Origin of the sequence: Terribacillus sp. JSM ZJ617, from assembly GCF_044383785.1 — a bacterium.
In the GTDB taxonomy this organism is placed as follows: domain Bacteria; phylum Bacillota; class Bacilli; order Bacillales; family Amphibacillaceae; genus Terribacillus.
The window spans coordinates 1-57171 of record NZ_JBISEQ010000002.1 but is presented as its reverse complement, the minus strand read 5'-3'; the positions used below and the strand labels follow the sequence as shown (position 1 = coordinate 57171).

At 43.4% G+C, this 57171-nt stretch carries 58 protein-coding genes, 1 pseudogene and 1 riboswitch; of the genes and pseudogenes, 20 read left to right on the top strand and 39 right to left on the bottom strand.

All coding sequences use genetic code 11. From position 1 onward, the window contains the following. Window positions 1-94: 94 nt before the first annotated feature. The gene (locus ACH6C1_RS06520; protein ID WP_374075716.1) at window positions 95-1003 is read left to right on the top strand and encodes a COX15/CtaA family protein; all 909 of its coding nucleotides are present in this window, start codon (window positions 95-97) and stop codon (window positions 1001-1003) included. 39 nt (window positions 1004-1042) lie between these two features. On the opposite strand, the gene pyc is transcribed toward ACH6C1_RS06520, so the two are convergent. The 3 genes from pyc to ACH6C1_RS06505 form a co-directional block, all read right to left on the bottom strand. After that, window positions 1043-4486, bottom strand: coding sequence for a pyruvate carboxylase (gene pyc, locus ACH6C1_RS06515; protein ID WP_374075713.1), 3444 nt, complete (start codon window positions 4484-4486; stop codon window positions 1043-1045). After that, the gene (gene ftsW / locus ACH6C1_RS06510) at window positions 4474-5718 is read right to left on the bottom strand and encodes a putative lipid II flippase FtsW (protein WP_374075711.1); all 1245 of its coding nucleotides are present in this window, start codon (window positions 5716-5718) and stop codon (window positions 4474-4476) included. The genes pyc and ftsW overlap by 13 nt, the downstream gene beginning before the upstream one ends. A gap of 147 nt (window positions 5719-5865) precedes the next feature. Continuing rightward, a complete protein-coding gene (locus ACH6C1_RS06505) occupies window positions 5866-6156 on the bottom strand; it encodes an Fpa/YlaN family protein (RefSeq protein ID WP_038559874.1) in 291 nt (96 codons plus the stop codon). 164 nt (window positions 6157-6320) lie between these two features. Between ACH6C1_RS06505 and ACH6C1_RS06500 the strand changes: the two genes are divergently transcribed. The 3 genes from ACH6C1_RS06500 to ACH6C1_RS06490 all read left to right on the top strand — a co-directional run bounded on the left by ACH6C1_RS06500 (window position 6321) and on the right by ACH6C1_RS06490 (window position 7288). Continuing rightward, window positions 6321-6785 (top strand): hypothetical protein, encoded by a 465-nt coding sequence (locus ACH6C1_RS06500; RefSeq protein WP_366249479.1) that lies wholly within the window; start codon window positions 6321-6323, stop codon window positions 6783-6785. Window positions 6786-6903: 118 nt separating this feature from the next. After that, entirely contained in the window at window positions 6904-7107 is a 204-nt protein-coding gene (locus ACH6C1_RS06495; protein WP_095222994.1) for a YlaI family protein, read from the top strand. Window positions 7108-7123: 16 nt separating this feature from the next. Then, a complete protein-coding gene (locus tag ACH6C1_RS06490; protein ID WP_176465729.1) occupies window positions 7124-7288 on the top strand; it encodes a DUF5325 family protein in 165 nt (54 codons plus the stop codon). 24 nt (window positions 7289-7312) lie between these two features. Here the strand turns inward: ACH6C1_RS06490 and ACH6C1_RS06485 are convergent, their stop codons facing one another. After that, window positions 7313-8116: an inositol monophosphatase family protein gene (locus tag ACH6C1_RS06485; RefSeq protein WP_374075708.1), complete on the bottom strand. Its 804-nt coding sequence runs from the start codon at window positions 8114-8116 to the stop codon at window positions 7313-7315. Between the two features lie 38 nt (window positions 8117-8154). After that, window positions 8155-8343 (bottom strand): hypothetical protein, encoded by a 189-nt coding sequence (locus tag ACH6C1_RS06480; protein ID WP_176465728.1) that lies wholly within the window; start codon window positions 8341-8343, stop codon window positions 8155-8157. Between the two features lie 143 nt (window positions 8344-8486). On the opposite strand from ACH6C1_RS06480, the gene ACH6C1_RS06475 reads away from it, so the two are divergent. Then, window positions 8487-9110 (top strand): YktB family protein, encoded by a 624-nt coding sequence (locus ACH6C1_RS06475; RefSeq protein ID WP_374075705.1) that lies wholly within the window; start codon window positions 8487-8489, stop codon window positions 9108-9110. A gap of 33 nt (window positions 9111-9143) precedes the next feature. Here ACH6C1_RS06475 and ACH6C1_RS06470 read toward each other — a convergent pair whose 3' ends face one another. After that, window positions 9144-9413, bottom strand: coding sequence for a UPF0223 family protein (locus ACH6C1_RS06470; RefSeq protein ID WP_095222990.1), 270 nt, complete (start codon window positions 9411-9413; stop codon window positions 9144-9146). Window positions 9414-9538: 125 nt separating this feature from the next. Here ACH6C1_RS06470 and ACH6C1_RS06465 point away from each other — a divergent pair, with 125 nt between their 5' ends. After that, window positions 9539-11011, top strand: coding sequence for an aminotransferase class I/II-fold pyridoxal phosphate-dependent enzyme (locus ACH6C1_RS06465; protein WP_374075702.1), 1473 nt, complete (start codon window positions 9539-9541; stop codon window positions 11009-11011). A 25-nt stretch (window positions 11012-11036) separates the two neighbouring features. Here the strand turns inward: ACH6C1_RS06465 and ACH6C1_RS06460 are convergent, their stop codons facing one another. Next, a complete protein-coding gene (locus ACH6C1_RS06460; protein WP_374075700.1) occupies window positions 11037-11873 on the bottom strand; it encodes a polysaccharide deacetylase family protein in 837 nt (278 codons plus the stop codon). A 210-nt stretch (window positions 11874-12083) separates the two neighbouring features. On the opposite strand from ACH6C1_RS06460, the gene ACH6C1_RS06455 reads away from it, so the two are divergent. Together ACH6C1_RS06455 and ACH6C1_RS06450 are read left to right on the top strand one after the other, a co-directional pair. Continuing rightward, complete coding sequence (locus ACH6C1_RS06455; RefSeq protein ID WP_374075698.1) at window positions 12084-13652, top strand: glycine betaine uptake BCCT transporter; 1569 nt, start codon at window positions 12084-12086, stop codon at window positions 13650-13652. A gap of 73 nt (window positions 13653-13725) precedes the next feature. Continuing rightward, window positions 13726-14757, top strand: a complete 1032-nt coding sequence (locus ACH6C1_RS06450) for a C45 family autoproteolytic acyltransferase/hydrolase (protein WP_374075696.1) — start codon at window positions 13726-13728, stop codon at window positions 14755-14757. A 12-nt stretch (window positions 14758-14769) separates the two neighbouring features. Here ACH6C1_RS06450 and lpdA read toward each other — a convergent pair whose 3' ends face one another. The 5 genes from lpdA to ACH6C1_RS06425 all read right to left on the bottom strand — a co-directional run bounded on the left by lpdA (window position 14770) and on the right by ACH6C1_RS06425 (window position 20593). Then, window positions 14770-16179 (bottom strand): dihydrolipoyl dehydrogenase, encoded by a 1410-nt coding sequence (gene lpdA / locus ACH6C1_RS06445; RefSeq protein ID WP_374075694.1) that lies wholly within the window; start codon window positions 16177-16179, stop codon window positions 14770-14772. A 3-nt stretch (window positions 16180-16182) separates the two neighbouring features. Then, entirely contained in the window at window positions 16183-17487 is a 1305-nt protein-coding gene (locus ACH6C1_RS06440) for a dihydrolipoamide acetyltransferase family protein (RefSeq protein WP_095222985.1), read from the bottom strand. A gap of 24 nt (window positions 17488-17511) precedes the next feature. Beyond that, complete coding sequence (locus ACH6C1_RS06435) at window positions 17512-18489, bottom strand: alpha-ketoacid dehydrogenase subunit beta (RefSeq protein ID WP_095222984.1); 978 nt, start codon at window positions 18487-18489, stop codon at window positions 17512-17514. Window positions 18490-18492: 3 nt separating this feature from the next. Continuing rightward, window positions 18493-19536 (bottom strand): pyruvate dehydrogenase (acetyl-transferring) E1 component subunit alpha, encoded by a 1044-nt coding sequence (gene pdhA, locus ACH6C1_RS06430; protein ID WP_170937536.1) that lies wholly within the window; start codon window positions 19534-19536, stop codon window positions 18493-18495. Between the two features lie 403 nt (window positions 19537-19939). Continuing rightward, a complete protein-coding gene (locus ACH6C1_RS06425; protein WP_374075691.1) occupies window positions 19940-20593 on the bottom strand; it encodes a YkyA family protein in 654 nt (217 codons plus the stop codon). A gap of 179 nt (window positions 20594-20772) precedes the next feature. Here ACH6C1_RS06425 and def point away from each other — a divergent pair, with 179 nt between their 5' ends. Then, window positions 20773-21327: a peptide deformylase gene (gene def, locus ACH6C1_RS06420; protein WP_095222983.1), complete on the top strand. Its 555-nt coding sequence runs from the start codon at window positions 20773-20775 to the stop codon at window positions 21325-21327. A gap of 33 nt (window positions 21328-21360) precedes the next feature. Here def and ACH6C1_RS06415 read toward each other — a convergent pair whose 3' ends face one another. Next, window positions 21361-22134 carry a Cof-type HAD-IIB family hydrolase gene (locus ACH6C1_RS06415; RefSeq protein ID WP_374075688.1) on the bottom strand — a complete coding sequence of 258 codons (774 nt, stop codon included), beginning with the start codon at window positions 22132-22134 and terminating at the stop codon, window positions 21361-21363. Window positions 22135-22595: 461 nt separating this feature from the next. Here ACH6C1_RS06415 and ACH6C1_RS06410 point away from each other — a divergent pair, with 461 nt between their 5' ends. After that, the gene (locus ACH6C1_RS06410; RefSeq protein ID WP_095222981.1) at window positions 22596-22808 is read left to right on the top strand and encodes a DNA-dependent RNA polymerase subunit epsilon; all 213 of its coding nucleotides are present in this window, start codon (window positions 22596-22598) and stop codon (window positions 22806-22808) included. Beyond that, a complete protein-coding gene (gene rnjA, locus ACH6C1_RS06405) occupies window positions 22805-24472 on the top strand; it encodes a ribonuclease J1 (protein ID WP_095222980.1) in 1668 nt (555 codons plus the stop codon). The genes ACH6C1_RS06410 and rnjA overlap by 4 nt, the downstream gene beginning before the upstream one ends. A 32-nt stretch (window positions 24473-24504) precedes the next feature. Here the strand turns inward: rnjA and ACH6C1_RS06400 are convergent, their stop codons facing one another. From ACH6C1_RS06400 to ACH6C1_RS06360, 9 genes are all read right to left on the bottom strand, one after another. Next, the gene (locus ACH6C1_RS06400; protein WP_095222979.1) at window positions 24505-26229 is read right to left on the bottom strand and encodes a pyruvate oxidase; all 1725 of its coding nucleotides are present in this window, start codon (window positions 26227-26229) and stop codon (window positions 24505-24507) included. 95 nt (window positions 26230-26324) lie between these two features. Next, window positions 26325-26987 (bottom strand): potassium channel family protein, encoded by a 663-nt coding sequence (locus tag ACH6C1_RS06395; RefSeq protein ID WP_095222978.1) that lies wholly within the window; start codon window positions 26985-26987, stop codon window positions 26325-26327. 60 nt (window positions 26988-27047) lie between these two features. Continuing rightward, complete coding sequence (locus ACH6C1_RS06390) at window positions 27048-28061, bottom strand: cytochrome d ubiquinol oxidase subunit II (protein ID WP_374075685.1); 1014 nt, start codon at window positions 28059-28061, stop codon at window positions 27048-27050. Then, a complete protein-coding gene (locus ACH6C1_RS06385; RefSeq protein ID WP_286160724.1) occupies window positions 28058-29413 on the bottom strand; it encodes a cytochrome ubiquinol oxidase subunit I in 1356 nt (451 codons plus the stop codon). The genes ACH6C1_RS06390 and ACH6C1_RS06385 overlap by 4 nt, the downstream gene beginning before the upstream one ends. Window positions 29414-29519: 106 nt before the next feature. Beyond that, complete coding sequence (locus ACH6C1_RS06380; RefSeq protein WP_374075682.1) at window positions 29520-31340, bottom strand: ABC transporter ATP-binding protein; 1821 nt, start codon at window positions 31338-31340, stop codon at window positions 29520-29522. Between the two features lie 11 nt (window positions 31341-31351). After that, entirely contained in the window at window positions 31352-33106 is a 1755-nt protein-coding gene (locus ACH6C1_RS06375) for an ABC transporter ATP-binding protein (RefSeq protein ID WP_374075680.1), read from the bottom strand. 123 nt (window positions 33107-33229) lie between these two features. Further along, complete coding sequence (locus ACH6C1_RS06370; RefSeq protein ID WP_374075678.1) at window positions 33230-34399, bottom strand: alanyl-tRNA editing protein; 1170 nt, start codon at window positions 34397-34399, stop codon at window positions 33230-33232. A 71-nt stretch (window positions 34400-34470) separates the two neighbouring features. Further along, window positions 34471-34896, bottom strand: coding sequence for a TlpA disulfide reductase family protein (locus tag ACH6C1_RS06365; RefSeq protein ID WP_374075675.1), 426 nt, complete (start codon window positions 34894-34896; stop codon window positions 34471-34473). A 2-nt stretch (window positions 34897-34898) separates the two neighbouring features. Beyond that, window positions 34899-35444 (bottom strand): peroxiredoxin, encoded by a 546-nt coding sequence (locus ACH6C1_RS06360; RefSeq protein ID WP_374075673.1) that lies wholly within the window; start codon window positions 35442-35444, stop codon window positions 34899-34901. A gap of 127 nt (window positions 35445-35571) precedes the next feature. Between ACH6C1_RS06360 and ACH6C1_RS06355 the strand changes: the two genes are divergently transcribed. Then, a complete protein-coding gene (locus tag ACH6C1_RS06355) occupies window positions 35572-36426 on the top strand; it encodes a mechanosensitive ion channel family protein (RefSeq protein ID WP_374075671.1) in 855 nt (284 codons plus the stop codon). Window positions 36427-36440: 14 nt separating this feature from the next. On the opposite strand, the gene ACH6C1_RS06350 is transcribed toward ACH6C1_RS06355, so the two are convergent. From ACH6C1_RS06350 to cbpB, 3 genes are all read right to left on the bottom strand, one after another. After that, complete coding sequence (locus ACH6C1_RS06350; RefSeq protein WP_374075668.1) at window positions 36441-37553, bottom strand: N-acetyldiaminopimelate deacetylase; 1113 nt, start codon at window positions 37551-37553, stop codon at window positions 36441-36443. A 58-nt stretch (window positions 37554-37611) separates the two neighbouring features. Continuing rightward, the gene (gene dapD / locus ACH6C1_RS06345; RefSeq protein ID WP_176465726.1) at window positions 37612-38325 is read right to left on the bottom strand and encodes a 2,3,4,5-tetrahydropyridine-2,6-dicarboxylate N-acetyltransferase; all 714 of its coding nucleotides are present in this window, start codon (window positions 38323-38325) and stop codon (window positions 37612-37614) included. 102 nt (window positions 38326-38427) lie between these two features. Beyond that, window positions 38428-38901: a cyclic-di-AMP-binding protein CbpB gene (gene cbpB, locus ACH6C1_RS06340; RefSeq protein ID WP_095222969.1), complete on the bottom strand. Its 474-nt coding sequence runs from the start codon at window positions 38899-38901 to the stop codon at window positions 38428-38430. Between the two features lie 212 nt (window positions 38902-39113). On the opposite strand from cbpB, the gene trhA reads away from it, so the two are divergent. The 3 genes from trhA to ACH6C1_RS06325 all read left to right on the top strand — a co-directional run bounded on the left by trhA (window position 39114) and on the right by ACH6C1_RS06325 (window position 41240). Continuing rightward, a complete protein-coding gene (trhA, locus tag ACH6C1_RS06335; protein ID WP_095222968.1) occupies window positions 39114-39746 on the top strand; it encodes a PAQR family membrane homeostasis protein TrhA in 633 nt (210 codons plus the stop codon). 73 nt (window positions 39747-39819) lie between these two features. Then, window positions 39820-40680: a metallophosphoesterase gene (locus ACH6C1_RS06330; protein WP_374075664.1), complete on the top strand. Its 861-nt coding sequence runs from the start codon at window positions 39820-39822 to the stop codon at window positions 40678-40680. 86 nt (window positions 40681-40766) lie between these two features. After that, window positions 40767-41240, top strand: coding sequence for a YkyB family protein (locus ACH6C1_RS06325; RefSeq protein WP_095222966.1), 474 nt, complete (start codon window positions 40767-40769; stop codon window positions 41238-41240). Here ACH6C1_RS06325 and ACH6C1_RS06320 read toward each other — a convergent pair. Both ACH6C1_RS06320 and ACH6C1_RS06315 read right to left on the bottom strand, forming a co-directional pair. Then, complete coding sequence (locus ACH6C1_RS06320; protein WP_374075661.1) at window positions 41237-41509, bottom strand: hypothetical protein; 273 nt, start codon at window positions 41507-41509, stop codon at window positions 41237-41239. The genes ACH6C1_RS06325 and ACH6C1_RS06320 overlap by 4 nt on opposite strands. A 116-nt stretch (window positions 41510-41625) precedes the next feature. Then, a complete protein-coding gene (locus ACH6C1_RS06315; protein ID WP_095222964.1) occupies window positions 41626-41763 on the bottom strand; it encodes an FbpB family small basic protein in 138 nt (45 codons plus the stop codon). Window positions 41764-41874: 111 nt separating this feature from the next. Here ACH6C1_RS06315 and ACH6C1_RS06310 point away from each other — a divergent pair, with 111 nt between their 5' ends. After that, window positions 41875-43035, top strand: coding sequence for an aminotransferase A (locus ACH6C1_RS06310; protein ID WP_374075659.1), 1161 nt, complete (start codon window positions 41875-41877; stop codon window positions 43033-43035). A gap of 30 nt (window positions 43036-43065) precedes the next feature. Here the strand turns inward: ACH6C1_RS06310 and ACH6C1_RS06305 are convergent, their stop codons facing one another. After that, window positions 43066-43293 carry an aspartyl-phosphate phosphatase Spo0E family protein gene (locus ACH6C1_RS06305; RefSeq protein ID WP_306452922.1) on the bottom strand — a complete coding sequence of 76 codons (228 nt, stop codon included), beginning with the start codon at window positions 43291-43293 and terminating at the stop codon, window positions 43066-43068. Between the two features lie 391 nt (window positions 43294-43684). On the opposite strand from ACH6C1_RS06305, the pseudogene ACH6C1_RS06300 reads away from it, so the two are divergent. Further along, window positions 43685-43765: pseudogene (locus ACH6C1_RS06300) on the top strand (YjcZ family sporulation protein); the annotation flags it as partial. A gap of 47 nt (window positions 43766-43812) precedes the next feature. On the opposite strand, the gene ACH6C1_RS06295 reads toward ACH6C1_RS06300, so the two are convergent. Further along, window positions 43813-45177 carry a TrkH family potassium uptake protein gene (locus tag ACH6C1_RS06295; RefSeq protein WP_374075656.1) on the bottom strand — a complete coding sequence of 455 codons (1365 nt, stop codon included), beginning with the start codon at window positions 45175-45177 and terminating at the stop codon, window positions 43813-43815. Between the two features lie 83 nt (window positions 45178-45260). Beyond that, complete coding sequence (locus ACH6C1_RS06290; RefSeq protein ID WP_374075654.1) at window positions 45261-45671, bottom strand: YwpF family protein; 411 nt, start codon at window positions 45669-45671, stop codon at window positions 45261-45263. 147 nt (window positions 45672-45818) lie between these two features. Between ACH6C1_RS06290 and ACH6C1_RS06285 the strand changes: the two genes are divergently transcribed. Further along, on the top strand, window positions 45819-47168 hold the full coding sequence (locus tag ACH6C1_RS06285) for a dihydrolipoyl dehydrogenase family protein (RefSeq protein ID WP_374075652.1): 1350 nt from the start codon (window positions 45819-45821) through the stop codon (window positions 47166-47168). Between the two features lie 32 nt (window positions 47169-47200). Here the strand turns inward: ACH6C1_RS06285 and ACH6C1_RS06280 are convergent, their stop codons facing one another. Beyond that, window positions 47201-47695 (bottom strand): class I SAM-dependent methyltransferase, encoded by a 495-nt coding sequence (locus tag ACH6C1_RS06280; RefSeq protein WP_374075650.1) that lies wholly within the window; start codon window positions 47693-47695, stop codon window positions 47201-47203. A 138-nt stretch (window positions 47696-47833) separates the two neighbouring features. Next, a complete protein-coding gene (locus ACH6C1_RS06275) occupies window positions 47834-48190 on the bottom strand; it encodes a hypothetical protein (protein WP_374075648.1) in 357 nt (118 codons plus the stop codon). A 193-nt stretch (window positions 48191-48383) separates the two neighbouring features. Here ACH6C1_RS06275 and ACH6C1_RS06270 point away from each other — a divergent pair, with 193 nt between their 5' ends. Further along, window positions 48384-48734: a YflT domain-containing protein gene (locus ACH6C1_RS06270; RefSeq protein ID WP_095222956.1), complete on the top strand. Its 351-nt coding sequence runs from the start codon at window positions 48384-48386 to the stop codon at window positions 48732-48734. A gap of 34 nt (window positions 48735-48768) precedes the next feature. On the opposite strand, the gene thiT is transcribed toward ACH6C1_RS06270, so the two are convergent. Then, complete coding sequence (thiT, locus tag ACH6C1_RS06265; RefSeq protein ID WP_374075646.1) at window positions 48769-49335, bottom strand: energy-coupled thiamine transporter ThiT; 567 nt, start codon at window positions 49333-49335, stop codon at window positions 48769-48771. A gap of 82 nt (window positions 49336-49417) precedes the next feature. After that, window positions 49418-49517, bottom strand: a riboswitch (TPP riboswitch). Between the two features lie 209 nt (window positions 49518-49726). On the opposite strand from thiT, the gene ACH6C1_RS06260 reads away from it, so the two are divergent. Next, window positions 49727-51100, top strand: coding sequence for a peptide MFS transporter (locus ACH6C1_RS06260; protein ID WP_374075644.1), 1374 nt, complete (start codon window positions 49727-49729; stop codon window positions 51098-51100). Between the two features lie 41 nt (window positions 51101-51141). On the opposite strand, the gene ACH6C1_RS06255 is transcribed toward ACH6C1_RS06260, so the two are convergent. The 6 genes from ACH6C1_RS06255 to ACH6C1_RS06230 all read right to left on the bottom strand — a co-directional run. Continuing rightward, the gene (locus tag ACH6C1_RS06255) at window positions 51142-51750 is read right to left on the bottom strand and encodes a response regulator transcription factor (RefSeq protein ID WP_374075641.1); all 609 of its coding nucleotides are present in this window, start codon (window positions 51748-51750) and stop codon (window positions 51142-51144) included. Beyond that, a complete protein-coding gene (locus ACH6C1_RS06250) occupies window positions 51725-52870 on the bottom strand; it encodes a sensor histidine kinase (RefSeq protein WP_374075639.1) in 1146 nt (381 codons plus the stop codon). Before ACH6C1_RS06250 ends, ACH6C1_RS06255 begins: the two co-directional genes overlap by 26 nt. Window positions 52871-52874: 4 nt before the next feature. Next, complete coding sequence (locus ACH6C1_RS06245) at window positions 52875-53609, bottom strand: ABC transporter permease (protein ID WP_374075637.1); 735 nt, start codon at window positions 53607-53609, stop codon at window positions 52875-52877. Next, entirely contained in the window at window positions 53606-54451 is an 846-nt protein-coding gene (locus ACH6C1_RS06240) for an ABC transporter ATP-binding protein (RefSeq protein WP_374075635.1), read from the bottom strand. The genes ACH6C1_RS06245 and ACH6C1_RS06240 overlap by 4 nt, the downstream gene beginning before the upstream one ends. Window positions 54452-54570: 119 nt before the next feature. Then, entirely contained in the window at window positions 54571-56364 is a 1794-nt protein-coding gene (locus tag ACH6C1_RS06235; protein ID WP_374075633.1) for a M3 family oligoendopeptidase, read from the bottom strand. A gap of 134 nt (window positions 56365-56498) precedes the next feature. Then, window positions 56499-57171, bottom strand: a 673-nt coding sequence (locus ACH6C1_RS06230; protein ID WP_374075630.1) for a collagen-like triple helix repeat-containing protein, incomplete at its 5' end; no start/stop codon positions are given.

Genomic DNA, 57171 nt, shown 5'->3' with positions numbered 1-57171 from the left:
AGAAATATGTCCTTCTTTAAATAGATTTCATGTTACGATAAGCTTAATGTTTTTATGTCATAGTTATAAGTTTGTATATAAGAGGTGTTTATTCGTGAAATTATTGAAAATCTTATCTGTGATCAGCACCATAGGTATGCTCTTCATCCTGCTTGGCGGCGCCCTTGTTACCAAGACAGGCTCAGCAGATGGCTGCGGACAAAGCTGGCCGTTATGTGAGGGGGCATTAACCAAGATCACGCCTGAGCTTATCATAGAAGTTGCCCACCGATTTGTTTCTTCCACAATGGGGATCGTCATTCTATTGCTGGCAATCCTCGCTTGGCGCAAGATCGGTCATATTCGGGAAGTTAAGTTTCTGTCCATCATGGCAGTAGCCTTTCTTGTCATACAAGCATTGATTGGGGCAGCAGCTGTTGTTTGGCAGCAGTCTGACACTGTATTGGCACTTCATTTTGGTATCTCACTTATCTCATTCGCTTCCGTTCTTCTGCTGACGCTAATCGTCTTTGAAGTGGACAAGAAGTTCGATGCCCGCGCACTTGTCATCCGGAAAGGGATGCGAATTCAATTTTATCTCCATACAATTTTCATCTATTTGGTCGTATATACCGGAGCGCTTGTACGTCACATGAATGCAAGCCTTGTGTGCGGAGATTTCCCACTATGCTCCAACGCTGATCCTAGTCTCTTTGGATTGAGTACGGCACAAATGGTACAAATGCTCCACCGTGGTGCTGCAATGCTTGCACTGGTCTGGTCCTTCATTATCATGATTCAAGTGATTCGCCGTTACAAAGACCACGCAGTGATGTCCAAAGGCTGGATCATCAGCTTTTGTCTTTTAGCATCACAAGCAGTAGTCGGTGCGCTTGTTGTCTTTACAGCAATGAATTTATTCGTAGCACTTATGCATTCCTTGATTATCAGCGTTTACTTTGGAATCATGACATACTATATCATGCTATCCTTCCGAAGTGCGAAATACGAAAAAGAACAATAAAAAAGGGTCCGCTGCTGTTATAGCACGGACCTCTTTTTTTTATTCAAATTCTACTAGCAGATCCCCAACCTGAATCGGTTCTCCATCTTTCACATAAACGTCTTTGATTTTCCCATCAAATGGCGCTTGTACTGTTGTTTCCATCTTCATCGCTTCTGTAATAAGAAGCTGCTGTCCTTTTTGTACATGCTCCCCGCCAGTAACGAGTGATCTGATAACTGTTCCAGGCATTGTCGCACCAATATGCTTTTTATTTTGTTTATCAGCTTTTGGTGTCGTCTTAACTGTTGCCTGTACCTGTTCATCCCGAACTAGTACTTCACGAGGCTGTCCATTGAATTCGAAGTAGATCGTCCGCATCGCATCCGGCCCTGCTTCCCCAATTGCAACAAGCTTTACGATCAAGGTCTTTCCTGGTTCTATTTCCACTTCGATTTCTTCATCCAGCTTCATACCGTAGAAGAAAGTTGGTGTTGTCAGTACAGACAAGTCACCATAAGCTTCTTTGAAAGCTGCGTACGTTTCAAACACTTTCGGATACAAGGAGTAAGCAGTAACATCCTGTTCTGTAATGTCAGCTTCCACTTTTTCATCCAATTCACTTCGCAGCTCATCAAAATCAACAGGCGGAAGCAGTTTGCCCGGTCGTTCGGTGATTACCTCCCGATCCTTTACAATGACCTTCTGTAATTCTTTCGGGAAGCCGCCATAAGGCTGACCAAGATAGCCTTGAGCGAATTCGATAACAGAATCCGGGAAGTCAAGTGCTGCACCTCTCTCGATGACACTTCTTTCATCCAAGTCGTTTTGAACCATGAATAATGCCATATCACCTACAACCTTGGAGGAAGGTGTAACCTTGATAACATCTCCGAAAAGATCGTTTACTCTTCTGTACATGACCTTCACTTCATCCCAGCGATCGCCTAGTCCAACCGCATTAGCCTGCTGCAGCAAATTGCTGTATTGTCCGCCTGGCATTTCATGCAGATATACTTCAGCATGCGGAGCCTTCATGCCGCTCTCGAAATCACTGTAGCGAGTGCGGACATCTTCCCAATAAGATCCCAGTTCATCATAATTTTCAACATTAATGGACGGCCTGCGCTCCATCCCCTGCATCGCGTGATAGAAGGAGCTTGCGCTCGGCTGAGAAGTAAGGCCAGCCATAGAACCTGCAGCCACGTCGACAACATCTACACCAGCTTCCACTGCCTTCACATATGTCAAAACTCCGTTACCGCTCGTATCATGCGTATGCAAATGGATCGGTAGTGATACGGTATCCTTCAAAGCACTGACAAGATCATATGCTGCCTGCGGTTTAAGCAATCCTGCCATGTCTTTTATTCCGATAATATTAGCACCTGCTGATTCAAGCTCTTTCGCCATCTTCGTATAATAAGCCAGATCATATTTCGTCCGGCTCGGATCCAGGATATCCCCGCTGTAACAAAGCGCAGCTTCTGCCACTTTATTTTGGTTGCGGACAGCCTCAATAGCTGGCTTCATGTTTTCGATCCAGTTCAAGCTATCGAAGATACGGTACACATCAATGCCGGCTTCGGCACTTTCTTTGACGAATTTCTCAACGACGTTATCCGGATAGTTTTTGTACCCTACAGCGTTGCTTGCACGAAGCAGCATCTGGAACAGCACGTTCGGCATTTTCTCACGCAGCTTAGCCAAGCGCTCCCACGGATCTTCCTTCAGGAAACGATAAGCCACGTCGAAGGTAGCACCGCCCCACATCTCAACAGAAAATAGGTTCGGCAATAGTTTGGCAGTTGGCTCAGCTATTGTTAATAGATCCTTCGTTCTTACACGGGTAGCAAGCAGTGATTGGTGAGCATCTCGGAAAGTTGTATCCGTCAGCAAGACTTCTTCCTGCTCTTTCAGCCAGTCAGCAAGCCCTTCCGGACCATGTGCATCCAGAATCTGTTTTGTTCCGTTCTGGTAATCGAGCCCTTTTGCAAGCTTCGGAACTCTCGGATTCGGAAAATCAGGTTTTTCGACTTTTCCGCCGCCATCAAATCCATTGACAGTTGTATAGCCGATATACTGGAGCATCTTCGTTCCTCTGTCCTGACGTTTCGGAAAGACGAACAGTTCCGGAGTTTCATCGATAAAGCCAGTTGTATAATCAGCAGACAAAAACTTGTCATGCAGGATGACGTTTTCCAGGAATGGAATGTTTGTCTTGATGCCTCGAATACGGAACTCGCGAAGGTTTCTTTCCATTTTGTATGCAGCTTGTTTGTAATCCGCCGCCCACGTCGATACTTTAACGAGCAGGGAATCATAGTAAGAGCTAATGACGGAGCCTTGGAAAGCATTACCGCCATCCAGTCGAACACCGAAGCCTCCACTGGAACGATACGCCATTATCTTACCTGTATCCGGCATGAAGTTATTTAGCGGATCCTCTGTCGTTACACGTGCCTGTATTGCATAACCGTTTGTCTTAATCTCAGACTGCGCCGGAATATGAAGACGTTCGTCTTGAAGGCTGTATCCTTGAGCCAGCAAAAGCTGTGTCTGAACGATATCCACACCAGTTACCAGTTCCGTGATGGTATGCTCTACTTGGACACGGGGATTAACCTCGATGAAATAGAATTCGTTATCTGAAACAAGAAATTCAACTGTTCCTGCGTTGAGATAGGAAACATTTTTCATCAATTTAACTGCCGCATCACAAATAGCAATCCGAAGTGATTCCGGCAGACCAACACTTGGAGCTACCTCAATCACTTTTTGATGCCTTCTCTGTATGGAGCAATCACGTTCGTATAAATGTATAACATTGCCGGCACTATCCCCAAGGATCTGTACCTCGATATGTTTTGGATTTTCAATAAGCTTCTCCACATACACTTCATCACTGCCGAAAGCTGCTTTAGCCTCTGATTTCGCTCGCTCATAAGCTTCGGCCAGCTCTTCTGCTGAACGCACGACACGCATACCACGTCCGCCGCCGCCCAAAGAAGCTTTGATAATGATTGGGTAGTTGTGGGTATCAGCAAAGGCTCTAACATCGTCCAGCGTTTGGACAGGTCCGTCAGTACCAGGGATCACCGGTATTTCAGCAAGTAAAGCCTGCTGTCTCGCTTTTACTTTATCCCCAAACATGTCAAGTTGTTCGCTGCGCGGGCCGATGAAGATGATCCCTTCCTCTTCACAGCGTCTGGCAAAATGAATATTCTCAGAAAGGAAACCGTATCCTGGATGAATAGCATCCGCACCGGAGGTTTTCGCAATTTCTAGAATATTTTCGATATCAAGATAGGCATCAATCGGCTTTTTCCCCTCGCCGACCAGATATGCCTCATCCGCCTTGAAGCGGTGACTTGAAGATTTGTCCTCTTTCGAATAAATTGCAACCGTATGTATTCCAAGCTCGACACAAGCCCGGAATACACGAATCGCAATTTCCCCTCTATTTGCTACTAGAACTTTGTTGATTCCCCTTAGTTCGTCCATCGTTCTCCTCCTCTAGTCTTTTCCCTGGTTTGTGTAGTAGTACTAGTGGTGCGGATCCTCTGTCGATTGGAGGGACGTCTTCCCCGCTTGTCCTGCGTAAAGGTGCTTTCTGACACAATCAGCTCTTGTGAACGTACATGCTTGGCGATATTATTCAGAATACCCATGGAGGCGAATAGAATCATCAAGGATGTACCGCCGTAACTGACAAATGGCAGTGTAACACCTGTGATTGGCAATAGACCGGTGATTGCGCCCAGATTGATGAAGGTCTGGATCCCCACCATCGACGAAATGCCTATTGCCAATAACGAACCGAAACTGTCGCGGCATTGTCTGGCGATATAGAATCCGCGCAGCACAATGATTGCGAGCATTGCCAGTACTGCAGCAACTCCGATAAATCCGAGCTCTTCCGCTATGACAGCCATGATAAAGTCTGTATGCGGCTCTGGCAGATAGCCTAGCTTTTGGATGCCTTGTCCCAGCCCGTCCCCGAAAATCCCGCCTGTGCCGATAGCAAGATAGGATTGTACAAGCTGGAAGCCTCCGTCTTGGACGTTCTCGTCACTGAATGGCTGATAAGCTCCAGTGAAACGTGAGATACGTTCTTCGTTGACCATGTGCGGCAATACAGCGAGTATTAGTCCGACACCTGCTGCAATCAATAGACTCAAATGCCTTAAACGAATACCGGCACTGATTATGATCGAGCAGGATATCAGGAATACGATAGAAGCTGAACCAACATCCGGCTGGATCACGATCAAGCCAAGAATGAGGCCTAATGCAATAAGAGGCGGCAATACGCCTTTTGAAAAACTGTCCAGGTATTTCTGTTTTTTGGCATAGACTGCAGAAAGATAGATAATCATAGCTACTTTAGCCAATTCGGCTGGCTGCAGACTGAAAAATCCAAGATCGAACCATGAGCGAGATCCATTTGCTTTTTCCGTAAATAAGACGAGAATCAGCAGGACGACAACTACCAGCAAGATCGGCTTAATCCATTTCTGGAACTTCTGGTATGGAACAAAACAGAAAAACGCATAGATTGGAACAGCTAAAGTAATCCATATCAACGATCTGACAAAAAAGAACGTTGGTGAAGCATCGTATTTGACTACTGCCACTGTATAGCTTGCACTGTAAATCATCACTGCTCCGAAAACGGTCAGCAGCAGTGGGGTGAATAGCAAAGTAAAATCGAAATTACGCAATCTTTTTTTCATTTTAAAGCTCCCATAGTATGTATTTTACGATCGTTACAAACCGCCAGATTCATAGAATAATAAAAAAACCCCGCCGAATAAAAGGGCAATGGGGTTTCATCGTTCGTATGGGATGCCCGTACAAGCAATTGCAGGCGGCCGTAAGCTTTAAGGACGCATAGACCGCTGCGCTGCCTCATGCAGCACATTCAATTGCCTTTCCAAGTTTTCAAGAAGCTCTTTTCCATCTTCTTCTTTTACGAGATTCAATCGAATTGCAAAATCTATCTCACGTGACAAACCAAACATTTGAGTATCGAGTACTTCTTCATAAAGCGGACATTGAGGCATGGTCAAATTGTCCATCTGTACTTTGATTAGTTTAAGTATTTTATCAGCATCCGCCAAAAGAAGGGCATATGCTTTCTCTTGATTACTAACGGTGATCTCAGATATCAATATTATCCCTCCGTTAAACAGACTTCTTCTATACAATTCTAGCGGTAGTCCTGCTAAATTGCAAGACACGTCCAGCTAATATTTTTGTCGAATCGTTGTCAATTGTCACATTCTTTATGTTAAGCTGTATCTATAGATACTACTGGAAAAGGAAGTGTCACTATATGGTAATCACCCTGACAGGCAAAGTGGATTTCCCACTAACACTTGATCCATCCGTCTGGATTTTTGATGATCGCAAAATCCTTTTTGAAAACGCTTTTAAAGAGGTCGAGTCAGTTCCCGCTTCGGAAGAAAAACACTGGGATCGTTCTGTATATCAGCAAAAAATGAAACCGCCTATCAATAAGAGCCTTACTAAGGCCGAAAGAAAGCTGGCACTTGAAAACAGTTATGTTATGCCTATCTCCGATTTCCTCAACACAGCCAGTATACAAGCAGATGCCACGCATGCGGTATTTCTGACAGACACTGGTGAAGAAATTGTACCTTTGGACGAGCTTAAGGAAAGTATGTTTCTGTTCGCAGTAGATGGACGCAGCATCAAAGAAACCGGACCTGCCCACTGTTACCTGCCCAGCAGAAAAGAAGATCCAATCAAAGCCATCCGTCAAATAAAGATCTGCTGAGTTCCTGTTTATAATCTACCGGAAGCGGATATGACTGATAGAGACTTTTTGTAAGATACACACAATAGCATTCCGTATGGTAAACTGGAAAAGTATTATACTCTCCTGAGGTGATAGCATGCGTGTAAAATGTGTACTTTGCGATAAAGTCGAAGAAATAGATGAAGGAAGTCCGCATGCAAAGAAACTGCGGAATCGGCGCAATACCATGCATATATGCAGCGATTGCTCAGACCGTATCTCATTGCGGACGAAGGAACGAAAAGCGACCGGGAACTTCAATTTATACCGGGAAAAGAAGACAGATGAACCTTTAATTTAATAAATGAGGTGAGACGATGTCAAAGGGATTAGCTTTGCTGACTGCAATAATGGTTATTGCTTGCTTCGTAGCAGCAGGCGTGACGATCAGCTATCAAAACTATGGTTTAATGACAGTTGCGATAATCGCCGGTTTCTTCATTATGGGTGCTGGTATCTTCGCAAAAAGAAAAGGACAGTAAAAAAGACGGGCTAACCCGTCTTTTTTATTTCAATTCGATATAATCCTTGATCAATTCCCCGTGGATGCTGCTATTAGCTGCGACTACTGTTGTCTTATTCAGAAAATCGACGGGCTCCCCTGTCGCATCGGTCAGTTTTCCTCCTACTTCTTGGAGGATTACAAATCCACCAGCATAATCCCAGGGCTGCAGACTGAAGGTTAAGTAAGCATCTGTAATCCCCTCAGCCAGAAAAGCCAGCTCCAATGCTGCTGATCCATATGCTCGCGTTCCCATTGCACGATAGACGAGCTGCTGCAGCTTTTCTTCATTCACACGGCGATTGGGACAGAGCCAGAAATGATTGAGCTCTATGATCGATTGATCGAGTGTCTTTTCAGGAAGGTTTGGCAACTGAAAATCATCCTTGAAGGCCCCTTCGCCGCGCTTTGCATGATAGAGTGTATCCTCCATCACATTGTAAATGATTCCTATTTCCGCAACACCATCATGTATAATGCCTATTGATATGGCGAAGTTAGATTTCTGATGGACAAAATTCATCGTTCCGTCAATCGGATCGATTATCCAGACTGTGCCTTTCGTTTCAGAAACAGCTTCTCCAATACCTTCCTCCCCTAACACTTTATGTGATGGGTAGTTCTCGCGTATTTTTTCCAAAAAGAAGGACTCCACTGCTTTATCCATCTTTGTTACAAGATCTTTCGGGCTTGACTTTGTCATGATCTCCAATGGCTCATCCATTTTCTCTTTGATAAGCTGTCCCGCTTCCAACACCCACTGTTGTGCTTGCTTATGCAATGTATGCTTCATTGATTGCTCCATCATGTGGCCCCCATTCTTTCCACTAGCTTATCACAAATAATTCATGATTCGAACCGATTCAATTGCTCGCTGAGTACACGAAGCTTCGCCTTAGCTTCCTTCACTGCTTTGTCATCTTCCTCCTGCATGGCATCATGTAAAGTAACTAGATAATAATCGATTTCAAGACGTATAGCAGGCACCTTCTCTTGAGCTTCCCTTTTTCGTAACGCCTCCATTACATCACGCATCTTCATCTCCTCCTATCTATTTATACCATCCTATCAAGTTGTTTCTTATTACCACTGCAGTGCGGTTTGTAAACCTTTCCTTGCTTGCATTTTACCTATTGGACGGGTATGATGAAGGAAGATTTCTGCAAGGAGTGACATTAATGACAGCATTATTCACAAAAGAAGATTTCGATGTTTTTACGATAGATGGTTTAGATGAGAGAATGGAAGTGCTTCGCAGCCGCCTCTCTCCAAAATTGGAGATGATCGCGACAGAACTAGCTCCGTTCGCAGAACAAGTGACAGACCATGATATGTATGTCCATGTAGCTAAGCATGCACGACGCACGAAGAACGCACCGAACGACACATGGTCCGCTCTTGCATCCAGCAAACGCGGATATAAAAAGCTGCCTCATTTTCAAATAGGGTTGTGGGGTACACATGTTTTCATTCAGTTTGCCCTTATTTATGAAAGCCCGTTAAAGGAAACACTCGGTCAGAAAATGACAGAAGCAAAAAAGCAGATTCTCGAATCCATCCCTTCTCATTACGTCTGGTCAATGGATCATATGAAACCCGATGCTTCTCCTATTTCCGAAGAGTTATACGACAAAATTGCAGATCGACTGCAGCATGTCAAAAAAGCAGAACTAGTATGCGGGATTCATTTGCGGCCTGATGACCCTGCACTTGCTTCTAAGGAAGCTTTCCTTAAGGTATGTCAGGATGTCCTAAAACATACAGCTATCCTTTACGAACAGGCGGCTTACGAGCCCGTATAAGAAAAATCCCTTCCTGTATGAGGAAGGGATTTTTTACATATTTATTTTTGCCCCAGGTGAAGCAGCCTTAGCTTTCTGGACTGCTCTATAGCTGGAATAACCAGAATCCTTTTGAAACTTAGCATCCAGCTGTTTTTCTTCTGATTTTGAAGGTACAACTTTCTTGAAACGTTCATACGCGAGCAGCAGATCTTCCCGTACACTTCCATCTTCATATGTACGCTCCACTAATGAGAAGAAATTCACTACGTCAATGATTTCCTCTTTCGTCCATGTTTCATCAATTGGATAGCTGTAATTCATTCTATCCCTCCTTTTCCCTGGATAATAGTGTAACACGAAAATAACTTTCCATGCGACGCTAGTAATCGTGTCGCAGTTTTGCTATAATTCTTTTGTTTTTAACTTGTAAAGAGGTGTCAGCTAAGATGTTTTCACAAGATCAAGCACCACTGTTCGATGGTGTGCGCAAGCATGCGGCGAACAAACCGTTACAGTTCCATATACCAGGACATAAAACCGGCAAAGGAATGGATAAAGAATTCTCGGAATTTATAGGTGAGAATGCTCTTTCCATCGATTTGATAAATATAGAACCTCTGGACGATTTACATCACCCCCATGGGATGATCCAAGAAGCACAACAGCTTGCTGCTAAAGCTTTCGGAGCGGACTATACGTTCTTTTCGGTCCAGGGAACAAGCACTCCGATCATGGCAATGGTAATGAGTGTATGTAAACCAGGAGATAAGATCATCGTCCCACGGAACGTCCATAAATCCGTGACCAGCGCGCTCATCTTCTCTGGAGCGATACCTGTCTTCGTACATCCTCAAGTGGATGAGAAGCTAGGTATATCGCACGGTATCACTCCGGAAGCCGTAGAAAAAGCATTGGAAGCGAATCCGGATGCAAAAGCTGTTCTCGTCATCAATCCGACCTACTTTGGTGTTGCTGCCGATTTAGCACGTATCGTAGAGATTTCCCACAGTTATGAAGTCCCTGTTCTAGTTGACGAAGCACATGGTGTTCACATTCACTTTCACGATGAAATGCCTGTATCAGCCATGGCTGCAGGAGCAGACCTTGCTGCAACCAGTGTCCACAAACTGGGAGGTTCATTGACGCAAAGCTCCATTTTGAATCTGCGTGAGGGTTTGGTTCGTCATGAACAGGTTCAAACGGTCCTTTCCATGCTTACTTCGACGAGTACTTCTTATATACTTCTCGCATCCTTGGATGCAGCACGCCGCCAGCTTGCCACCAAAGGTCAAGAGATGAACGAACATGCCATCCGGCTGGCAAATGATGCTCGGCAAAGCATCAACGCCATAGAAGGCCTATATTGTGCTGGTGAGGAAATCCTTGGGTCAGAGGCTGCTTTTGCCATGGATCCTACCAAACTGCTTGTGTCTGTAAAACAGCTCGGTATATCCGGCAGCGAAGCAGAGCGCTGGCTGCGAAAAGAAAAAAATATCGAGGTTGAACTATCCGACTTGTATAACTTGCTGTTTTTGGTAACACCGGCTGATACAGTTGTGGAAATCCAGCAGCTTATAGATGCATTGACAGATTTGGCAGACCTTCGTCAAGCACAGATTTCTGCAGTCGAAATTGAGGTATCTATACCAGAAATACCTGTCTTATCCTTAAGTCCCCGCGATGCTTTTTATGCAGATATAGAAGCAATTCCGCTTGCAGAAGCAGAAGGCCGGATCAGTGCTGAATCCATCATGGTCTATCCGCCAGGAATCCCGATTTTCATTCCAGGTGAAATCATCAGTATCGATAATATCAGCTATATAAAAAGAAATCTGGAAGCCGGCCTGCCGGTACAAGGTTTGATGGATGAATCGATTGAATATATCCGCGTTATCAAAGAACACCATGCTTTCCAATAAAAAACTCCCCGTATGGGGAGTTTTTTTATGAAGGTCGCTCTATTGTATCTGGTTCCACAAGGTCATAGCCTTTATCTTTCAAGCCGGTCACAATGTCTGGTACAGCTTGAGCTGTCCATTCTCTATCATGCATGAGGAGATTGGCTCCATTGCCTAGCAGTTCCGTGTTTACCATGATATCCGCTAAAGCATCACTGTCCTGATACTGGCTTTCCCAATCGTATCCATAAGTCCAGTTCATCACCGTCATTCCCTCATCTTCAGCCAGCTGTCTGCTGTAGTCTGTATTCTCTCCAAACGGAGCTCTGAAGAATTCAGGTTTTTCTCCAATGATCTCCTCAACCTCTTCGTTCACTTTGAGAATTTCCTCTTTTACTTCTTCGTCGGTCAGATCATTCAGATTGGCATGACTGTAGGTATGGTTCCCGATTGCAAACCCCATGTCATGAATTTTCTTCAATGTTTCCTTTTGTTCATCAGTTGTCAAAAAGTGACCGTTCACGAAAAATATTGCTGGTGCATCAGCTTCCTTCAACGATTCAGCTATTTCAAGCGCATGTTTGTCGGGAGCGTCATCGAATGTCAGAAGTGCGACCTGCGGTTCGGCACCGTCAATCGGGACGATGGAAGACACTTCCGAGACTTTATATTGTGGTTCCTGCTGTTCCTGTTTTTCCTCTGCGTTCTGCTGTACTTCTTCTTGTTCTTGATCACCTTGCTTTGTTTGATTCCGTTCAGAAGACGCGCTCTCTGTACTCTCCATATTATTTGACTCTGTACTCGTTTGCTCCGAGCTGGCACAACCGGTCATTAACACGCCGGATAAGCCGATAAGCATGGGAAATACTAAAAATCTCTTCACTGCTATAACCTCCAAATTGACATAGTACTGCCATTATAGAGGAAATATTTGGACTTGTAATGTAAGTAGGTCATTATATGTCGAGATTAGGAGAAATGTACCGGTTAAGGTTTACTAATTTCCCATAACGGGTAGGAACTCCTAGTAGACATTGTTATACTATTCACTTACGCACTCTTATACGAGCTTTAAAGCAGAAAGGAATTTTTTATGAAGAAAACAACAAGTGTATTTTGGTGGGGAATCGGAATTGTGGTAGCTTTCCTTATTTGGGGCAGCATTCCGGAATCTGTACTTCCCAACGGAAATACTGCAAATGTAACGAATACCATTCAAACCTTCCTTATCGATCAGTTTGGCTGGTTCTACTTAATTGCTACTACAATTTTCCTCGGTTTCGCATTTTTCCTCATGTTCTCCAAATACGGAAAAATTACATTAGGCAAACCTGATGACAAACCAGAGTACAGCTACATATCTTGGTTTGCTATGCTATTTAGTGCAGGTATGGGTATTGGCTTGGTATTTTGGGGAGCTTCAGAACCACTCAACCATTTCAATAATCCTCCGACGATCGTAGGTGATGCGCAAACTGCTGAAGCTGGTACAACTGCCCTATCCTACAGCTTCTTCCACTGGGGACTGCATCCATGGGCAACTTACGCAATACTCGCGTTAGCAATCGCTTATTTCACCTTCCGCAAACAATCCAAAGGTGGCGTAATAAGTGCAATTTTGGAACCAATCTTCGGTGAGCGTATACATGGTCCGCTTGGAAAATTAATTGATATCATCGCAGTTTTTGCGACCATCTTTGGTGTAGCAACTTCCCTTGGTCTTGGCGCTATTCAAATTAGTGGAGGACTATCTTATATTTTCGACGGAATAGAACCAACCTTCGGTACAGAGCTGCTCATTATTGTAATTGTAACTGTATTATTCATAGGTTCAGCATTAACCGGCTTAGACAGAGGGATAAAAATACTGAGTAATGCTAATATAATTTTTGCAGTGCTGCTTATGCTTGCAGTACTGTTTCTAGGACCAACTAATTTTATCCTCAATTCCCTTGTTACATCTTTGGGACAGTACGTGCAGCACCTGCCGGAATGGAGCTTACGCCTGACACCTTATGATGCTGACAATTCTTGGATAGGAGATTGGACACTTTTCTATTGGGCGTGGTGGATTGCATGGGCCCCATTTGTAGCGACCTTCATCGCCAGAGTTTCACGAGGGCGTACAATAAGAGAATTTGTCATGGGTGTACTTCTAGTGCCGACAATCTTTGGAGCAATATGGTTTGCGGTATTCGGTGCCACAGGAATTCATATGGAATACTTCCAGAATATCGACCTGTTCAGCGAGATCTCATCACTAGGTGAGGAAGTAGGATTATTCGCAATGCTATCACAGCTTCCTGGCGGTATGATCTTATCCGTATTAGCGCTACTATTAATTGCAACATTCTTTATAACTTCCGCCGATTCAGCTACATTCGTATTGGGTATGCAGACGACTAACGGCGATCTGAACCCTTCTAAAACAATTAAACTTATTTGGGGATTAATCCAATCAGCAACAGCAGCAATCCTTCTATGGGTCGGCGGTGCGGACGGTCTGGGAGCATTACAGACTGCCTCGATAATAGCAGCCTTCCCATTTGCTATAATTCTGATCTTAGTAGTTGTATCACTTATTATCACCTTTAAAAGAGAAGCAAAAAGGCTAAATCTTGACAACAAGCCGAAACAACCGACGAAAAAGACAGGAGATTAACACTCCTGTCTTTTTCCTTTGCAGGATTTCTTTTGAATTTCGCCGAAATATAATCTGCAGAAGGGGTGATTTTATGGAAGAAATACAAGCTGCAATTATTCAAGCTAGAGGAAGCGCATATAAAATAGGAAAGAAAACAGCTGCTGCTTATACTGAGAACCCTATTCTCCAGCAATTCAGCCAGCTCTCTTCCCAGCGAACTAAATATGAAGAAATTAAAGCACTGTTCTCGAATTATGCTCCCCACCTATTAGATGAGCTGCAAGGGTTAGCTGATGGTTTAGGAAAAACACAACAGGAAGCGGCAATATTGTACAGCGGCTATAATATGCCCAGACCACAAGCTCTTGGCTGTTCTGCTTATGTTGATCAGTACCACTACGTACGCAATTATGATTTCAGCCCCTCCCTTTACGATCATTGCCTTAGTTTTATAGCGCCAGAAGAGGCATATGGATCGATTGGCTATAATCTGCAGTTAATTGGCAGACATGATGGGGTAAACGAAAAAGGGTTGACAATAGGCCTGCACTTTGTCAGTAATCAGGGATACCGTAAAGGCCTATCTGCTTGGACTGTTCTTAGAATCGCTCTTGATACGTGCGAAACAACTCAGCAGGTCATCGATCTATTCAAAGAGCTGCCGCATGCAGCTTGCTACAACTTCTCAGTTGGAGATGCAAAGGGTACGCACGCTGTCATTGAAGTCACTCCTGAGAAGGTTTGCGTCCTGTCTTCAAGAGCAGGTTTAAACTGCGTCAACCACTTTAAGCACAGCGATTTAGAAGCATTAAATCGACAAGATATGACAAGTTCCGCTAAGCGGGAAAAATTCCTTCTGAACACTAAAACCTCCACAATGTCACAGCAGGAATTATTTGATTTGTTTTCTGATCCCGCTTCTCCCCTTTTCTTCGAAGACTATAATCGGCTGTTTGGTACATTACATACCTTTGCTTACTCTTTTAAAACCAAACAATTAATGACAGCATTATCTCGAGGTAAACGATTGGAACTAAACATAGAGGATTGGTTTACTGGCAACAACTTTAAAGTAGACAAATTATACGGAGAAATAAAAAAAGAGCCTATCCCCGAAGGATAGGCTCTCTCTTTATTATTTTACGATATGGATAGGTGTGCCGATTGCAACTTCAGCAGCTTCCATAGTGATCTCGCCAAGAGATGGGTGAGCATGGATTGTAAGTGCAATATCTTCCGCCGTAATTCCAGATTCAACCGCAAGGCCAAGCTCAGCAATCATATCGCTCGCGTTTGGACCAGCGATTTGAGCACCAAGGATAACACCGTCTTCTTCACGAGTGATAAGTTTCATGAAACCATCACTGTCGTTAAGAGATAGCGCACGACCATTTGCAGCAAATGGGAATTTAGAAGCTTTTACTTTGTAGCCAGCATCTTTAGCAGACTGCTCTGTATGACCTACAGAAGCAAGTTCAGGCTCGGAGAAGACTACCATCGGAATACCATTGTAATCGATAGCAGATGGTTTGCCGCTGATTGCTTCCGCAGCGATCTTACCTTCGTAAGAAGCTTTGTGTGCAAGTGGCGGGCCTTCTACGATATCACCGATTGCATAAATGTTTTCGATGTTTGTACGGCACTGTTCATCGATTTCGATAAGTCCGCGGTCAGTCATCTTGATACCTACTCCTTCCAAACCTAGTTCGGAAGTGTTAGGGCGACGGCCAACTGTAACAAGTACATAATCAGCATCGATAGTTTCTTCTTTACCTTTTGCTTCATACGTTACTTTTACGCCGTCAGCTGTTTCTTCAACGCCTTTAGCCATAGCTTCTGTAACGATGTTAACGCCTTTTTTCTTAAGTCTGCGGGAAACAAGGGAAGTCATTTGTTTCTCGAAACCGCCAAGGATGTCTTTCAATCCTTCAAGGACAGTAACTTCAGTACCGAAGTTAGCATAAGCAGTACCAAGCTCGATTCCTACGTAACCGCCGCCGATAACAACGAGTTTCTTAGGAATTTCTTTCAAGTTAAGTGCACCAGTAGAATCTAGTACGCGATCAGAGTATTTGAAGCTTGGAAGCTCGATCGGTGTAGAACCAGTTGCAATGATACAGTTGTTGAAAGTGTAAGTCTGAGAGCTCTTCTCATCCATTACTTTAACAGTGTTTTTGTCTACGAAGTAAACTTCACCGCTTACAACGTCTACTTTGTTTCCTTTCAATAGACTGCCAACACCGGAAGTAAGCTTGTTTACAACACTAGCTTTCCAATCCTGTACTTTTGAGAAGTCTACTTTTGCACCTTCAGTAGAGATACCAAGATCTGCATCACCATGAGCGTATTCCGCTTTGTGACCCGCTTGGATCAATGCTTTGGAAGGAATACAGCCGACGTTCAAACAAACACCGCCAAGGTTTCCTTTTTCTACTACTGTTACTTTTTGACCTTCTTGTGCAGCGCGGATGGCAGCTACATAGCCGCCAGGTCCCGCACCTACCACAAGAGTATCTAATTCGATTGGGAAGTCTCCTACTACCATTTCTTATCCCTCCATCATGATTAGTTGTGGATCAGCCAATAGACGTTTCAAGTGGTTCATTGCTGTTTGAGCAGTTGCACCGTCAACGATTCTATGGTCGAAGCTTAGAGAAAGTGCAAGCACTGGAGCTGCAACGATCTCGCCGTCTTTAACGATTGCTTTTTCGGCAATACGTCCAACACCTAGGATTGCTGCTTCAGGGTAGTTGATTACCGGAGTGAACCACTGACCGCCTGCAGAACCGATGTTAGAGATAGTGCTGGAAGCACCCTTCATTTCATTCGGAGCAAGTTTTCCATCACGCGCTTTAACAGCAAGCTCGTTGATTTCCTGGGAAATAGTAAAGATGGACTTGCGATCCGCATTTTTCACAACTGGTACAAGAAGACCTTTTTCAGTGTCAGCTGCGATACCAATGTTGTAATAATGTTTTGTAACGATCTCGTCTGTCGCATCGTCGATGGAAGAGTTCAAGATCGGGAAGTTTTTCAATACAGAAACAAGCGCTTTGGCAACGTAAGGAAGATACGTTAGCTTGATTTCTTTTTCAGCTGCAACAGCTTTGAATTTCTTACGGTGCGCAACAAGCTCAGTTACATCTACTTCATCCATCAACGTAACGTGAGGAGCTGTAGTTTTAGAAGTAACCATCGCCTTAGCGATTGCACGACGGATACCGCTCATTTTCTCTCTGGATTCAGGGTATTCATCACCAGAAACAACTGGAGCAGATTGTTTTTGTTCAGCAGCAGGCTCTTGAGCAGCTTCAGCTTGTGGTGCAGCTTTCGCAGCGCCGCCGTTTTTAAAGCTGTCGATATCTTCAGCTAGTACACGGCCGCCTTTACCAGAACCAGATACTTGTTTGATGTCTACACCTTGCTCACGAGCATATTTGCGCACAGAAGGCATTGCGATGATTAGATCGCCAGATGGAGCTTCGCCAGCTTCAGCTTTAGGACCTTCTTCTTTGATTTTTTCAACAGTTTCGTTGGATTCCGTACCATTAGCTTGGATGGAAGTCTGTTCCTGCTCAGCTGGAGCCGGAGCATCTCCGCCAGCTGCATCGCCAGCTTCGCCATCGAATGTGATAAGTGTATCACCAACGATTGCTACTTCACCTTCACCTACAGAGATCTTGCTTACTGTACCCTCATAAGGAGATGGGATTTCAACTACTGCTTTATCGTTTTGGACTTCGCAAAGTACGTCGTCCTCTGCTACTGTGTCGCCTTCTTTGACGAACCATTTTACGATTTCACCTTCGTGAATACCTTCACCGATATCCGGCATTTTGAATTCGAAAGCCAAAATAATTACCTCCTGATTCTGCTTTTAGAAATTGATTACTTCGTTCGCTTTTTCCACGATGTCGTTATGGTTTGGAAGCCATACTTCTTCTGCTTGTGAGAAAGCAAATACAGTATCCGGTGCTGCAACACGCATAACTGGTGCTTCAAGATGAAGGATAGCGCGCTCTTGGATCTCAGAGATCAAGTGAGCAGCGATACCAGCTTGACGCTGTGCTTCCTGCACAACTACAACACGGCCAGTTTTCTTAACAGATGCAAGAACTGTATCAAGATCGATCGGGCTTACAGTACGCAAGTCGATTACTTCAGCAGATACATTGTTTTTCTCAAGTTCTTCTGCAGCTTTCAAAGAAGCTTGAACCATTGCGCCATAAGCGATCAATGTTACATCAGTACCTTCACGTTTAACAGCAGCTTTACCGATTTCAACTGTGTATTCCTCTTCAGGAACCTCTTCACGGAATGAACGGTAAAGTTTCATGTGCTCAAGGTAGATAACTGGATCGTTATCGCGGATCGCAGAGATCAAAAGACCTTTTGCATCATAAGGGTTGGATGGGATAACAACTTTAAGACCAGGCTGTTGTGCCATAAGTCCTTCAAGGGAATCCGCGTGCAGCTCAGGAGTGTGCACACCGCCGCCGAATGGCGCACGGATTGTGACAGGAGCGTTTTGCGTGCCGCCGGAACGGTAGCGCAAACGAGCCAATTGTCCGCTGATTGCATCCATAACTTCGTATACGAAGCCAAAGAATTGGATTTCAGGTACTGGACGGAAGCCTTCGATCGCAAGACCTACAGCCATACCGCCGATTGCAGATTCTGCAAGTGGTGTATCGAATACGCGGTCCTCGCCGAATTCAGCTTGCAGACCTTCAGTAGCACGGAATACGCCGCCGTTTTTACCAACGTCTTCCCCGAAGACCATAACGTTTTCGTCATTCTTCAGTTCCGTACGGAGAGCATCAGTGATTGCTTGGATCATTGTCATTTGTGCCATGACTTACTTCGACTCCTTTTCTTTGTACACTTCCAATTGTTCTTCAAGGTTAGAAGGAAGTACTTCGTACATGTTGTTGATCAAGTCGGATACTTTCATTTTCGGATAGTTATCCGCATCTTTGATCGCAGCTTTGATTTCTTCTTTCGCTTGGTCGATCACTTTGTTTTCTTCTTCTTCTGACCATAGGCCTTTTGCTTCCAAGTACTTGCGGAAACGTACCAATGGATCTTGTCTTTCCCACTCAGTATCCATTTCTTCTGTACGGTAGCGAGTTGGGTCATCACCAGCCATTGTATGCGGGCCGTAACGGTAAGTAAGTGTTTCGATCAAAGTAGGACCTTCGCCGTTGATCGCACGCTCACGAGCTTGTTTTGTAGCTGCATATACAGCAAGTACGTCCATACCGTCTACTTGGATTCCAGGAATGCCAACTGCAACTGCTTTTTGTGCCAACGTTTTCGCTTTAGTCTGTTTCTCACGTGGAACAGAGATCGCGAAATGGTTATTTTGTACAACGAAGATAGCCGGTGCATCATATACTGCTGCAAAGTTCATACCTTCGTAGAAGTCTCCCTCAGAAGTACCGCCGTCACCTGTGTAAGTGATTGCAACGGATTTCTTGCCGCGGCGTTTCATACCTAATGCAACACCAGCTGCTTGAGTATACTGAGCACCGATGATGATCTGCGGGCTTAGCGCGTTCACACCTTCAGGGAATTGGTTTCCATGGAAGTGACCACGGGAAAATAGGAATGCTTGATAAAGTGGAAGACCGTGCCAGATAAGCTGCGGTACATCACGGTAACCAGGCAAGATGAAATCTTCTTTCTCCAAAGCGAAATGCGTACCAAGCTGGGACGCTTCCTGACCTGCTGTAGGAGCATAGAATCCTAGTCTACCTTGTCTATTCAATGCAATGGAGCGCTGATCAAGGATGCGCGTATACACCATTCTGTGCATTAATTCCTTCAATTCTTCATCTGACAAATCCGGCAAAGCTTCTTCGTTTACAACTTCGCCATTTTCGTTAAGGATCTGAAGCATTTCAAACTGTTCTTCAATACCTTCTAGCGTACGTTTCAAAGCTAGTCACCTATCCTTCCTAGAACTATATTTACTGTAATAGCCTTTCCAAAAACACTGGAAGTACCACAATAGTTTACTGTACCCGCTGCATCCCCTCGTTTAACCGGTTACAACAGAAGTACACAAAACTGTTACATAAATCATGATAACAAATAGTGATACAATTCATGTCCTGTTATAGTTTAGCTTATCTTGCCGGAAAACGTCAACAACTTAGATTAGATATTGCTAAGAATTTATGAAAACGGTATTAAAGAAATCTTCGCAATTCTCTAATCCTCAACTGTACTACACAATATGTTGACACTGTATCAGTACAATTAAAAAAACCCTTTTCCCACTCTGGGAAAAGGGTTCCTCCTTATTGGTTCTTTACATTCAGACCCGCAGCTTCATAAAACTGCTGTTTTTGCTCATTGAATGCCTCTGTCTGAGTATTGAACTCTTCATTGGCCGATTTGATTTCTTCATAACCTGCATTAATCTTTTCGATTTGACTGGTTAATTCATCCTGCGTAATGTCATCTTGCTGGAACATGTCATACAGGGTATTATCTTCATCCAACACTTTCGTATATGCTTCATGGAGTTTGTCATATGCACTGTAACGTGCCTCCATCGTTTCATATAGTTTCTGTGCCTTCTGCTTTGCATCATCGTTTTCCAGCTCATCAATGATAGAATCCACTTCCTCGAATTCAGCTTCCGCCTTATCCAAGCTTTCTTTTTCTTTCGCAAGCGCATCTTTACGCTGTCCGATCACGTCGATTGCTTCTTGGGATTTACTCTTGATTTGGTCCAGTTCATCTGTACCCAGCTGCAAAATTTCATTATATAAGTCCTGTTCTTTCTTTTCCAAATCTGCCAAAGACTCTTGCTGTTCGACATATCCTGATTCCAGAGATACAGTCTCCTCCAAATGATTGTATACCTGCTCCTCCGGCGACGCATTATTACATGCAGTGAGTCCCACAGCGCTCCCCATCAGGAGTATGCCTAATCCTAACTTGCGCAAAACGTATCCTCCTCTGCCATGTTTCCCACAGCTTCTATGTATTCCCCTACATTGTATACCAAACAGAAAATTCGTGAAAGAAATACGATAAACGAGTCCTCAAACTTGTTCTTGTGTCAGACAGACATTCTTGTGATACACTATAGAACGGAAAAGTAACAGTGCAAGGAGTGATCAGCATGATTACCATGGAAGATATTATCCGTGAAGGCAATCCGATTCTAGAGCAAGTTGCAGAAGCAGTGGAACTGCCTGCATCGGAAGAAGATAAACAAACATTGACAGATATGCTCGAATACTTGAAAAACAGCCAGGATGAGGACATTGCGACGAAGTATGATCTGCGTCCCGGCGTAGGACTTGCGGCACCACAAATCGGCATTTCCAAGCGCATGATAGCTGTCTATTTCGAAGATCCTAATGGTACCTTCTATGAATACGGCCTTTTCAATCCGAAAATCGTCAGTCATTCTGTCGAACATACGTATTTGATGAGCGGTGAAGGCTGCCTTTCGGTTGATCGTGAAATCCCTGGGTATGTACCTCGTTATTCCCGGATAACAGTCAAAGCTGTCACATTGGAAGGTAAAGAAGTCAAACTGCGCCTGAAAGGCTATGCAGCTGTTGTCTTCCAGCATGAAATCGACCATTTAAACGGAACGATGTTCTATGATCGAATTAATAAAGAGGATCCTTTCGCACAGCCGGATAACTCTAAACCGATTGAATTATAAAAAAATGCGCACTCTCCGAGAGTGCGCATTTTTTTATATCAACCCAGCCTCTTTCAGGCCAAGCGCAAGTCCGTCTTCATCCACATGGGCGGTCTGGATGTCAGCCAGCTCTTTCAATTCCGGCACTGCATTCCCCATCACAATACCAGTGCCGGCAAATTCGATCATCTCCAAATCATTCAGTCCATCTCCGCAAGCATATGCTGAGTGTACAGAAAGGCCTGCTGCTTCCAGCAACTTCATAACTCCGATTTTCTTGGAACCATCACCAGGCAGGACATCACAGGAAAGCGGATGCCATCGAATGAACCGGACATGGTTATGATGGGAGGAATATTCTTCTTGATCATCTGCCTCACAAAATAGAAGCGCTTGGTAAATTGGTTCATGATGGAAATAGTCTTTATCAATTTCCGGATATGTAAACCCAAGGGACGCCAGGCTGTCACGCACAAATTCATTATCCGTTTCCGAAGCCTTCATGATCGTATCTCCCATAAACACCATCGCATGCTCTTTCTCGGATGCTTCATCATACAAATGCAGCAAATGCTCCCTTTTGATTGGATTACGATAGATGACTTCATCTTCGAAAACGACGTACTGACCGTTATAGCTTACAAAGGAATTAATACCAAGCTCTTTGCGGATTTCCTCAAACATGAACGGAGCCCGCCCTGTCGCTATTGCAACGTAATGACCATTCTCCTTCAATGCCTGAACAGCTTCTTTTGTTGCCTGAGGAATTTCACCCTTTGTATTCAGAATAGTGCCATCGATATCAAGGAATACGATTCTTTTCTCCATAGTACATCCTCCTCCTAGTCGTTCCTGCCCTTGCATCTTTCTTCTCTACTTCTTATAATCGAGTATAAGTTATGCAGGTTCGTCGAAAAATATCTTTACATGAATCCCAAGAGAAAACAACCTTCCCTTCCTTTTATCGGCAGTTTTTTTGAAAGTATGCTGTGTTTTTGTTTTCATCTTAGCGTTTTCATACTATACTGTAAGTAAGAGGGATTGGACGGGTAAACGTTTTTTCTTGCTTTTCTCGAAACGAAAGGAGTTGCTTCGTGTGCTCAAGCGTTTGAAGGAAAAGTTAAAGAAACGGTGGAAAGATTTATTTGGCCAAAAACGACGAGTGCCTACTACGTGCGGACAAGATCTAACTGAATAGCAATACGCCAGCAATTCGGTTCATAAACAGACTTGCTCCGTTCGTTATGGATATAAAGCAATTGTCAACCATAAGAATAGGAGAGATAGATATGGTATTTAAAGTATTTTATCAGGAAAACCCATCCGAAATTCCTGTACGCGAGCGTTCTAAAAGCTTGTACATGGAAGCGGAAAGTGTAAGACAGGTACGTAACACATTAGCAGATCGCGACATCAACATCGAGTTCATCCAGCCGCTCGATGAAGCGCATCTTGCATATGAGAAGCAATCCGAAGACTTCAAATTGGAGCAAGCGAAATGAAATTCGTAAAAAATGACCAAACAGCTGTTTTTGCCATCGGCGGACTCGGAGAAATCGGCAAAAACATGTATGGGGTCCAATTCCAGGATGAAATCATCATCATCGATGCAGGAATCAAATTCCCTGAGGACGAGCTTCTCGGTATCGATTATGTTATTCCTGATTTCACTTACATCGTCCAAAACCAGGACAAAATCAAAGGCTTGTTCATTACTCATGGTCACGAGGACCACATCGGCGGCGTACCTTACCTCTTGAAAGAAGTGAACATTCCGATTTATGCAGGGAAACTTGCAATGGGAATGATCAAAAATAAATTGGATGAGCACGGCCTCTTGCGTAATGCCAAGCTTAACATTTATGGGGAAGATGACATCATCAAGTTCAGAAAGACTTCTGTCAGCTTCTTCCGTACAACACACAGTATTCCAGAATCGTTCGGTGTAGTCGTCAAGACCCCTCCTGGCAACATCGTGCATACTGGTGACTTCAAATTTGATTTCACTCCAGTCGGCCAGCCAGCTGACATAGCTAAAATGGCTGAAATCGGCAAAGAAGGCGTACTTTGCTTACTATCCGACTCAACTAACAGTGAAGTACCAGGATTCACCATGTCTGAACGTGTTGTTGGTGAAAGTATCAGCGATATTTTCAGACGTGTCGATGGCCGCTTGATTTTCGCTACTTTTGCTTCCAATATCCATCGGTTGCAGCAAGTAATTGATTCAGCTGTGAAAACAGGTCGTAAAGTTGCCATTTTCGGAAGAAGCATGGAAACAAACATCAACCTTGGTATCGAACTTGGATTCATCAATGCACCGAAGGAAACATTCATTGATTCGCATCAGATCAATCGTCTGCCAGCGAATGAAGTTGTTATCCTATGTACGGGTTCCCAAGGTGAACCGATGGCTGCACTTTCTCGTATTGCCAACGGAACACATCGTCAGATTCAAATTCAGCCTGGTGATTCGGTTGTCTTCTCGTCTTCACCGATTCCGGGTAACGCAATCAGCGTTAGCCGTATCATCAATATGCTATATCGTGCAGGAGCTGATGTTATCCATGGCGCATTGAATAACATCCACACTTCCGGTCACGGCAGTCAAGAAGAACAGAAGCTAATGCTTCGCCTGATGAATCCGAAATACTTCATGCCAATTCACGGGGAATACCGCATGCTAGTAGAGCATATGAAACTTGGTAAGCTTACTGGAATTAGCGAAGAGAATTCATTCATCATGGATAACGGAGATGTACTGGCATTAGGCAAAGATAGTGCTGCCATTGCAGGTAAGATTCCATCCGGTTCCATTTATGTGGACGGCAGCGGTATTGGTGATATTGGTAATATCGTATTACGTGATCGCCGCATCCTTTCCGAAGAGGGACTAGTCATCGTTGTTGTCAGCATTAATATGAAAGAATTCCGCATCGCTTCCGGTCCGGATATCATCTCTCGCGGATTTGTATACATGCGTGAATCAGAAGACCTTATCAATGAGGCACAAAAAATCGTTTCTGCTCATTTGAATAAAGTGATGGAAAGAAAAACAACACAATGGTCTGAAATCAAAAATGAAATTACAGATACAATTGCGCCGTTCTTGTTCGAAAAAACAAAACGCCGTCCAATGGTACTTCCTATCATCATGGAAGTATAATAAAAAGCCTGAGCTTATCGCTCAGGCTTTTCTTATTTCAATAGACGTTTTACTGACTCCTTCATATTCGGGAGCTCTATTTTCCCGGTGGAGAAGAATTCTTTTATCAGATATTCGGTATATTTCACAGCCTGCTGGTAAGAAATTTTCCCTGGCAGCGGCGCCATATCTTCAATCACCACATCAATAATCGCTGGTTTATCGGAGAGGAATGCTTGCTTGATACTCGTCTCCAAGTCTTCGAATTTTTCCACTCGATAGCCCTCGCCTCCGCAGGATTGACCGAATTGAGCGAAATTCATTTCTCCCATATCAATTCCGTAGTTGGATGAACCGATCGTTGCCTGTTCGAATTTGATTAAACCAAGCTGACTGTTATTAAGGACGATCACTTTCACTGGCAGATCGTATTTTACCGCAGTGACAAAGTCCTGCATATTCATGCTGAAGCCGCCGTCCCCGCATATGGCTATTGCCTGCTTATCGGGATATGCCATTTTGGCAGCAATTGCTCCAGGCAGTCCGCAGCCCATCGTTGCAAGTCGTCCTGAAACAACAAAATCCTGCTGTGTCAAAGGCAGATACCGTGTAGTCCAAACAGTTACATTGCCTACATCGGATGAAATGACAGCATCTTTATCCATATTCTTTTCTAAAGCATACATAATTTGCGGAGGCTGGATTGGTGATTCCTCCCTTTTCTTCTGGAGTTGAAGCTGTGTATGCCATTCTTTCATTTTAGCTTGGTATTTTTCGATATAATCCGTCTCAGCCTTTTCCTCGGCAGCCATTGTCAACTCTTCTAGCACTTCTTTTGCATCTCCCGGCAAACCGACCTCGACAGGATAGATACTTCCAATTGCGCTTGCCTTGTTATCAATTTGGATTGCTGGCAAATTGTCCGGCAAGAACGAACGATACGGGAAGCTTGTACCAACAAGCAGCAGCAAATCCGCTTCATTAATCGCCTCATAAGATGGTGTAGTCCCTATCTGCCCATGCTGCCCCAAGCAGTAACTATGATGGTCAGGAATGATCCCTTTGGCCAGAAGGCTCAAAATAATCGGAGACTTGATATGCTCTGCAAATGTGAGCAGCTCCGTACGGGCGTGTTTTGCCCCTTTTCCCGCTAAAATTATCGGTTTTTTTGCTTTATTGATCAATTTGACTGCTTCCTCAAGATCTTGCCTAGCAGGAGCAATTCTTGGTTTTGCATAATTGGCAGATGTTTTCCCGGGCTTTTCCGGGTGCTTCTCGGCGAATAGATCATCCGAGACTACAAGCACACTGACTCCTGAATTGGCATACGCTTCCCGGATTGCTTGATTCAAAAGATCAGGCAGCTGTTCAAATGATTCTGCCCTTTCATTGAAAACAGCGACGTCTTCAAACATCTGTTCCAGTTTTACTTCCTGAAAAGCTCCAGTACCCAGCTCATTGCTAGGCACTTGTCCGACGATAGCTAAGACGGGTGCTTTGTCTTCCCGCGCATCATATAATCCATTAAGCAAGTGGACTGCTCCAGGTCCTGCAATCGACAGACATACCCCAAGCTTACCGGTAAGCTTGGCATAAGCAGCAGCAGCAAGTGCTCCTGCTTCCTCGTGACGGACTTGAATGAATTTTAATTCGTCCTCTTTCTTATGTAGATCACTGATGAATTCATTTACCGAATCGCCAGGTATGCCGTATATATGATCTACACCCCAATCGACTAATTGGTCAGCAAGTACTGCTCCGGTTCTTCTTTCAAACATGATAACATCTCCCGTTTCATTTTTTTCCTCCTTTTATATGTAACCTTTTTAGGACATGAGAAAACCCAAACAGTTGAACTGTTTGGGTTAAGGGTTCAATCATCTGCTAGAGAACGCTCAAAGCGCGCCAAATCACGATCTGCACCAATGACAATCAAGACATCTTCAGATTCAAGCTCCGCATCTGGTGAAGGGCTCACGTTTATATCACTAGCCTGCTTTATAGCAACTACGTTACAGCCATATGCAGCTCGGATATCAAGCTCTATGAGTGATCTGCCAGCCATTTTCTTACCTGCACGCACTTCTACGATACTATGTTCATCACTGAGTTCCAAGTAATCGAGAATGTTGTTGCTAATTATTTTATGGGCGATTCTTCTACCCATATCACGTTCCGGATGAACAACATGATCGGCGCCTATTTTGCTCAGTACTTTTTCGTGATAATCATTTTGAGCTTTGACAGTTATCTTCTTAATACCAAGTTCCTTAAGCATTAATGTTGTCAGAATACTCGCTTGGATATTCTCCCCAATTGCCACAATCACATGCTCAATATTACGGATACCAAGTTCTTTTAATACTTGTTCATCCGTCGTATCTGCAATCACAGCATGAGATGCAATATTGCGAAATTCATTTACTTTATCCTCTTCGATATCAATGGCGAGCACGTTGAATCCTTCCCGGCTCAATTCCATACAGATGCTGCCTCCAAAGCGGCCTAATCCGATTACTGCAAACTCTCTCTTCATCGTTCTTCCTCCACTATCCTATAAACTAATCCTAGTCTATCACAAACAGTCAAGGTTGTATTATTTCTTTCCTTTTACATACTCTGCATCGAATAGGAACATCCGCATGACGAGGATCAATGATGGGATCAGCATGAGTAAGCCTCCCCCGAAAGCAAGCAGCAGGGCAGTACCCATTTCCGGAAGTGTAGCATCAGCTGTCACTTGAATCTGATCATATAGAATATACGGCATATGACCGATCCCATAGCCAAGAAGAGCAAAGAAGAATTGCAGCATCACACAAATGAAGGAAAGACCATAGTTTCTTTCTTTATAAATGAAATAAACCGCACCTAAGAAAAATAAGACGGACAGGCCGAACATCCACCATAAGTCGAGCATATTATTATAATGTTCAGGATTCTGCCTGCTGATAGCGATAAATGCCGTCAGGCTTGCAATAATCTGCGGAGCAGACCAGAAAAGCGCATATGACCGCAATATTTTCCGTGCAGGTTCATCCCCTGCTTTATTGGCATAATAAGTCAGGAAGTTGGCACTGATATACAGTACAGAGACGATCGCCAGGAATACAACCGCCCATGAGAACGGGTTTGTTAGAAGCTCTGTGTAACGTAAATGGACACTTCCGCCCTCCTCGCGTAAAAAGCCTCCTTCTGAAATCGTCAGTCCTGTTGATATGGCTGCTGGTATCAGTAAACCGCTGGCACCATAAAGGAATGTGTACAGCAAGCTGCTGCGTGAGCCATAATTCTCAAACGCATAGAAGGATCCCCTTATACCAATCAGGACTAGAATGATCGATCCTGGTATAAGCATGGCGGATCCGTAATAATAACCCGCATCCGGAAAGAAACCAGCTAGTCCATAATAGAAGAAGATGAAGAACACATTTGTGATTTCCCAGACAGGAGATAGATAACGGGCAATCAGACGGTTTAAGATATGGTCTTTCTTTGTCTGCTTGGCATAGTAAGCAAAGAAACCGGCCCCAAAATCAATTGAAGCGATAATCAGGTAGGCGAACAGGAAAAACCATAAGGCCGATAGCCCTAATACTTCGTAGCTCATCGCTGATCACCTCCAAATAACGTATCTGGAAACCGCTGTTCCCATTCTTTCTGGATTGGGTTTTTCTTATAAAGTCGGACAAGTATCAATGTAACAAATGTTCCAAGCAGTACGTATAAAACTAGGAACATGGCAAAGGCATAATGCACATATGGTGATGAGACTGCCCCTTCTGCAACTCGCAAGTACCCGCGCATAATCCACGGTTGCCGCCCTACCTCCGCATAAATCCAGCCAAATTCAAGTGCAAGCAAAGCAAATGGAGCATTTACTACAATCGCACGCAACACCCATTTATTATATTGATCCCTTTTCTTCCAGAACATGAACAGCAGGAAAAGCATACTGATCATGATGCTATATGCTCCAAGTGTGACCATCAAATCAAACATATAGTGAATCCATAATGGAGGTATTAAATCAGCATCGACCCTATCCAGTCCAATGACCTCACTGTTAAAATCACCGAAGGACAAAAAACTGAGTATCTTCGGCAAATGGATTGCCCCCTTGATTTCATTATCCTCCGTCAGCCTACCGAAAAGAATCAGGTCAGCACCCTTTTCCGTTTCGAAATGCCATTCAGCCGCAGCCAGCTTCTCGGGCTGATAAGTGGCAAGAAATTTAGCAGATGTATCGCCTGCAATTGCGGTGAATATGGAGAAAATTAATGTCACGATCATCGTGAGTTTCAATGCTTTTTTATAGTATTTGTTATTGCCGTATTTCAAGATGAAGAAAGCTGTGATTGCGGCAAGAATAGCAGCACTGGTCATATACGAAGAAGTAAGAACATGAAATACCTTCGATGGAGTGGCCGGATTCCAGATCGCCTTTAAAGGCTCGACTGACGTTATTGTCCTGCCTTCAAGCGTGAACCCTTGCGGTGTATTCATGAAGGCGTTCACGCTAGTTATGAATACTGCGCTCATCCCTCCGCCAATAATTACCGGCAAAGAAAGATACCAATGTGTATATCTTCCTTTGAAACGATCCCAAGTATAAATATAAGCACCGAGAAAAATAGCTTCAAAGAAGAATGCAAAAGTCTCCATGAAAAGGGGCAGACTGATGACATGACCTGCAATCTGCATGAATGTAGGCCACAGAAGAAACAGCTGCAGACCAATTGCCGTACCAGTTACTACTCCGACAGCTACAATAATGACGAAGCCTCGCGTCCATCGCCTTGCGAGCAGAATATAACTCGGATCCCTCTTCCGTATACCAACATATTCAGCAGCGCTGATCAACAATGGAACACCCACACCTATTGTCGCGAAGATAATATGGAAGACAAGCGTCATAGAAGTAAGCATCCGGGCTAAAATGACACTATCATAAGCAAACAATGTATATCCCTGCTTTCTGTAAAGATAATCGCTCCTCTTGTTATGCCCAGAGAAATAAAAATTACCCAAAAGAAAGAGCGTACCTCAGCTGAGATACACTCTCTTCTTATTTTTCGTCTGATTGGAATTGTGTTTTTACGAGTTCGTAATATTTGCCCCTAGCATCCATCAACCTCAAATGGTTTCCTTGTTCCAAAATACGGCCTTGTTCCAGCACAATGATATTGTCTGCTTCCCTTATTGTGGATAGGCGATGAGCAATCATAATAGCTGTACGCCCTTGGAGCAAGGTTTTCAAAGCATGCTGTATTTTTAGCTCAGTTTCCGTATCAATACTGGCAGTGGCTTCATCAAGGATGATGATTCTCGGATCAGCTAACATAGTCCGTGAAAATGACAGCAGCTGCCTTTCTCCAGCTGACAGGATATTTCCTCGTTCTTCCACTTCCGTTTCATAGCCATCAGCCAAGCGCTGGATGAAATCATCCGCTCCGACAATGCGTGCAGCTTCTTTCACTTGTTCGTCCGTTGCTTCCGGATTACCAAAGCGGATATTCTCCATAATCGTACCGGAGAAGACGAATGTATCTTGTAAGACGACACTGATTTGCTGTCTTACATCCTGCAGCTTCACATCTCGTAAATCCTCGCCGTCTATTTTTACCGCCCCAGCGGTCGGATCATAAAATCTGCTGATCAAATTCGCGATAGTAGATTTCCCTGAACCCGTATGACCGACGAGTGCAACCGTTTGACCTGCTTCCATATGCAAATCGATTTCGTGAAGTGCGATTCGATCAGAATTATAGGCAAACACAACTTTCTCGAAACGGATATCTCCCTTAATATTCGGGAATGGCTTCGCATCCTTCCGATTCTCGACATTCGGTTCTTCATCGAGAAACTCGAATATACGTTCAGAAGATGCCATCGCTACAAGCAGCTGATTATAAATCTGTCCTAAGCGGGAGATTGGCTCCCAAAACATCCCTAAGAAGAAAGCAAAGGTAACGAAAGTACCGATTTCAATCTGATCAGATAAAATCAAATGAGCACCATATGCGATCAGAATAACTGTACCGACAGCATTACTCATCTCTACGAAAGGTCCAAAATACGCACTCTTTTTCGTAGCAATTCGTTCACTTTCAAAATTATCCCGGTTAAGCGCTTCGAAATAATCTGTGTTCTCCGGCTCCTGGGCATAAGATTGTGTTACACGGATGCCTTGTATTGCTTCATTCAAATGTGAATTCATGCGTGATTTTTGCATCCTTACTTGCTGCCAGGAGCGCCTGATGCTTCTTCTGAGTCTCGTTGAGATAAAGAACATGAGTGGCAGGATAATGAGAACTGCTATTGCCAGCTTCGGACTTAGGAAGAACAATATAGCTATGATACCGATCAGCATAACGGAATCGGTCAATAGGTTGATAATGCCGTTTGTGAACAGCTCCTGCAAGGAGTTAATATCATTAAGAACCCGAACAAGAATAGATCCAGCAGACCGTGTATCGAAAAACCTATGCGACAGATGCTGGATATGACTGAATAACGTTTTCCGCAAATCGTAAATGACATGCTGTCCAAGGATGTTCACCCATTTGATCCGCAGTATATTGGCAACATAGTTGAGCACATACAGTAATCCGATACCAGCTACCAGATAGATAAGGAAGAGGATATCCCCTGATGCGATAGCCATATCTATCGCAACTTTACCAATAAGAATTGGAATGAGCAAACGGATAAGTGTGGACAGCAGCATTGTAATAATCGATCCTAGCAGAAGTGTCCTGCTGTATGGTTTCATAAAGCTAAGCAGCCGCCTGATTTGACCCCAGTCGAAGGGCTTCTCCATTGCCTGATCCTGTGAATAATGAAATCTGTTTGTATGCTTTTTCTTAGTATATTGCAGGTTTTCCATAGTCTCCCCCCTTACTGTGCTGAACGCATGATTGCTTTTTGATCCTGATACTGAATATCGTAGATTCGTTGGTATAAACCGCCATTTCGCAGGAGGAAATCATGCGTTCCCCGTTCCGCGATTTCTCCTTCATCCAGCACTAGAATCTCATCGGCATGCTTAACCGATGAAATACGATGGGCAATAATGAACGTTGTACGGTTTTTCATTACTTCCTTCAATGCTTTTTGTATCTTCACTTCTGTCTGCATGTCAACGGCACTAGTCGCATCATCCAGAATCAAGATGCTTGGATCGATCAGCAGTGCACGAGCAATTGCGATACGCTGCTTTTGGCCTCCAGACAGTCCCATCCCCCGTTCACCAAGCAGTGTGTCATACTGATCAGGCAGCTCCATGATAAAGTCGTGGGCTTGAGCTCGTTTAGCTGCCTCCACGATTTGGTCGAGACTCACATGATCCGGATTTCCGTATGCAATATTCTCCTTGATTGTCGTAGAGAATAGAAATGCCTCTTGCAATACGAACCCAATATGCTGTCTCAGCGTTCTTAAATCATAATCCTGTACAGGCTTGCCATCTATGTAGATATTGCCTGATGTAGGTTCATAAAAACGGGTCATTAACTGGGTGATACTCGTTTTTCCAGATCCAGTTCCGCCGACCAGACCGATAATTTTACCTGGGGGTGCATCGAAACTGATATCCTGCAGAGCCATGTCATCATCCTTTGCATACTGAAGAGAAACCCTATCAAAGGTTACATGCCCGTTGATCTTTCTTGTGCCAAGCGGCTGGTCCAGCTGTTTAATATCCTCTTTTGCCTCCAAAACTTCCAATAGTCTCTCCCCCGATGCCTTCGCTTGAGAGAACATATTGATTATGAAACCAAGGTTCGCGAGCGGTCCGAGGATATACGAAACAAGACTGAAGAAAGCGACAAGTGCGCCTAATTCAAGCTGTCCGGAAATCACAAGATATCCTCCATAAGAGATGAGGACAACCATGCAAATATTACCGATTAATTCCATGAGCGGAAAAAACTTTGCCCACACCTTTGAAGTGAAAATATAGTTGTCCCGATAGGTTGAATTATTATCTGTGAACCGATCAATCTCAAATTCTTCACGGGATAGGGATTTTACTGTATTCATCCCGCTGATATTTTCCTGCACACGTGTATTGAGCACACCAAGGGACGTTCTGATATTACGGAAAGCAGGATGAACTCGTCTGTCGAAACGATAGACAACCACTGCCAAGAACGGCATGGAAACCATCGTAACAAGTGCGAGCGGTATGCTATATGCAAACATGACAGCAAGACTGATCACGATTAGCAATACAACACGCAGGAACTGACCTACTCCTGCCGATAGGAAGAAACGGATACCCTCTACATCCGCGGTCAATCGGGACATGAGATCTCCTGTGCGTGCGTTATCGTAATACGTGAAGCTCAGTCTCTGCAGTTTCTGATACAGACTATTCCGCATCTTGAATACAGTCTGAATACCGAATATATCCCCTAAATACTGCTGCAGGAAATTGGCTATTCCTTTAATGATCATCAATAAGACGAATCCAATTGAGATAATCGGAATAAGATTGTACTGATTACCCAGTACTACGTCATCAATCGTTATTTGCAATATGATGGGATAGACAACCGTAATGGCCGTCACAATGGCGATGAATAGAAGCGATAAGTAGAAGTTACGCCGGTATGGCCAATAAAAATCCTTCAATTTCTTGAATATATGCAAACCCTTCTCCCCCTCCAAGATTAGTCGCATGTTCTAATATATCGGGTTCCGAACTAATTTACCAGCTTAAATTAACGATTATTTAAAAAAGTTTGAATTTATGTTAAATAAAAAAAGCATCGTTTACACGATGCTTCGATAATGGTCTTGCAAGAATTTTACATAACGCTCCAAATCCTTTATCTGCTGAAAACTAGCTTGCGCCAACTGGGCACTTCCGCCGCCCTTGCCACCGAATTCAGAAAGTGATGTACGGAATAAATTCCCGCTATGGAAATCATTCAACTTGTGCGTCATTACCAGTTTTCGCTCCGCAGTGTCTGTCAATATGACAAACTTCTTGTCTGCTTCCAGCAGCTTGGCTGCCATTCTCTGCAAAGCCTTTATATTTTTCCCTTCATATGAACGAACTACAAAAGGGGTTTCTGTTTGGATGAGCTCTTGTAATTCCAATGCCTCTAGTCTCCCTTCCAGCTCCTCCGCTCTTTTAAGAGCAGCTTGTAAATCAGCAGCTTGCTTCTGAATTCTGTCGAGAACTTCCTGGCTGTTTGTTTGGAATTGATCTGCAGCTTTTTCTACAATGCTAAACATATTGCTTGTAGTTTCTAAGGCTCGCTTACCGCATTGGAAATAAATACGCTGCCCTTGTTTTTGTTTTTCGGTCTTAATGATTTTAATCAATCCTATTTGTCCAGTGGATGAGACATGTGTGCCACCGCAAGGATTATATTCGACACCATCAATCTCAACGATTCGAACATCTTCGGTAACAGACGGCTGCTTGACAACAGGCAGTTCAGCCAGCTGTGCAGCTGTCACGCAGTAACTGGAAATCATGCGGTTATCATAGATTAGTTCATTCACCTTTTGTTCTGTCAATTGCAATTCAGCTTCCGTCAGTTTGTCACCAGGTAAATCAATTGTGACAGCTTCCTGACCTAAATGAAAACCGATTGTTTGACGATCTAAGACGAGTCGAAAAGCAGCAGAAAGAAGGTGCTGTCCTGTATGCTGCTGCATCAAATCGAAGCGATGATCCCAATCTATCCGACATTCGACTCTACCTTTTATACTTGTCTCCAGACCATAGTATGGTACACCATCCTTGCTTTCGACCGCTTTGACTTCTAAATCCGCTATTGTTCCGCTATCAGCAGGCTGACCGCCGCCTCCAGGATAAAATGCTGTTTCCTTCAGCGAAACAAAATATAGTCCATCTTTTTCGTATGTATCGTCAATTTCTGTCGCCCACTTTTCACAAAAAGCGTCTTCTCTGTATAGCAGCTTGCTCATATCGATCATCCTTTATTTTCTGATAGAGCAAGCTTACCATGAATCACTTGTAAGTAGAAATCCTGCTGTACTTATCTTAAAGCATCCAGCTGATTGATCAGCATTGTCGTGAAATTACCGCCAGTCTGTGCATGTCGGATTCTTCCCAGTCTGTCCAGCAAGACAATACTTGGCAGCTTTTGTACTCTGAATGTATTTTTCATCTGATGCCTTTGATCGAGATAGACAGGAAGATCTATATTTTTTTGAAGTACATAGTCATGTATTGTTTGTATATTCAAATCAGATGTTGAGCGGGGAACATGAACTAGCATGATATCAAAAAACTGTTTTTCATATTTTGCAAAATCTAAGAAAACAGGCAGTTTTTCTTTACAGATTGTACAGCTGATTGACCAATAGTAAATAATAAGCGGCCTATCACCGGCTTTTTGCTGAGGTGGATAAAGCCAATTTGCTTCATGCTGGTCAATTGCTTCCGGTAGTTGTGGTATCACGCTTACACACCCTCCCTCTTGAGAACCTCATCGCCAGGCTGCCAATTCACACCACATGCCTCTCCTGTTTGAAGAGCCTCCAAAACTCGCAGCAGTTCTGATGTCTCCCTGCCAACCAAATCCGCATGCATTAAATAATAACAAATCTCACCTGCCGGATTAACGATGATTGTAGCTCGTACAGAGGTGTAGCTTTTCCCATCCAGCACACCATAAGCTTGAGACGCGTCACCTGTAAAATCAGAAGCTAAGGGATATGTTACATCCTGTATTCCATTCTGGTCCCGTGGCGTTTTTTGCCATGCAGCGTGGGACATTAAACTATCTGTAGAAATAGCAACTACCTGTGCATCCAATTCACGGACTGTTTCAATCTGATCTGCTAGATCGTTCAATTCAGTAGGACAAACTGTACTGAAATCACGAGGATAAAAAAAGAGCACAAGCCATTTATTATCATCGCTATACTGTTTTAAGCTGATGGTAGCTGTCTTGCCATCAGGCATGACAGCTGGCAGCTCGAATTGAGGTGCAGCACTCCCAATCATAGGCTCTCCCCCTTCACTAATACCTTTGTCACTATATGCTTATAAGCTGCATATGTTACAGAACGTTTCATCATTTACTGGACAGGGTACTCTCCTAGGAGCAGATAATTGTAAAAGGAGACATGGTATGAACTTTCTAACAGACGGACTTCAATTCAACTACGATGGCTTGATCGAAAAAACCGTGTCAATCGGCCTGCAGCTGCTGCTTATCATTATCGGTTACTTCGTTTTACGAGCAGTCGGTAAAAAACTGATCAGTACGAGCTTGAATAAAGCAAGTTCCAAACAGCGTATTTCAACAAGCAGAATGATGACTTTAGAAAAACTGCTTATCAATACATATGGGTATACCTTGATTTTCCTTCTCATTGTCATGGTATTTGGAGTATTCGACATTCAAATCGGCCCGTTGATAGCAGGAGCTGGGATTATCGGTCTTGCCATCGGATTCGGAGCCCAAGGTTTAGTGAGTGATGTCGTGACTGGATTCTTCATCCTTTTGGAGCGTCAAATCGAAGTTGGAGATGTTATCACTACATCAGGGTATAATGGTGTTGTAGAGGAAGTCGGATTACGGACGACACAGGTGAGAAGCTTTGATGGTACGTTGAATTTCATTCCGAACCGTAATATCAACGGTATAAGCAACCATTCGCGCGGAAATATGCGTGCTATGGTCGACATCGGCATCAGCTATGAAGATGATATTGATCATGCTCTAAGAGTGTTACAGGAAATTTGTGCGACCTTCCAGCAAGACGAACGTTTCCGTGAAGGGCCAGATGTTATAGGTGTACAGGAACTGGGCGCATCAGAAATCACCTTGCGGATCATAGGTCACACAGCCAATATGGAACAGTATGGAGCAGAACGCGATATGAAGAAGGCAATCAAAGAAGCCTTCGACAGAGAAGGCATCGAGATTCCTTATCCGCATCAAGTTTTTCTCCAGCGAAAAGAAGAAAGCGCAAAGCAATAAGCTTTGCGCTTTTCCTATGCGTGATTTATATAAGCCAAAACAGCTTCTACCCCATAGTTTAATGCCTGTTCATCAGGCTGCAACTTGCTATGGTGCAACCCATAAGGAGAATTGACTCCCAACCAAAACATAAAACCAGGAATCTCCTTCAGCATATAGCCAAAATCCTCTCCAGTCATTGCCGGCGGAGCTTCTTTATACGTTAAAGACGTTTTTTCTATAACTTCATGAAATGCTTCCACTTTAGTGCTTTCATTGTATACCTGGTAATAGTTCGAGCCATAATCGATCTCGATTTGACAGTTGTGACTGATTTCCATTCCTCTTGCCTGCTGCTCGATATGCTGTTTCACCAAGTCGATAGCTTCCGGATCCATCGTTCTGATCGTTCCTTCCAATCGTGCTGTCTCCGCGATTGTATTCTGCACAAATCCACTTTCCATCTTCCCGATTGTTATGACTGCACTTTGGAGCGGATCCAAATTACGCGCCACGATACCCTGCATATTCGTCACAAAAGTACTCGCCGCTACAACCATATCCTTCGTCAAGTGAGGATATGCAGCATGTCCGCCTTTTCCCTTGAAATCAAGAAACAGTTCGCTTGTATTAGCGAATAACAAGCCCGATCTGGAGGAAACAGTACCTACTGGCAGCTCAGGAGCGATATGAAGTGCGAATATTTCATCCGGCCACCACTCTTTCAAAATACCGCTTTGCATAAGTGGCAGAGCTCCTCCCGGACCTTCCTCTGCAGGCTGAAATATAAAAACAATGTTTTGCGCAGGCTGGTTCTTGGCACAAGCAGTCAATGCTCCTAAAGCGATTGTCATATGCAGATCGTGCCCGCATGCATGCATGCGGCCTTCATGCTCCGATTGATATGGCAGTCCCGTAGCTTCGGTAATTGGCAGTCCATCAATATCCGTACGATAGGCAATAGTTTTTGATCCTGCAGAACCGGTCACTCGTACGATAATGCCAGTCCGCCATGTTTTTATTTCTAAATATTCCTGTGGAAGTCCGTGAATATAATCCAGCAAATATGCTTGTGTTTTTTCTTCCTGAAATCCAAGCTCAGGTATACGATGCAAATCCCGTCTGATTTGTATCAGTGTATCTTCCATGAAATCACCTGCTTTATTTGATAATAAAAAAAGGAGCAGCAGCTGCTCCTTTTCCTTATTAGTTCAGTTTGCGAAGTTCCTGACGAATCTCTGTTTTTGATTTCGTCTGGTCATCGATTTCCTTCAATACACGCGCTGGTGTTCCGCCAACAAGTGTGTTTGGAGCTACATCTTCTGTCACGATTGCACCAGCAGCAACAATCGCTCCTTTTCCAACTGTAACGCCTTCCAATACAACAACATTGGCACCGATGACAACATCATCTTCGATTACAACTGGTTTCGCGGATGGTGGTTCAATAACACCTGCCAAGACAGTACCAGCTCCAATGTGGCAGTTCTTACCAACAGTTGCTCGTCCGCCCATTACAACGTTCATATCGATCATCGTACCTTCACCAATTACAGAACCGATATTGATAGAAGCGCCCATCATGATTACTGCGCCATCACCGATTTCCACTTGATCACGGATAACAACACCTGGCTCGATGCGGGCATTGATTCCTTTCAAGTCCAATAGAGGAATCGCGGAGTTACGGCGGTCATTCTCGATGACGTAATCCTCGATTGCTTCTGTATCTTTCAAAAAGCCTTCCAGCTCGCTCCATTCACCGAATAGAACTGCTGTGTTCGCTTCTGGGAAAGCTTTTACACTTTCTGGATAAGATAGCGCGTCCAGGCCTTTTCCTTTAACATATACTTTAACTGGTGTAGATTTTTTACTATTCGAAATGAAAGAGATGATTTCATTTGCGTCCATCATTTTCACGGTTTTTGCCTCCTATGTAACAACGTATGGAATTACTTTATCAAAACTTTTACTAATCAACAAGCTTTTTCACCATGCTTGGCTTTTCACCGGAGCACGTCCTCAGACATTGGTCTTATCGCCGGTTGGATGGTAATGCACTTGTTCGTGCAAATACCTATTCATCTTTTTAAGAATCGCCCTTCGAGTCAGGATTCCCTCGAAGTATCCTTCCTCATCAAGCACACAAAGAAAAGCCTGATTCACTACAGCCTTCAATGCTGTCAGAAAAGAATCCGATTTCTTCAATACAGGTACATCTGTCAGCATCGTTTCCGACACTTTGATTTCTGAAAGCTTCTCCATCTCGAATCTCTCCATTCCGAGAACTTCATTCAGGATTGCTGTCTTCGATACCATGCCCTGCAGTCTGTACGTATGATCAAGTACGGGAATGACAGAATAACCTGATTTAACAAGCACGAGCAAAGCGTGCTCCAGCGGGTTATTCAATTGAACATGAGCAACTTTTTCAGACTCGATCATCAAGTCCTCAACCGTTATGCCGGTGAGTTCCTGCAACTCTAATTTTGCCATTCGATCTCTCCTTTTGTCAGCGGCAATAGAAGGAGGTCAATCACCTATATCAGTTTACCACAACCCACTGCCGCCTTCCAATTTCGACATCGTTTTCAATGTGTCACACTTGGGCAGCTGTACCATAAAATATTTCCAGGATTGATTCGGTTTTTATGGTGTAATGCTAGAAAAAGCTTTATACTGAAACAAAGCAGAAATGAGGTAAATAATTGGAAACTTATATTTTCACGAAAAAAGAAGAAACAGCCCACTCTATCACGCATGGGTTCGGGGCTTTACTGAGTATTGCAGCACTAGCGGTTGCAATTGTCTTGGCAAGCTTTACGAAGGATCCTTGGGTCATTGTATCTGTCACCATATATGGTACGACAATGCTGCTCATGTATCTCTCTTCGACAATCGTTCATGCTTTGCCTGAGGGAAAAGTGAAGGATATTTTCCAGATTATCGATCACGCAGCCATCTATCTTTTTATAGCTGGTACCTATACACCCTTATTGCTGATCAGCCTCAGAAGTTCGCTCGGATGGACGATTTTTGGCATCGTTTGGGGAATTGCACTTGCAGGTATCATCTTCAAGATTTTCTTCGTCAAGAAATTCTTGATCATGTCTACGGTTTTCTATCTCTTGATGGGCTGGATGATCGTCTTAGTCTGGGAACCAATGCTTGCGGCGATGCCGCAACAGACGATTGTTTATCTGGCTGTTGGCGGCCTTTTCTATACAGTAGGTGCTGTGTTCTATGTTTGGCGAAAGATTCCCTACCACCACGTTGTATGGCATTTGTTTGTACTGGCGGGATCTGCGTTCCATTTTTTCGCCATTCTTTTCCTCATTTAAAGACAAAAAAGGCATTCTCCCCATTCATATAGGGAAGAGTGCCTTTATTAACGGATAAAAGAAGGTGCATGTTATGAAAAAGACCTGGATTTCAGCTGCTGCGGGGACAATCATTAGCGGAGCTGGCCTTGGATATGTGTATGCTCGGCATATAGAACCAGCAAAGCTGGTAACTAAATCATATACACTTACTAGTGAAAGACTCCCGAAATCCTTCGATGGACTGAAAGTTGTTCAATTCAGTGATTTGCATTTAGGTTATCATTATTCCATCAGAAAGCTTAGACGTTTAGTCCGGCACATCCAGGAACAGCAAGCAGACGTCATTGTATTTACTGGCGATTTTGCTGATCGTCCGATCCGGCTGAAATGGAAGCAAGAGATTGTTGATTGCCTAACGACTCTTAAGGCGCCATTCGGAAAGTACTGGATTTATGGAAACCATGATTATCGTGACGAAAGTGAAGCAATTGTTGCGAAATATATGAAAGCAGGAGGATTCACCGCCCTGCATAATACAGCTACATTCCTAAAACGCGGACAAGATCATATCGTGCTGGCTGGTATCGATGATGTCATACGGAGCACTCCGAACCTGCATGCGGCAACACGCCATAGCGATGAAGACTCTTTTACCATCTTGTTGGCACACGAACCTGATTTAGCTGAGAATGTCAGGCATTTGCCGGTAGACGTTCAATTATCCGGCCACTCTCATGGCGGCCAAGTAAGAATTCCTTTTTACGGTGAGGTAATAGTTCCTCCATATGGCAGACGATACGTAGATAGTCATTATGAAATCGGCACGCGGCCATTACATGTTTTCGTCTCCAGAGGTGTCGGCACGACTAGGATGCCTATCCGTTTTGCATGTCCGCCAGAAATATCAATACTTACCCTGAAGCATGGACAGAAGCATGTCGATCTTAAATAAGAAAGAGCTTGCCAATCGTACAGCTTTTCTGTACGATAGTACCATTCTCCGATAGGGTCAATTCCTGCAATAGGAGGTTTACTCGCATGAAAGTGAACTGGACATTAGAGGATATAGCAAAAGCGTTGTTCGTAGTCAATCGGCACGCAAAAACAGCTTCTGATCCAAGCCACTTATACCAACTAAAGAAACAAACAGTAGCGAAACTGCTGGAACAGAACAAAGCAAAGAAAATTGGCCTGCATTTCTCTGAACACCCAAAACTCAGCAGACAGCACTCTACTATGCTGGTACAAATAGCAGACTATTACTTTCATATCCCGGCTGCAAAGGAAGATTTCAAAACACTGCCGCATCTCGGAGAATTGGACAAGACTTTTCGGAATCCGAGACCAAACCTCTCCCTTTCCCAAGCAAAGCGGATCCTTTCCGGCTATTTGGATTTGCCACAGCAGGATATCAGACCAAAACAGCAGACACCTGTCAGCAGATCGGCATATTATACGCCATCCTCACTTGGTCAGTTCACCTGGCCTGACAAGAAAAAGCGTCGCAGCTAAGCTGTGCGCTTTTTCTTTTTATCTCCTAAAATAGCAGTTAACTTAAGCAAGATAAGCATGCTGCAAATAAAGGTCATAACTAGAAGCAGTCTTCCTTCTAAATCCCACTCCAGCAAGTCATTGCGATGCAGGTAGCTCAATGCAGCATGCACACATAATACAGATAGTATGGAGTACCACTGCTTCCTCACCAGCCATCTGATACAGAAAAATATAACTGCAAAAACGGACAGAATGCTTAACAGTCCAACAATTGGTATAATCGTCATCACCATCCCTCCCTTACTTAGTTTCGACTAAAATTAATTTACCTAAACAAAAAGGAATCCCTTCGAATTGGTTGGGATTCCTTGTCCTCTTGCGCTATGGTATAATGTATCAATCGTTATTCCATGTGATCAGTCTGGATTCCGTATCTATCATCCAGCGATTCTTCAATTTTAAGCATTGCCTGATCATCCTGTAATAACTCATTTTTGTTTTGCGTGATCAATTCTTCTAAAGAAAGCTTGCGGGGTCTCATCAGTCATTAGCCTCCCTAAATATTTTCCTTTAGCTATTCCCAATACTATCACGTTATAATCAAAATTGTTTGAACATTATGTTAAGAAAGTATGACAATGGAGGATTTCAGATGGAACATCTTATCAATCCACGCGTTACAAACATACAAATATCAGGCATTCGCCGCTTCTACAACTTGGTGGCAGATAAAGAGGATATGATCAGTCTGACAATTGGCCAGCCTGACTTCCCTACCCCGCTTCACGTCAAAGAAGCAGGAATCGAAGCAATCCGATCTGATAAGACGACGTATACACCGAATGCAGGGCTATTACCTTTGCGTGAGGCAATCAGTGCATTTTACACAAAATATGCTCCAGTGTACAAAGCAACAGAAGAAATCATTGTCACTGTCGGGGCATCACAAGCAATTGATATTACCCTGCGGACTATCCTGCAGTCTGGGGATGAAGTAATCTTACCCGGTCCCGTTTATCCTGGATATGAGCCGCTTATCACATTAGCAGGAGGAAAGCCGGTTCTTGCAGATACAACCGAGAATGGATTCAAGCTTACAGCATCCATTTTAAAACAGTATATTACACCGAAGACGAAATGCGTCATCCTTCCTTATCCATCCAACCCGACTGGTGTGACACTTACATATGAAGAACTGGAAGAGATAGCTGACTTTTTAGCCGACAAAGAGATATTCATATTGTCAGACGAAATATACAGTGAGTTGACGTACGATGATGCTCATGTTTCAATTGCCAGCTTCCCGCAGGTAAGGGAAAAGAGTGTCATTATTAATGGCTTGAGTAAATCCCATTCCATGACCGGCTGGCGAATCGGCTTTACATTGGCACCAGCATGGCTGAGCACCCATATGCTCAAAGTGCATCAATACAACGCCACTTGTGCGACTTCCGTCAGCCAGTACGCAGCAATCGAAGCGCTGACGAATGGTCTGGGAGATCCCGTCAACATGCGCGATGCATATCGAGCGCGCAGGGATTACTGCTTGGAGCGATTGGAAAACATGGGTTTGACTGTTGAGAAGCCAAATGGGGCGTTTTACATTTTCCCAAAATTCCCGATCAAGAGCATGACCTCATTGGAACTTGGTTTGGCACTAGTGGAAAAAGCAGGTCTTGCTATTGTACCAGGAGATGCATTTTCTCACCTTGGTGAAGGGTATATGCGGCTTTCTTATGCATACAGCATGGAGCTGCTCCAGGAAGGAATGGATCGTCTGGAGCGTTTCCTTTCTTCCAATAAATTAGCATAACAAAAGGACAGGTTCGGGAACCTGTCCTTTTTATATCTTTCTTTTTGCTTCATATAGATTCAGCAGCTTGTCCAATTCCTGGCTTTTAGCGATTGATTCACTGCTTGTAAACCCTTTCTCAAATGCTACTTCCGCCATTTGCTCACGCAGTACCTCAATCTGCTGCGTCAGCCTGTTAAGATTGATTAGTTTGTTGGAATGCTGCAGACAATATCTGGCGTGTTCAGGCAATATCATTTGATCACCATTATCCCTCATTAGTTACAAATCTTTTCCATTACTTATCATGCCAAAAGTTCGAATGAAAGTAAAGTTTATCAAGCACTTTTCACACTTTTTACATAAGTAACTGACACGTTTCCTCCTTCTCTCCTATCATTCGTCAAAGGCTGATAGAACAAATTATATCTTTAGGCTTACGAGCATGCGTCATTTCTTCTTTGTTGCGTTTCCGCATAATACGAAACGGAAATAGTATTCGGAATTGGGCTAACGTCTATACCCCTTCACGCCCTGCGCCATATAGTAAGGTGTAAGCTTTAGGAGGTGAAACAGAATGGGTTACGGATACGGTGGCTTCGGCGGTTTCGGCGGAGGCGGTTACGGTGGCGGTTGTGAAAACAGCGGCGGTTACGGTGGCGGCTACGGCGGAGGTTGCGGCAACGGTTTTGCTTTGATCGTTGTACTTTTCATCTTGTTGATTATTGTTGGTGCAGCATTCTACTGCTAATTCCAACAGAAAAAAGACGGCATCTTAGGATGCCGTCTTTTCTTTCATTAACCGATAATGATACGTTCTTTCGGATAGTGGAAGTTCGCTGTCTGCGAATTCCGCTGCAAGGAATACAAGAATGTCAGGATGCCGACTCTCCCAAGAAACATGAGCAGCATCAAAACAATTTTACTTGCATCACTCAACTCCGGTGTTATACCGAGACTCAAGCCGACCGTTCCGAATGCACTACATACTTCAAATAGCACCTCAGTAAGCGAAAACGGCTCTATGGAGGCAAGTATTACAGCTGAGGTGAATACTAAAATCATTCCGAAGATAGTCACGTTGATTGCTTTGTATAAATCCTCCGGGTGAATCTCCCGCCGGAGGACCGTAATTTGTTTGTTCCCTCTGGCAAAGTGGTAAAGCGCAATGACCACTAATGCCAAAGTGGTAGTGCGGATACCTCCTCCTGCGCTGCTTGGGGAAGCCCCGACAAACATTAGTGCAGACATGAACAGCTGATTCTGTTCAGTCAGCTGCGCGATATCCATTGTTGCAAGCCCTCCGCTTCGTGTGGTCACCGATTGGAAAAGCGAGTAAAACAATACTTCATGCCAGGATTTCCCCACGAAGAAGTTCCTGGAATCAAGCAATGCAATAATGATTGCACCAGCAAAAATAAGTACCATGAAAGTGATTGTTGTCAGCTTCGCGAACAAGGAAAACCGGATAAAAGCGCGTTCATCCTTCGAAGCAAACATATACTGCTTCACCTCGATCAGGACTGGAAAACCGATTGCACCCAGGACGATAAGCAGCATATGTACGAACTGCACAAAGTAATCATGCCGAAACGGAATGAGTGACTGTCCGGTTATATCGAAGCCTCCGTTTGTCGTAGCGCTTATTGAAGCAAAAAGCCCTTGAAAATAAGCTTCACCTGCCGTTGGGAAATATTGCAGATAATACGTACCTAAAACTAGGAATCCAATCAATTCTATTGTCAGGACAACAACTAGAATTTGCCTCATAAGATTAACCGCTCCACGAAACGATACCTGATTCTGATCAACCATGATCAGTCTCCGTTCCTTGAAACCGATTTTCTTACCGAACAGCAGCCATACAAATGTTCCTAGTGTCATGACGCCAATTCCGCCCAGCTGCATCGTGAAGGCAATCAAAATGATGCCTGTGGTGTTGAAATATTCATGTATCGGAACAGAAGCAAGTCCGGTCACGCTGATTGCGCTGACAGCCGTAAATACTATGTCAATGAAGGAAATATTTGCTCCTTGTTTATGAGCCACCGGCAAAGCCAGTAAGCAGGTAGAAATCACTACTGCCGCTAAATAAAATAAGATGATCAATCTGGTTGGCGAAATGTTATTCAGCCATCGCCAACGCGGGTCATAGGTACGCATACAAGAACTCCTTTAAATGCACGTTTCAAATGTATTCTATTATAGCAGGCATGATAGAGAATAGCTCGCATTTTCAAGCGCGCTTACTCTATCGAACCGGCTCCGCTTGTCAATATCTCTTCCTCTTCCATTCCTTCTTCCCTCATTCTTTTAATAGAAGCGAGCAGTTCCATTTTTTCTTCCCTCGCAAGCGTGCCCTTCATGATTACATTTCCTTCTTCACCTAAATCATTCACTTCCTGTACTTGGACAAGGAACATAGCTGGACGGTTTTCTGGTTTCGTAATTCGGACCTGGGCAAGCAGTACTTTACGGTTTTCAGACAATACTTGTACGCTTTTTAAATCATTTTTCCCCAGTACCGCTTCCAGCACCCATTCGTTATCCTCTTCCTTATTGATGATTAAACCTTCGGACAGTTTCATTTCTTTTTCTTTTAAATTTCCTTGTTCTGTCGTATATAGAGTAAGCTCTACCAGTTTGAATGTTTTCACAGATACCTCTCCTTTTAACATGTCCAATTATGTCTTTTTCTCTATCTTATCAGAACTTTTCCAATCCGTATGTATTGTCTGCAACGGATGTTTTCTATACGTAGGGCCAGGGTACAGAATTAGGATATTGCCAGGAAGGATGATACTATGCATAAACTGGATTTGATTGTAATAGGATCTGGCGTTAGTGGCCACAGCACGGCTTCAGCAGCCCGAAAAAAGGGCTGGACTGTGGCCGTTATTGATGATAAGCCATTTGGCGGTACATGTCCTCAATGGGGATGTGATCCGAAGAAAGTGCTGATAGAAACTGTCAGAATCCAGGATGCTTTTGATCGGATGAAGAATTATGGTTTGACTGGAAATGCACAGCTCGATTGGAGCAAGCTTCGCGAACACAAGGAGACGTTCACGGAACCTATTCCTAAAATGACAGTCGAGGAATTCAAAAATGACGGCATTGAGGTGTACCAAGGACACGCACAATTCATCGATGACCATACTGTACAGGTCAACGGAGAGAAACTGCAGGCTTCTTATATTCTAATTGCTTCGGGAGCTTCCCCTGCCAGACTTCCCGTAGATGGATTTGAACATCTGGTTTCAAGCGATGCTTTTTTCGAACTTCATGAGCTTCCCCAGGAATTGGTGCTGATCGGTGGAGGATATATCAGTTTTGAATTCGCACATATTGCTGCGCGCTTCAATAGAAAAGTAACACTCATTCAACGCGGGGAACGTCCATTGAAAGGATTCGACGAAGATGTCGTCAACCATTTGGTCGATTACAGCAAAAAGCTCGGTATCGATATCAGGACCAATACCGAACTGGAATCTGTTGAAAAACAAGGAAACAAATTCATCGTTTCCGTGCGTTCCGGAAACCAAACGAAAAAGATATCTGCTGATATTGTAATTCACGGCGCTGGCCGAACACCGAATGTGCTAGAAATGGGATTAGATCAGACTTCCATTTCCTATAGCAAGAAAGGAATCAAAGTGGATAAAAATCAGCAGAGTATATCTGCACCGCATATTTACGCTGCAGGTGATTGTGCAGATGATGGTAAGCTGCCGCTTACACCGTTGGCTTCAGAAGCTGGTAGCCGTGTTATTCATCACATGCTGGAAGGGAAACAACAAGATGAATTCAATCATGTTCAACCTTCCATTGTTTATACGATACCCGGAATTGCTTCAGTTGGCATTTCAGCTGACGAGGCGGCAAAAGCTCAGGACAAATATACTGTCATCAAACAAGATTTGAGCTCTTTCTTTACAAACAAGATAACGAGGCTGGAGGAAGGATTCAGCAAGATCATTTTGGACAAGGAAAAACAGGTTATCGTCGGTGCACATATATATGCTGCCCATGCTCAACACTTGATTAATGTTTTCACTTTGGCAATTGAAATGGAAGCACCTGTACAAATGCTGCAATCCTTGCTTTGGGCTTATCCGACTGCAGAGAGCGATATCCCAAGCATGCTTCAATAACAAATAGAAAACCGCCACATTTGGCGGTTTTCTCATGCTTTATAAGCTTTCACATAATATACTTCTTCATTTAAGTCCCCTTTAGATACTTCAAACCCTGCCTTCTTCAATTTGTCTGCAAGCAGATCTGCGCTGTGATCTCTACTGTAGCCGAGCGCTATCATGATACCTTTTTCAATAGTCACTCTGTACATTTCCGCCGCTGCCTGCTCTGGTTCATCTAAGCTATCCAGCACGAATGCTGCAAGTCCACGTTGAAAGGAAGCGTCGGGGAAATTAAGAAGCCTGTCTAATCCACTCGGCATCCGGTCGATATTCGTTAGTGTCTCTTCTTCTGCACGAAGTGCTAACTCTTCCAATAAATTTTCATCTTTCTCAAGAGCTGTAACGCGATCCTTTGTTTTATGAGCAATAGGAATAACCAAATTACCATTACCAGCACCGAAAACTATCACTTTTTCTCCGCCCTCAATTTCCAATAGCTCTAGCACTTCTGCTGCGGAAACTTCTGTTGTCTTATTCACCATATGACTCTCTCCTTTTGAATCAATTAGTTCTGTATTGCCCTTCCAATACAAAGCTAAACGTATCTCCCCTATGCTCTCACGGATTAACATTTTCTATCCTTCATTCAAAAAGGACAGCTGATACATCCAGCTGTCCTTTCAACACGTATATTTATCTGTTTGAACTTTTCGGTCAATAAAAGCACATAGATCCCCTATTTTAGGAAAACGTTCAAATTCCATATTAGCAGGATTTTCTGCATCAATCAGCGGGATCTCCCAATAACGCAGCAAGTCATGATAACTTTTCAAAAAAAGTTTGCGATTCCCATTGAATATCTTATACAGATCGGAATCTGTCGTTTTAAAAGCATACTCAGGAAGTAGCTTCTCTGTATGCTTGTCCACATATTTAACGACAGTCAAGTATATTTCGTATTCGATACCTTTCATTTTGGCAACCTGACATAAGCATCTTTTAGTCTTAAACTGGTCCAAATCAATGATATCTGCCATATTGTTTCCTCCTCACCAGGACTGGAAACTTCGATTTTCTCTTTAGTTTATCACAACATACAGCGTCTGTAAGCCGAATTTCAGATAATAGACATACTATATTGATTGTTTGTAATTAATATTGTTGGTTTTATTTTCTAGCCAGCGGGTAGACATTTAGTACATCAAATTAGCTAAAAAAGGAGAATTCAACTTGAAACCATATTTAAAAGAGTACACGAACGATGAAAAGCTGCAAGAAGACATTCAACTTTTAAGCACAAAAGGCGTAAACAAAGATAACATCTATGTATTGTCACATGATGATGACAGAACAAAACGTGTATCCAGTAAAGTGGATGCCAATACGATTGGGTTATCCGAGATGGGTGCTAAAAGTGCTGTTGGTAGCATGTTCAGTAAACAAGGCGATGAACTTCGTGCAAAATTGAAAGAAATCGGTTTTTCCCAAGAAGAAGCCGAGGATTTTGAAGAGGATCTTGATGAAGGTAAAATCTTTTTGATTGTAACTGGAACAGATAACGTCGAAGGCTTGCTTATCTAAATGAAAAGGCACTGTCATGAGACAGCGCCTTTTCTTATTTTTTCGGTAAGATAAGTTTTGGCTGAGCCAAAACGAGAATGAGAATAACTATAATGCTGGCTACAAAGCTTGGCAGCAGGTAAGAGCCATTGTATATGAGCGAGTAAGCCCAAACAGTTTGTCCTGGTGCAGCTGCAGATCCGAAGAAGACCATTCCACCTACAAAATGTGCTGCAAATCGACCTATACTGCCAATCAATGTTCCGATGATCAACATTCCTACAAGCTTTGTGCGGTTATTTTCTTTTGCAGCCTTACGAGCGGATCCAGCTGTGACAGCAGCCAGCCCAACTAAAGTGAAGGCTAGAGGATAATCCATAAAACCCTGGACAACATGTATTATATAAGGACCGGTAACTAATTGCAGCAGTCCGACTACTAATCCTGTTGTAAGTCCGCCTTTCCATCCCCACCGAAACGCCATTAAGAAAATTGGGACCATCTGCAAGGAGATACTCCCTCCCTGCGCCCATGCTTTAAATGAAAATAAATCCAATACGAATGCAAGTGCGGCGAATATCGCCACCTCTACTAAAAATAAAACCCTGCTTCTTGATTGCATATTTTTCTCCCCTAATAAAGAATGCAACAAAAAAACAATGCTGCAGTGGGATTCTTCCGATGGCCCAATGTGCATTGTTTCCCCATCAAAGAAGCTACATCCCTACGCGAGTGCTAACTCACAGGTTCGAAGGGTCTGGACATACGTCCATCTCAGCCGAAATGGCTCCCCCTGCAGGCTTTTTTGTACCGTTTTGTTTTCTGTTGTCCATCTATTATATAGAAAAATGACAGCGTTAGCAATAATTAATAATATTTCCTATAAGTGAAATATTACCCAAGTGCTAATTTTAGCAATTTTATTACTTTTACTTCATCTAACGAAATTGTTTGAATTCGAGAAAAACTATGACGTATAATGGACAATGTTCTTTAAAAAGGGAGGATTTAAAATGGATACACCAGCTACAATCCCACAAGGGAAGAAGCATCCAAAGGGATTGTATCTTCTCTTCTTCACCGAAATGTGGGAAAGATATAGCTACTATGGTATGCGTGCAGTTTTAATGCTTTATTTAACTGCTGCAGCAATTAGCGGCGGATTGGGCATGAATACGCAGCAAGCTGCATTAATTTATGGTTTGTACACAGGAATTATATACTTTACGCCAATTATTGGCGGTTACTTGACTGACAAGTATATCGGCCTACGTACCGCTATCACTATTGGTGGCGTAACAATGGCGATCGGAGATTTCACAATATTCCTATTCAACAATCAGTGGGGATTATATATCGGTATGTTGTTCCTAATAATTGGTAACGGCTTTTTCAAACCGAATATCTCAACACATGTTGGTGAGTTGTATCATCCGATGGATAAACGTAAAGATGCTGCATTTACCATCTTCTACATGGGTATCAACATCGGTGCATTCTTCTCTCCTCTAATTGCAGGATTCCTTGCTGAGGATCTATTCCACACAACTGATGCTGCTGGAATTGAACACTTTGGCTTCAAATGGGCATTCTTGGCATCTTCTATTGGTATGGTTATCGGTCAGTTGATCTTTAGCTTGTTAGGTAAGCGTTATTTAGGTGATATTGGCACAAAACCTGCGCGTACTAATATAGCTGCGGGAAGCGTTCCTGCAAAAATGACAGCTGCTGATAAGAAGCGGACAGGTGCAGTACTGATTCTAGCTGTATTCATCATCTTCTTCTGGGCTGGCTTTGAACAAGCTGGTACTTCCTTAACACTATATACGAGAGATTTTATTGATCGAAGTATTGGCGGTTATACGATACCTGTATCCTGGTTCCAATCTGTGAACCCATTGTTCATTGTCATCCTTGCACCAATCGTTTCTGCAATCTGGTTGAAATTAAGTAAATCAAAACGCGGAGATTTCCGTACAACGACAAAAATGTCCATGGGTATGATTCTATTGGGATTAGGGTTTATGATTTTAGTACCAGCAGTGCTTTATACAGGTAGTGACGAAGGGAATATCGTTCACAGAGCTAATATTCTATTCATCGTCTTCACTTATCTGTTCCATACGTTAGGCGAACTATGTCTGTCACCCGTTGGGCTATCGATGGTAAGTCGAGTAGCACCGGTGAAAATCGCTTCTCTATTGATGGGTGTCTGGATGGCCGCAACTGGTATTGCCAGCCTTATCGCTGGACAGCTTGCTGCATTGACAGAATCACTTGGTTATGTGGAGATATTCAGTGTAATCGGTGCAGCAGCGATTGTAGTAGGTATCATCCTGCTAGCAGTCTCCAAAAAACTGCAATCTATGTTGGATGCGCGTGATTAATCCAAAAAACACAGTTCCTTCACTCCAAGGAACTGTGTTTTTTATATGTATTCCTTTTCTTTCGCTATATAGACTGCTTGGGATCGATTTTGCGCTCCAAGTTTATCCAGTAGTTCCGAGAAATAGTTCCGGACAGTTCCTGGTGATAAAAATAGTTCCGCTGCAATTTGCTTTGTGGAGAACCCTTTTTCAGCAAGGTGGAGAATTTCCTTTTCACGTTCACTTAATGGGTTATCGATGCCTTGTACGAATTGATAAGTTATCTCTGGACTAATTACCGCGCGTCCATGATACACAATATCTCTTACAGCATGTGCAAGCTGATCACTAGGTGTATCTTTCAGCAAATACCCCTCAACCTTCAGCTTCATAGCTTCCTTTACATAAGCAGCCGTAGAAAAGGTCGTCAGCATCAAAACCTTCTCTATGCGACTGTTTTGCCGCAATTGTTTGACCACTTCCAAGCCATTAAATTTTGGCATTTCAATATCGAGGATTAATAAATCGAAAGTTTGCGTTTCAAGTGCTTGCAAGACTTCCTCACCATTGGCAGCTTGATTAGTGACAACGAAATCATCCTCTAAATCGAGCATCGCAGCCATGGCACCTCGAAGCATATTCTGGTCATCCGCCAATAGCATACGAATCATTACTGTTTCCTCCTTCGGTTTGCATAGGAACTTTTACTATCATGTGCAAGCCGCCATTTGGCCGCTCATGAAAATGGGCTTCCCCCTTCATTAAGCTGACACGTTTTCTAATTCCAGCCAAGCCGTTTCCTTCTTCTGCGAGCGTATTATTATAGCCGCCATTGTCCTCTACCTGTAAATGCAGAACGTTTTTAGTTTGTATGACCCGGATTTTACAGAACGTGGCGTTACTATGACGTATGACATTGGTGACAGCTTCTTTGAGAATATAGGCAAGCATGGTTTCCTTTGAACTGTCTTCTATTGAAGATAGTTGTTGTTCCGATTCAGAAGCAATACCAGCTTCTTTTAATCTAAGCTGCGCTGCCTCGTACTCTTCCTGCAAGGAAACAAGACGCATATCGCTGACAATTTCACGCATTTCCTGAAGCAAGGATCGAGACAACTGCTGGATATCATGCAATTCTTGTTCTGCCCTCCCCGGGTTCTGGAATAATAGTTTTTTTGAGATGTCACTTTTTACTGAGATTGTGGATAGCGTTTGTCCTACCGTATCATGCAAGTCACGTGCAATCCTATCCCGCTCACGCTCCTTGATCAATTCTTCCACTTGCTTTTTTGTGTCAGTAAGCTCCTCATTGACTGCTTCCCATTTGCGGTACCACTTTTCTTGAACTTTCCAAACTGCTGGTGTAATGAGACTAATCAGGATACCAGGAGAAATAAATCCCCAGGTCCAATCGTGAATCCCATATATATCCGTGAAAAGCATGATGCCTGTTACTGCATTAACTGTCATATATCCAATCCAAAATTTTGCTGGACTTTTCAGTACATAAAGCATATTAATCGCATACAAAAGCAAGTAGAAAAAAGTCTGTTCAATAAAAAAAACTAAATATGCAACTAGTATAGTTAAGATGATTGCTGAAGAAAAAGTCCTTTCCGGCCGCCAATAGATCTCCCTATAACAAAAAAAGATGATAATCATTACTAAGAGAGGGAACCAGAATCGAAAACCTTGCTCTCCAATCAAATATAATAATGTGAAATAATAATAGGCAAGCCAAAGATGAGGTATATAGCCATCTTCTTCCGGAAACAGTCGGAATCTCTTCACGTAGTCAGCTCCTTTGCCTGTACTGCAAAATTATCGCTCCTATAAATAATACCAAAAAATAACAGGTGAGGATTATGATATTGAAAAGTTCAATACCCTCTCCTGAGGCTATATTCCGCGCACCCAATGCAAACAAGTATGATGGCAGCCACTCTCCAATCATTTGTACCCAGTCTGGAAATGTTTGCAGAGGCATCCAGAGACCACCTAAAATAGCTAGTCCCAACACTACTATATTAGCTGTCACAGATGCTGTCTCAACCTTTTTCGTCTGAGCAATTAAGATTCCGATTGTTAGAAATAGAATTGAACCAGCCAGCAGCCATATACTTGTTATTATCCATTCTTCCAAAGGACGATTGAATTGTTTCCATGCATTTATAATTAAGAAAAACAACGAAACAATGACTGCGTTCAGTAAAAGCTGCGTTATAATACGGGAAATGAAATACTGTGGTGGTGTAAGCGGATGGGTAAACAAATAGTCCATCCAAGTTTGCCTTCTATCATACATAATTTGAATGCCAAATGTTTGCACAGAAGTCACTACCAAACTGTAGCAGGTCATGGATATGAGAAAATAATAATCAAAGTCTACTCCGTCGACAGTTGAACCTCTATTAATATAAGTGAACAATGTATAAAAGACGAAAGGCATAAATAAAGAGAAACAGAGAAAGTATTTATTTTTTATCATTCTTTGGACTTCCATCACTACCGTTTGAATAATAGCTTTCATATACCACCTTCCTCTCTTTCCAGGCCCTCTACATACTGCTCGAGAGTATCGCCTATTATCTCAAGCTGTGAAAATTTGATACTTTTCTGGATCAGCAATTCCAGTTCATTATCAGCATCCTCCGTTAGCTTTCGATATAATCCATCCTTCTGGATATAACCCATCGAGAACAGTATTCTTTTATTCTTGGAATGTGTTCGGAAGCTAATTGACTTTCTGTCCATCTTTATTTCTTTTATAGGACGGTCTACTTTTATAACGCCATCCTCCAGATACAACAATCGTTCCGCTAGCTCTTCTGCTTCTGATAAAATATGAGTCGTTATGAATACACTCATTCCATTCGAGCGTACATCAGACAACTGCCTGCGAAATTTCCGTTTAGCTTCCAGATCCATACCAGCTGTCGGTTCGTCCATAATTAGAAGTTTTGGCTTAACTGCAACAGCTAGCTGGAATAATAGACGTTTCATCTGACCAGTACTTAAATTTTCTGCCAGCACCTTCTTTTTGGATTCTAATCCTGCATCTCGTAATACTGCCTGGATCTGCTTTCTCTTACCATGCAAAGAGAGCATATATGAAACAAATTGATAGAGCGTTAAATTCCCGATCATAGAAGGTGATTGTGGTACGTATCCAATATGAGGTCTTTTGCCTTCCCAATTCATACTTCCTCGATCTTGTTTCAGCATTTGTAAAACAATTTTTATTAGCGTAGACTTGCCAGTTCCATTCGCGCCCAACAGGAGAATACTCTCACCCTCTGTCATTTGAAATGTGATATCTCTTAGTACCAACTGCCCATTAAATGATTTACTGATATGATCTATCTTTAGCATGACCCCACCTCCTGCTATCAGAATATCAAGACAGACTGCAAGGAGTAAGAAAGTAATGTCATAAGAAAAGATGACATTTGTCATAAAAAAAGACCACTCCAGTGAGTGGTCTTCCTTCGTTATTCTGCAGTCAATCTCAAGAATTCCTCAATATCCTGCTTACAAACTTCGATAGCTTTAAGCCAGAAAGCCTTGTCCGTTAAGTCTTCCTGCAAATGCTTCATCGCCAAGTCTTCTACCGTCATCCGGCCTGTGTCCTCAAGCAAAGCATTGTAGGAACGCTCGAAGTCTTGCGGATTTTCTGCTGCTTTTGCGTATATACCAGTACTAAACAAGAACCCGAATGTGTACGGGAAATTATAAAACGGTACGTCAGTCGCGTAGAAATGCAGCTTGGATGCCCAAAATGTCGGATCATACTCATCAAGCTGGTCATTATATGCTTCTTTCTGAGCTTCGACCATCAACTCGCGTAAGCGCGCAGCAGATACTAATCCGTTCTTACGTTCTTCATAGAATCTTGTTTCGAACAAGAACCTTGCGTGGATATTCATGAAGAATGCAATGCTGCGCTGAATTTTTTCTTCAATTAATGCGATTTTCTCATCCTTCGTCACAGCTTCTCTAACTGCTGCATCGGAAACAATCAATTCAGCCAATGTCGAAGCTGTCTCAGCCACGTTCATTGCATATTCCTGGTTCAACTGTTCCACATCATTCATTGCGTAGCTGTGATAAGCATGACCTAACTCATGCGCTAGCGTAGATACATTGGAAGCAGTACCACTGAACGTCATGAAAATCCGGCTTTCCTTTTTGTCCGGGAAGCTGGTACAAAAGCCACCAGGGCGTTTGCTATTGCGGTCTTCTGCTTCAATCCAACGCTTTTCGAATGCTTTCTGGGAGAAATCTGCCATTTGGCTGCTATATTTCCGGAAATTCTTCACTATGAAGTCAGCTGCTTCGTCATATGAAACATGTTTTGTCGCAGAGGAGAGCGGTGCATCGATATCATACCAGCTCAATTTTTCCAGACCGAGGATTTCCGCTTTGCGCTGCAGGTATTTGACGAATGAATCCTTCTCATCCGTGATCGCTCCCCACATAGCATCCAGTGTTTCTTGAGACATACGGTTATAAGCCAACGGCTCTTTCAGTACACTGTCCCATTTTCGATGCTTGTATGTCTGAAGACGGAAACCTGCTAGATGATTAAGCGTTTCAGCAAAGAAATCTTCTTTTTCTGTCCAAGCTTCCTGCATTCTAGCGAATACATGCTGTCTTACTTGGCGATCTGGAGCATCCAATTTATTGGCAGCTTGACCAACAGAATAGGATTTCTCTTCTCCATCGATTTCCAATGGCACTTGGATGCTGCCGACAATCGTATCGTACATACCTCCCCAGCCATGGTAGCCATCAATCGCCAAATCATTCAGCAATACTTCCTGTTCAGGCGACAGCTTTTCAGCAGCCTCTTTTCTGCGCTCATCAAGCACAAATGCATAATCTATCAATTCCGGCTGCTCAAGCATCTGTTCCCACGTCTGCTGCGGCACTAGTGTAATAACTTGATCTACACCAGTAAGCGTTCCGCTGTAGGCTGCCATAAGTTCATCTTTCTTCCCAGACCATTGCTTTGCTTTTTTGTCTGTAACATCCTGTGCAACGAGACATTCAACGAATGCAACAACCTCGAATACATGTTTAGCAGAAGTTTCCCACTCCGCTACGATACGCACCAAGCCAGCAGTATCTTCAGCCTGATCTGGAACATGGAAGGCTTCCAAAGCCTGTTTCCAATCTTGTAAAGCTTGGTCTGCTTTCTCTGCGAATTCAGCTAGCGCGGCCGAGTTACTGCCCCCAGGGAATATCGCATCCAAATCCCATGTTTGTCGATATTTATTCGTCATATGTATACCTCCTTAAACTACCTTTCTATTATACGCCCCGAGCTATTGACTGAAAAGTTTTAGTGTTCGCTATTTTTCGGCATTGCAAATAAAAAATCAAGACCATAGCTTTAGTTGCTATGGCCTTGGTTCTATTAAACAAAGCGTGTACCGTTCAGATTACGCGTCTCAGCCGTGGCAGATGTAATATTTGTACCTGGCACAACAGTAATGCTTACCGTATAGGTAACTGTTCCAGTGGTTGGTACCACGTCAACAAACGTATTCGGTACCAAGATACGAAATGTCCCTGCTGCTGTACCAGTTCGACCAATGCTTACCTGATTCAGAGTGGTTCCATCTCTTCGGAGTGTAGCAGTTATAGTAACTGACCAGTTGGCAGTGGTTACTACAGCAATTTGTACATTAAAATCTAATTTCACATTGTTCCCCGCCACTACAGCCGGAGTAATTGTATTAACTACCGTATCGGTATTAAGAGGAATAGCAAGAGCTGTGGTTACCTGGTTTGCTGCAAGAGCGCTAACTGAAGGCAGTGCACTACCTGTGGAGCCGGTTGGTCCGGTAATTCCTGTGGTTCCGGTTAAACCTGTCGGGCCAGTAACTCCGGTTGCTCCTGCTGCTCCCGTTGGACCGGTAATTCCTGCAGGTCCTGTTATTCCTGTCGCTCCCGCTACTCCCGTTGGACCGGTAATTCCTGCAGGTCCTGTTGTTCCTGTCGCTCCTGCTGCTCCCGTTGGACCGGTAATTCCTGCAGGTCCTGTTGTTCCTGTCGCTCCTGCTGCTCCCGTTGGACCGGTAATTCCT

Excerpts from the sequence above, each read along its gene's own strand:
- ACH6C1_RS06280 (WP_374075650.1), bottom strand. The coding sequence starts at position 47,695 with ATGGTGAATAAGACAACAGAAGTTTCCGCAGCAGAAGTGCTAGAGCTA.
- thiT (WP_374075646.1), bottom strand. The coding sequence starts at position 49,335 with ATGCAATCAAGAAGCAGGGTTTTATTTTTAGTAGAGGTGGCGATATTC.
- ACH6C1_RS06350 (WP_374075668.1), bottom strand. The coding sequence starts at position 37,553 with ATGGAAGATACACTGATACAAATCAGACGGGATTTGCATCGTATACCT.
- ACH6C1_RS06370 (WP_374075678.1), bottom strand. The coding sequence starts at position 34,399 with ATGAGCAAGCTGCTATACAGAGAAGACGCTTTTTGTGAAAAGTGGGCG.
- pdhA (WP_170937536.1), bottom strand. The coding sequence starts at position 19,536 with ATGCTTCAGATCCTTAACGAAAATGGCGAAGTTGTAAACGAAGAAGCT.
- ACH6C1_RS06470 (WP_095222990.1), bottom strand. The coding sequence starts at position 9,413 with ATGAATTACAGCTATCCAATTGATGAAACATGGACGAAAGAGGAAATC.
- ACH6C1_RS06235 (WP_374075633.1), bottom strand. The coding sequence starts at position 56,364 with ATGACGAATAAATATCGACAAACATGGGATTTGGATGCGATATTCCCT.
- rnjA (WP_095222980.1), top strand. The coding sequence starts at position 22,805 with ATGAAATTCGTAAAAAATGACCAAACAGCTGTTTTTGCCATCGGCGGA.
- ACH6C1_RS06390 (WP_374075685.1), bottom strand. The coding sequence starts at position 28,061 with ATGAGCTACGAAGTATTAGGGCTATCGGCCTTATGGTTTTTCCTGTTC.
- ACH6C1_RS06325 (WP_095222966.1), top strand. The coding sequence starts at position 40,767 with ATGAAAGTGAACTGGACATTAGAGGATATAGCAAAAGCGTTGTTCGTA.
- ACH6C1_RS06400 (WP_095222979.1), bottom strand. The coding sequence starts at position 26,229 with ATGTTTGAAAGAAGAACCGGAGCAGTACTTGCTGACCAATTAGTCGAT.
- ACH6C1_RS06495 (WP_095222994.1), top strand. The coding sequence starts at position 6,904 with ATGCGTGTAAAATGTGTACTTTGCGATAAAGTCGAAGAAATAGATGAA.
- ftsW (WP_374075711.1), bottom strand. The coding sequence starts at position 5,718 with ATGAAAAAAAGATTGCGTAATTTCGATTTTACTTTGCTATTCACCCCA.
- ACH6C1_RS06480 (WP_176465728.1), bottom strand. The coding sequence starts at position 8,343 with ATGCGTGATGTAATGGAGGCGTTACGAAAAAGGGAAGCTCAAGAGAAG.
- ACH6C1_RS06450 (WP_374075696.1), top strand. The coding sequence starts at position 13,726 with ATGGAAGAAATACAAGCTGCAATTATTCAAGCTAGAGGAAGCGCATAT.
- ACH6C1_RS06435 (WP_095222984.1), bottom strand. The coding sequence starts at position 18,489 with ATGGCACAAATGACAATGATCCAAGCAATCACTGATGCTCTCCGTACG.
- ACH6C1_RS06355 (WP_374075671.1), top strand. The coding sequence starts at position 35,572 with ATGAACTTTCTAACAGACGGACTTCAATTCAACTACGATGGCTTGATC.
- ACH6C1_RS06240 (WP_374075635.1), bottom strand. The coding sequence starts at position 54,451 with ATGCTAAAGATAGATCATATCAGTAAATCATTTAATGGGCAGTTGGTA.
- ACH6C1_RS06330 (WP_374075664.1), top strand. The coding sequence starts at position 39,820 with ATGAAAAAGACCTGGATTTCAGCTGCTGCGGGGACAATCATTAGCGGA.
- ACH6C1_RS06415 (WP_374075688.1), bottom strand. The coding sequence starts at position 22,134 with ATGGAGAAAAGAATCGTATTCCTTGATATCGATGGCACTATTCTGAAT.
- cbpB (WP_095222969.1), bottom strand. The coding sequence starts at position 38,901 with ATGGCAAAATTAGAGTTGCAGGAACTCACCGGCATAACGGTTGAGGAC.
- ACH6C1_RS06465 (WP_374075702.1), top strand. The coding sequence starts at position 9,539 with ATGTTTTCACAAGATCAAGCACCACTGTTCGATGGTGTGCGCAAGCAT.
- ACH6C1_RS06315 (WP_095222964.1), bottom strand. The coding sequence starts at position 41,763 with ATGAGACCCCGCAAGCTTTCTTTAGAAGAATTGATCACGCAAAACAAA.
- ACH6C1_RS06295 (WP_374075656.1), bottom strand. The coding sequence starts at position 45,177 with ATGCGTACCTATGACCCGCGTTGGCGATGGCTGAATAACATTTCGCCA.
- ACH6C1_RS06275 (WP_374075648.1), bottom strand. The coding sequence starts at position 48,190 with ATGGCAGATATCATTGATTTGGACCAGTTTAAGACTAAAAGATGCTTA.
- pyc (WP_374075713.1), bottom strand. The coding sequence starts at position 4,486 with ATGGACGAACTAAGGGGAATCAACAAAGTTCTAGTAGCAAATAGAGGG.
- ACH6C1_RS06490 (WP_176465729.1), top strand. The coding sequence starts at position 7,124 with ATGTCAAAGGGATTAGCTTTGCTGACTGCAATAATGGTTATTGCTTGC.
- ACH6C1_RS06305 (WP_306452922.1), bottom strand. The coding sequence starts at position 43,293 with ATGAGGGATAATGGTGATCAAATGATATTGCCTGAACACGCCAGATAT.
- ACH6C1_RS06360 (WP_374075673.1), bottom strand. The coding sequence starts at position 35,444 with ATGATTGGGAGTGCTGCACCTCAATTCGAGCTGCCAGCTGTCATGCCT.
- ACH6C1_RS06395 (WP_095222978.1), bottom strand. The coding sequence starts at position 26,987 with ATGAAGAGAGAGTTTGCAGTAATCGGATTAGGCCGCTTTGGAGGCAGC.
- lpdA (WP_374075694.1), bottom strand. The coding sequence starts at position 16,179 with ATGGTAGTAGGAGACTTCCCAATCGAATTAGATACTCTTGTGGTAGGT.
- ACH6C1_RS06380 (WP_374075682.1), bottom strand. The coding sequence starts at position 31,340 with ATGGAAAACCTGCAATATACTAAGAAAAAGCATACAAACAGATTTCAT.
- ACH6C1_RS06310 (WP_374075659.1), top strand. The coding sequence starts at position 41,875 with ATGGAACATCTTATCAATCCACGCGTTACAAACATACAAATATCAGGC.
- ACH6C1_RS06410 (WP_095222981.1), top strand. The coding sequence starts at position 22,596 with ATGGTATTTAAAGTATTTTATCAGGAAAACCCATCCGAAATTCCTGTA.
- ACH6C1_RS06260 (WP_374075644.1), top strand. The coding sequence starts at position 49,727 with ATGGATACACCAGCTACAATCCCACAAGGGAAGAAGCATCCAAAGGGA.
- def (WP_095222983.1), top strand. The coding sequence starts at position 20,773 with ATGATTACCATGGAAGATATTATCCGTGAAGGCAATCCGATTCTAGAG.
- ACH6C1_RS06255 (WP_374075641.1), bottom strand. The coding sequence starts at position 51,750 with ATGATTCGTATGCTATTGGCGGATGACCAGAATATGCTTCGAGGTGCC.
- ACH6C1_RS06320 (WP_374075661.1), bottom strand. The coding sequence starts at position 41,509 with ATGACGATTATACCAATTGTTGGACTGTTAAGCATTCTGTCCGTTTTT.
- ACH6C1_RS06245 (WP_374075637.1), bottom strand. The coding sequence starts at position 53,609 with ATGAAAGCTATTATTCAAACGGTAGTGATGGAAGTCCAAAGAATGATA.
- ACH6C1_RS06455 (WP_374075698.1), top strand. The coding sequence starts at position 12,084 with ATGAAGAAAACAACAAGTGTATTTTGGTGGGGAATCGGAATTGTGGTA.
- ACH6C1_RS06285 (WP_374075652.1), top strand. The coding sequence starts at position 45,819 with ATGCATAAACTGGATTTGATTGTAATAGGATCTGGCGTTAGTGGCCAC.
- ACH6C1_RS06475 (WP_374075705.1), top strand. The coding sequence starts at position 8,487 with ATGACAGCATTATTCACAAAAGAAGATTTCGATGTTTTTACGATAGAT.
- ACH6C1_RS06485 (WP_374075708.1), bottom strand. The coding sequence starts at position 8,116 with ATGATGGAGCAATCAATGAAGCATACATTGCATAAGCAAGCACAACAG.
- ACH6C1_RS06500 (WP_366249479.1), top strand. The coding sequence starts at position 6,321 with ATGGTAATCACCCTGACAGGCAAAGTGGATTTCCCACTAACACTTGAT.